The sequence below is a fragment of the Luteimonas aquatica genome (assembly GCF_022662575.1).
In the GTDB taxonomy this organism is placed as follows: domain Bacteria; phylum Pseudomonadota; class Gammaproteobacteria; order Xanthomonadales; family Xanthomonadaceae; genus Luteimonas; species Luteimonas aquatica.
The window spans coordinates 1-50,291 of sequence record NZ_JALBFU010000006.1; the positions used below are offsets into that span (position 1 = coordinate 1).

The window sequence follows — 50,291 nt, forward strand, 5'->3', positions numbered from 1 at the left end:
GCGGCGCGCGCCAGGCGGGCGATGCCGTCGGCGCCGGGCTGGACCGGGCCGGCGACGGCGCGCGCGCGGCCTCCGGCCGCTGGTGGCCCTGGCTGCTGCTCGCGGCGATCGTGATCCTCGGCTTCTTCCTGCTGCGCGGCTGCCAGTCGCGCGAGGCGGCCGCCCCGGCGGCGGGCGCGCCCACCACCGCCCCCGCCCCGGCCGAACCCGCGCCGGCGCCGGCCACGCAGTTCGATTCGCGCTTGGCACTGAGCCGGGCCGGCGGCAAGGTGACCTACGAGGGCGTGGTCGACAGCGAAGCCAGCAAGACCGCCATCGTCGACGCGCTGACCCGGGCCTTCGGCGCCGGCAACGTCTCGGGCAGCCTCCAGGTCGACGCCAACGCCCGCACGCCGGGCTGGCTGCCGGCGCTGGCCGGCTTCCTGCCGCAGTTCACCGCCGACGGCGCCACCCTCACCTTCGAGGGCAACAAGATCGACCTGAGCGGCCAGATCCCCGACGCCGACCGCAGCGGCCTGCTCGACAAGCTGAAGGCGGCCTTCGGCGGCTTCAGCTTCGGCGGACTGTTCCAGGCTGGCGAGGCGCAGGGCGTGGGCGCGGCCGTGGAACGCTCGGCCGAGGCGGCCAAGGAAGCCCTGGGCAAGCTCACCGCCGGCGGCGGCTACAGCGCCGACGACCTGGTGAAGGCGCTGAACCTGATGATCGTTCACTTCGACACAGGCAGCGCCAACATCTCCAGGGACAGCGACGAGATCCTCGCCAAGGCGGCCGAGGCGATCAAGAACGCGCCGGCCGGCACCCGGATCGAGGTCGGCGGCCATACCGACAACACCGGCAACGCCGGCGCCAACCAGACGCTGTCGCAGGCGCGCGCGGACGCGGTCAAGGCGCGCCTGGAGAAGAACGGCGTGGCCGGCGACACGCTGCGCGCGAAGGGCTACGGCCAGGACAAGCCCGTCGCCGACAACGGCAGCGAGGCCGGCCGCGCGCAGAACCGCCGCATCGAGTTCACCGTGCAGCCCTGAGCACGCCACGGGCGGATCGGGACAGGGGCGCTGCGGCGCCCCTGTTGCGTTCAGCGTCGCAGCCGGTGAGACGGCCGCGCCGCACAGTGGACGCACCCGCGCGCGGGTCCCGCCGGCAGTCCCGTACCGGCCCGCAATCTCGGAAGCGGCGTGGCGCGGTACTGGCTTTCCGGTGATTTGCCCCCAAATCGTTGCCTCGCTACGCTAATCCGTTGTTTTTCGCGCAGCCCTCGCTCCCCTCCGGCCGTTCCCGGCCGACCCCACTTCTCTAGGCCGCTCAATGGCGATGGACACCATCCGCATCCGCGGAGCCCGTACCCACAATCTGAAGAACCTCGATCTCGACCTGCCGCGCGATCAACTGATCGTGATCACCGGCCTGTCCGGCTCGGGCAAGTCCTCGCTGGCCTTCGACACCATCTACGCCGAGGGCCAGCGTCGCTACGTCGAATCGCTGTCGGCCTACGCGCGCCAGTTCCTGAGCGTGATGGAGAAGCCCGACGTCGACCACATCGAGGGCCTGTCCCCGGCGATCTCGATCGAGCAGAAGTCGACCTCGCACAATCCGCGCTCCACCGTCGGCACGATCACCGAGATCTACGACTACCTGCGCCTGCTCTACGCGCGCGTCGGCCTGCCGCGCTGTCCCGACCACGGCTATCCGCTGGAGGCGCAGACGGTCAGCCAGATGGTCGACCAGGTGCTCGGGCTGGGCGCGACCGAGGAAGGCCGGGACAAGCGCTACATGCTGCTGGCGCCGGTGATCCGCGAGCGCAAGGGCGAGCATGCCCAGGTGTTCGAACAGCTGCGCGCCCAGGGCTACGTGCGCGTGCGCGTGGACGGCCAGCTGCACGAGATCGACGCGGTGCCGCCGCTGGCGCTGCGCCAGAAGCACACCATCGAGGCGGTGATCGACCGCTTCAAGGTGCGCGAGGACATCAAGCAGCGCCTGGCCGAATCCTTCGAGACCGCGCTCAAGCTCGGCGACGGCATGGCTGCCGTGCAGTCGCTCGACGACGAGAAGGCTGAGCCGCTGCTGTTCTCCTCCAAGTACAGCTGCCCGGTCTGCGACTACTCGCTGCCGGAGCTGGAGCCGCGCCTGTTCTCCTTCAACTCGCCGGTCGGCGCCTGCCCGACCTGCGACGGCCTGGGCGTGAGCCAGTTCTTCGATCCGGCGCGCGTGGTGGTGCATCCGGAACTGTCGCTGGCCGCCGGCGCGGTACGCGGCTGGGACCGACGCAACGCCTACTATTTCCAGCTGATCCAGTCGCTGGCCAAGCACTACGGGTTCAGCGTCGACACGCCCTGGCAGGAACTGCCGGAGGACTCGCGCCAGGCGGTGCTGTTCGGCAGCGGCAAGGACGTGATCTCCTTCAGCTACCTCACCGACTCGGGCACGCGCATCCAGCGCAAGCACAAGTTCGAGGGCATCGTGCCGAACCTGGAGCGGCGCTACCGCGAGACCGAATCGAGCGCGGTGCGCGAGGAGCTGGCCAAGTACATCAGCGAACGTCCCTGCCCCGACTGCGGCGGCGCGCGCCTGAACCGCGCCGCGCGCAACGTATTCGTCGCCGAGCACCCGCTGCCCGCCATCGTGGTGATGCCGATCGACGAGGCGCTGTCCTTCTTCGGCGAACTCAAGCTGCCGGGATGGCGCGGCGAGATCGCCGCCAAGATCGTCAAGGAAATCCGCGAGCGCCTGAGCTTCCTGGTCGACGTCGGCCTGGACTACCTTACCCTGGAGCGCAAGGCCGACACCCTGTCCGGCGGCGAGGCGCAGCGCATCCGCCTGGCCTCGCAGATCGGCGCCGGCCTGGTCGGGGTGATGTACGTGCTCGACGAGCCGTCCATCGGCCTGCACCAGCGCGACAACGAGCGCCTGCTCGGCACGCTCACGCGGCTGCGCGACCTCGGCAACACCGTGATCGTGGTCGAGCACGACGAGGACGCGATCCGCCTGGCCGACCACATCGTCGACATCGGCCCCGGAGCCGGCGTGCACGGCGGCGAGATCGTCGCCCAGGGCAGCTTCGAGCAGGTGCTGAAGGCGCCGCGCTCGCTCACCGGGCAGTACCTGAGCGGCAAGCGCCGCATCGAGGTGCCGGCGCTGCGCCACAAGCCGCAGCCGAAGATGCAGCTCAAGCTGCTCGGCGCCTCGGGCAACAACCTCAAGAACGTCGACCTGACCGTTTCCGCCGGCCTGTTCACCGCGATCACCGGCGTCTCGGGCTCGGGCAAGTCGACGCTGATCAACGACACCCTGTTCGCGCTGGCCGCCAACGAGATCAACGGCGCCTCGCACAAGCCGGCGCCGTATCGCGACGTGAAGGGCCTGGACCTGTTCGACAAGGTGGTCGACATCGACCAGTCGCCGATCGGCCGCACCCCGCGCAGCAACCCGGCCACCTACACCGGGCTGTTCACGCCGCTGCGCGAGCTGTTCGCGCAGGTACCCGAGTCGCGCGCGCGCGGCTACTCGCCGGGACGCTTCAGCTTCAACGTGCGCGGCGGCCGCTGCGAGGCCTGCCAGGGCGACGGCCTGATCAAGGTGGAGATGCACTTCCTCCCCGACGTGTACGTGCCCTGCGACGTCTGCCACGGCAAGCGCTACAACCGCGAGACGCTGGAGATCCTCTACAAGGGCCACAGCATCCACGACGTGCTGGAGATGACGGTCGAGGACGCGCTGAAGCTGTTCGAGCCGGTGCCGGCGCTGGCGCGCAAGCTGGAGACGCTGATGGACGTGGGCCTGGCCTACATCAAGCTCGGCCAGCCGGCGACCACGCTCTCCGGCGGCGAGGCGCAGCGCGTGAAGCTGTCGAAGGAACTCTCGCGCCGCGACACCGGGCGCACCCTGTACATCCTCGACGAGCCCACCACCGGCCTGCACTTCCACGACATCGAGCACCTGCTCAGCGTGCTGCACAAGCTGCGCGACGACGGCAACACCATCGTGGTGATCGAGCACAACCTCGACGTGATCAAGACCGCCGACTGGGTGATCGACCTCGGCCCCGAGGGCGGCCATCGCGGCGGGCAGATCCTCGCCCAGGGCACGCCCGAGGACCTGGCGCGCGAGCCGTGCTCGTACACAGGGCAGTTCCTCGCCAGGATGCTCAACGTCGAGAGCGAGAAGAAACCGTCACGCCGAAAATCGGCGGCGTGACCGGCCCTTTCCCCGCCACCATTCCCATCACGCCATTCCTGCTTTCCAGGAATGGCGGCACACCGCCACGGACGCCATGAGCCTGGACAACCGCAAGATGCTGTTCCGCCTGCCGATCGAGCTGCGCTGGCGCGACCTCGACGCCTTCAACCACGTCAACAACTCCAATTTCATGACGTACCTGGAAGAGGCGCGGATCCGCTGGTTCGATTCGTTCTACGACACCTGGTCGGTGGACGAGACCGCGCCGTTGCTGGCCGCGGTGCAGATGAACTACCGCGTGCCGATCCCCTACCCGGCCAGCGTCGCGGTGGAACTGTATGCCGAGCGCGTGGGCAACAGCAGCCTGACCATCGGCCACGCCATCGTCAGCGAGGACGGCGCCACGGTCTACGCCGACGGCCACGTGGTGATGGTCTGGATCGACCGCCGCAGCGGACGCCCGACGCCGCTGCCCGAACCGGTGCGCAACGCCGCTACGCTCTAGGCCCGCGGCGGTTTCATATCAGCCGCGCGGTCAGAGCGCGTTGGGCTTGCGCACCTCGAACTCGCCCAACAGCGTGCCGCCGCCGGCCAGTTCGAACTGCACCACCACCTTGCTGCCGGCCTGCAGCGGCGCATGCGGCCTCATCAGCATCAGGTGCAGGCCGCCCGGCTTGAGCACCGCCGCGTCATCGGGCGCGATGCGCAGTTCGGGAACCGCGCGCATGCGGTTCACGCCGTCGACCAGGCGCGTCTCGTGCAGCTCGACGCTGCCGAAGGCGGGGCTGCTGGCGCCGGTGATGGTGACCGGCGCCTTGCAGCGGTTCTCGATGCGGCCGAAGCCGGCCATCATCGGCATGCCGGCCGGTCCCAGGCGGACCCAGCCCTCGCGCAGTTGCGGCTGGCAGTCGCGCGCAAACGCAGGGGCGAACGCGCCCGCCGACAACAGGCAGAACGCGAGTCCGGCAAGCCACGGATGGCGGAGCGTCTTCATGCGCCTATGATACCGCCATCGCTACGCAAACCGGACCCCGCATGAGCGCACCGACCGACACGTCCCTGATCCAGGCCACCGACCATGGCCCCATCCGCGAGCTGCGCCTGGCGCGCCCGCCGGTCAACGCCCTGAATCCGGCGCTGTGCGAGGCCCTCGGCGCGGCGGTGGCGCAGGCGGTGAGCGACGGCGTCGGCGGACTGGTGCTGGCCGGCGGCCCGAAAGTGTTCTCGGCCGGTCTCGACGTGCCCTATCTGCTGAGCCTGGACGATCGCGCCGCGCTCAAGGCGGCCTGGGAAAGCTTTTTCGTCGCCGCCCGCGCGCTCAGCGAATGCCCGATCCCGGTGGTTGCCGCCATCGCCGGACACGCGCCGGCCGGCGGCTGCGTGCTGGCGCTGTGCTGCGACTATCGCGTGATGGCGCACGGTCCGTTCCAGATCGGCCTGAACGAGACCCGCGTCGGGCTGGCGGCGCCGGAAGGCATCCAGCAGCTGATGCGCCGCGTGGTCGGCGCCTATCGCGCCGAGCGACTGCTGGTCGCCGGCGAGATGGTGTCCTCCGAGCGCGCGCTCGCGCTGGGCCTGGTCGACGAGCTGGCCGAGCCGGAACAGGTTCCGCCGCGCGCACGCGCCTGGCTGGAGGCGCTGCTGCAGCTGCCGCGCGCGCCGATGCTGCAGACGCGCGCCTTCGCGCGCGCGGACCTGGTGGCCGCGCTCAAACCCGAGCGCATCCACCTCGACATGTTCATCGATGCCTGGAACGATCCGGACACGCAGGCCGGACTGCGCGCTCTGGTGGCCAAGCTCGGGAAATGACCGCGCCGGAAGACGCTGCCGATCGCGCGCCGGCATCGCGATCCGATGCCGGCGCCGCGTCCGCGTTCGCTTCCGCCAACGCATTCCGCTGGCTGCTGGTCCTGCACGTTGCCCTCATCGCCGGCGCCGTCGCGGCCGGCCTCGCGCCGGGCGGTTATTCGCCGGCGCTCGCCGATGCCTATGCGCAGGAACCCATGGGATGGCTCGACGGCCTGTCGGCCTCGGCACAGTCGCCGCAGGTCGGCCTCTGGCTGACGCTTGCGCTCGTCATCGGCCTGGCAGGGCTCATGCTCGCCGGGATCGTCGGCATGTTCCTGTTCAAGCGCTGGGGACGCACGCTCTCACTGGCGATCACGCTGGCCGGCCTGGTTCTGTCCGCGTTCGCCGGTCCGTCGCTCACTTCGCCTGTCGAGGGCATGCTGTGGGAAGCCAGCACGCTGGCCTGGGGCGCGATCCTGGCGATGGCCTATTGCACGCCGCTCCAGGCGCGTTTCGCGGCGGGCGCGATGGCTTCGTCCTAGCGCGGCGGCCTATCGTTCGCCGACGGCGATCGCGCGCGCCGGATCCTCGATCCAGCCGCTCCACGATCCGGTGTACAGCTTCGCGCCCTGCAGCCCGGCGTGGGCCATCGCCAGCAGGTGATGGCAGGCGGTGACGCCGGAACCGCACATCACCGCCACCTCCCGCGGCGCGCGTCCGTCGAGCAGGCGCGCGAACTCCTCCGCCAGTTGCGACGCGGGCTTGAACGCGCCCGCCCCGCCTTCGGCAAGATTGCGCGCGTAGGGCCGGTTCACCGCGCCGGGCACGTGGCCGGCCTTGCGGTCGATCGGCTCGACCTCGCCGCGGAAACGTTCGGCGGCGCGCGCGTCGATCAGCAGGCCGCCATCGGCCAGGTGCGCCTGCACCTGATCGGCGGCGAGCAGGCGCTGCCGGTCGAAGCCGGCCGCGCCGTAGGCGCTCGGCGCCGGCGCGGGCACGTCGTGCTGCACCGGCAAGCCGAGCGCGCTCCAGCGCGCCCAGCCGCCGTCGAGCACGGCCGCGCGCGCATGGCCGAGGGCCTGCAGCAGGAACCACAGGCGCGCCGCATGCGCGCCGTCGCCGTCGTCGTAGGCCACCACCTGGTGCGCCGGCGTCACGCCCCACGCGTCCAGGCGGGCGATGAAGTCCGCTTCGTCCGGCCAGGGATGGCGGCCGGCGCCGGCGGCCGCGCGCGGCCCCGACAGGTCCCGATCCAGGTGCGCGTAGCGCGCGCCGGGAATGTGCGAGCGCCGGTACGCGGCCTCGCCCGCTTCCGGCGCGGCCAGCGAGAAGCGGGCGTCGAGGACGACGAGCCTGTCGTCGCCGAGCGCCTCGGCCAACGCCTCGGGCGATACCAGGGTGGTCCAGGAGTTCATGCGTCCGCCTGCCTGGGCGAAGCCTGCTCGAGATCGGTCTGTTCGATGTCGGCTTGTTCGAGAGCGGCCTGCTCGAAATCTGCCCGCTCCAGGCCCGCCTGCTCGAGCCGGAAGCGGAAGTTGTAGAGGATCGCCGCGGTCACGCCCCAGATGCGTTGCGTCGGCGCACTGGGCGGACGGCGGAATTCGGGGATGCGGCGGGCGCGTCCGCGATACTCCACCTCGATCAGCTCGAGGTTCTCCGGCGTCATCAGCCAGTCCAGCGGCACCTCGAACACGTCCGAGACCTCGCCCGGATCGGGCACCGCCACGAAGTCCGGATCCACGTGCGCCACCACCGGCAGCACGCGGAACCCGGTGATGGTGTCGAACAGGTCGAGATAGCCCAGCGGCCGCGCCAGCCGCGGCGCGAGCCCAACTTCCTCGTGCGCCTCGCGCAGCGCGGCGGCGACCGCGTCGGCGTCGCCCGGCTCGATGCGGCCGCCGGGAAAACTGACCTGGCCGGCATGGTGGCGCAGCGCGTCGGTGCGCCGGGTCAGCAGCACCTGCAGCACGCCCTCGCGCGGAATCAGCGCCACCAGCACGGCGGCGTCGGCGGCGTCGCGCTCGGGCAGCGCCAGGCCGTCCATCTCGTCGCGGTTCCACGCCGCGCCGACCGGCACCGCGTCCAGCGCATGCAGGGCGCGGACGATGTGCGGCCAGCCGTGGTTGCCGACGATGGCGCGCTCCGGATCGGCGGCCGCGCTCATGGCTTGCGCGGCGCGCGCTGCGGCAGGACCTCGCGCATCAGATACAGGCGCTGTTCGTCGCTCATCCGCAGCCAGCCGGCGATCTCCTCTCCGGTGCGGTAGCAGCCATGGCAGAGGCCGTCGGCATCGAGCATGCAGACGCCGATGCAGGGCGTGGGAATGGCGGGGAGGACAGCGGCCGAAGAGGACATCACGCCGCACAGCGTAGCGCACAACCGGGGCCGATCGCGATTGCGGGCGGCCGCACGCGCCCGCACCCGGGACGGATCCGCAACGGTTCCGTCCAGCCCCGCTTCAGACAGGCGCCCGCCGCCTGCATTCGAGCAGCAGCGGCGAGGCCAGATCGCAATCGGGATGCATGCGGTTGAGGCCGTGGACGGCGCCGGCCAGCCCGGTCATCAGCCCCGGGGTGAAGGCCTTGCGGGTGATGCCGCCGACGATGCCGTGCTCCTCGATGGCCGAGACGACCTGGCTGGTCGCCTCTTCGCGGTCGACGGCCGACGCGTCGGGATCGGCCGCCGCCGCGCGCACCAGCAGTTCCCACAAGGAAAAGTCGCCGTGGCACAGCGTGTGGGTGAACCCCCACTGTCCGCGCGAGGCCGTCACCGCGCGGCGCAGGTCGCGCCGATGGCGCGCATCGCCGTCGCGCGCGTACAGGTCCACCGCCGCCAGGCCGATGCCGACGCCGCCGTTGCACCAGGTGGGGAAATTCACCGTGTCCTGCATGCGGAAATCGCGCCAGTTGTGCGCCGATGCGTCGAACAGCGAATCCTGGAACGCGAACGCAGCCCCGGCGAGCGCGCTCCAGCGTTCGCGCGCCGCGTCGTCGCCGGCATCGCTGTCCGCCAGCCGTGCCAGGGCCCAGCCGATACCGTAGGCGCCGTGCGCGAAACCGCCGATCGGATCGGGCAGCTGCAGCGTCGGCCAATGCGCGCCGCGCGCGTCCACGCGCGCCACCGCCTCCAGATGCCGGCCGGCGCGCGCGGCCAGCGCCAGCCAGCGCGGATCGCCGGTGGCCTCGGCCAGGCCGAGCAAGGGCACGATCGCGCCGCAACTGCCGTCGGTGAGGTCGAAATGACGATCCTCCTCGAAGCCCGCGCGCTCGAGCGCCTGCGCGCAGGCCACGGCCTGCGCCAGCGCTTCCGGCCGCCGCAGCAGGTCGTGCAGCACCAGCCAGGCCCAGATGCGGCCGCCGTAGCCGGTGAAGCCGCCGACGGTCGGCGGCGTCTCGCCCTCGGTCGCCGACCGCAAGGCGATCAGCGCGCCTTCCAGCGCGTCGTCGATGCCCGGCACGGCGTCGGCGCGTGCATGCTCGACCTCATGGCGATAGCCGGCCAGCGCGACGGCCACGCCGCCAAGGCCGAAGTACACGTCGCCGCGCAGCGGCTGCACGTGCCAGCCCTTGCTGCCGAAGCTTTCCGGCGTGATCCAGGTCGCCGAGCCGTCGGCGCCGCGCACGGCCAGGCGCAGCAGGCGCTCGGCGGTGTCCGCCGCCAGCCGGCGCCGGCGCTCGTCGAGCCGCTGCCGGTGCGGCGCGCGCGCGAAGTGGATGCGGCTGTCGCGTTCGCTCGGCCCGTCGGCGCCATGGTTGAGCTGGGTGACGACCAGCGAACTGCGGATGGTCATCTCCTCCAGTTCCAGCCGCATCGCGCGCCAGTTGGCGAGGATGGCGGCGATGCGCCCGGCCGCCAATGGCGCGACGAACACCGGGATGTCGCCGTAGCGCAGGTCCTCGATCTCGCCGTCGATCTCCTCCTGCGGCGGCGCCACGCCCGCGGGATTGCGCGAGAGCAGCTTGCGCGCGCGCTCGATCGCCTTGTCCTCCTCGTGCAGGGAGGCCGGATGCCAGAGCATGCGGCCGATCTCGACGTAGATCTGCGTCGCGCGGCGCACCTCGCGCGCCTGGCAGCCTTCGAAGGCGGACAGCAGCGTCTCGAGTTCGCCGCTCGCGTCGAGCCGGCGCAGGCGCGCGGACGCCTCGAGGAAGGCGTCGCTGATCTCGTCCCAGTAGCGCGAGACCTCCGGTTTCGGGCTGGGATGGTTCTGCGCGATCGCCATGTCGGCCTCGACCATCGCCACGCGCGCACCCGTGGTGCCGTCGTCTGCGATCACCGGCACCTGCAGTTGCGGCTGCTCGCCCGGCAGCGCGCCGGCGGCGGACAGGTCGGCGCGGCCGAAGCCCACCGTGCGCGCGCGGAACGGCACGATGCCGGTGCGCAGCACCGAGCTTTGGATCAGGGCCTGCGCGCTGTCGTAGGCCAGGCCGTAGTTCGACGGCGCCAGCGGCGGCGCGATCGCGAACAGGCTCTCCACGTCGACCGCGACCGGCACCGGCCCGACGGCGATCAGGTTTTCCAGATGGATGTCGGTGCCGCCGAGCAGGCGCAGCACCGCCAGCCAGTGGCCAAGGCCGCGGTAGAAACCGCGCAGTTCGTCCTCGCCCTCGCAGTAGCGGTGCGCGGCGAACGCGGCCCAGCCGTAACGGCCGCGGTCGAGCACCGCGGGCACGCGGATGCGCCGGGCATCGTCGGCCGCGTGGCGGCGTTCGTCCTCGGCGAACACCCGCGCGAGAAAGGCGTCGAGCACCGCGTCGATGCGCAGCGAACGCGGCTTGTACATGACCTGCCCGACCTCGAACGTCAGCCGCGCCACGGTCTGTCCGCCCGCGTGCAGGTCGCCCTGGTCGAGGGCAATGCCGGTCAGGCGCCCGGGCGCGCGGCCGAGCAGTCCGGCCAGGTCGTCGCGATCGGCGATCAGCCGCGCGACCATCGCCTCGATCGCCGCGCGCTGCTGGTCCAGCGTGCGCCGCAGCCGCGGCAGCAGCGTCGGATAGCGTTGCTGCAGATGCTCGACGAACTCCTCGCGCATCGCCCGCTCGACGAACTGCGCGAAACGTCCCGCCTCGTCCTGCGCGTCGAGTTCGCCGGCGTGCTTGGCGCCGTGCATTTCCAGCAGCAGCACGCGGTTGAGCTTCAGCCGCGCATTGGCGTACAGCGCGCGCCCGGCGGCGAGGCGGATCAGTTCCGCCTCGCCGGCGTCGAGGCCGGCGGCGCATTGCCCCAGCCGCGCCGCGAACAGCGCGCGCGCGTCGGCGGTGAAGTGGTCGATGATCGGGCCGAAGCCCTCCTGGATGCGGCTGTCGGTCATCGCGTTCCTTGCCTGGCGTCAGGGCCGGAGACGGAGCCGGCCAATAAAAACGGCGCGCGCCCGGAAGCGGGCGCGCGCCGGCGGTGAAGTGGTCGATGATCGGGCCGCAGCCCTCCTGGTGGCGGCTGTCGGTCATCGCGTTCCTTGCCTGGCGTCAGGGCTGGAGACGGAGCCGGCCAATAAAAACGGCGCGCGCCCGGAAGCGGGCGCGCGCCGATGGTCGTGCGGCATCCTCAGATGCAGCAATAGCAGCGGCCGTTCGGGCAGGTCGATACGGACGTGGAGTGGGTCTCCGGGAACATCATGGCCTCGTCGAGGGCGCCTTCCCCCTCGATGTACAGCGGCCCGGCCGGATTCTCGAAGCCGTCGACGCTATCCGCGCCGCTGAGCCAGCCCGAGACGAGATGGTTGCTTTGCATTGCCTGGTTCCTCCCTTCAATGTCGAACGGAACCCGGGGGCGGTCGCTTCCCTGTATCGAAACCGCCGCCGCACCGGACATCGATTTCAAGCTTCGCGGCACCTCCGTTGCCAGCCGACTCGCATGGGCTGCGTCCCGGCGAAACCGCGGGTCCATCCTAAACGGCGGCGTCCGCCAGCGTCAAAGAGCCTCCGGAGCGCCGCCGGCGTGGCCTTCGCACGGCGCTTTTCGGGGACCGGAAACGACTGCGCCGGCTGTGAAGCCGGCGCAGTGGGTGTTGCATGCGGGCCTTGCGGCCGGACCGCCCTTACTTGACGCTCACCACGGTGACGTCGAAGACCACGGCCTGGTTCGGGCCGACCGGCGATTCCGGGGAATTGCCGTAGGCCTGGGTGGCAGGCAGCACCACTTCCCAGTTCGCGCCCGCGGACATCTGCGTCAGCGCCTCGCGCAGGCCGGTCAGCGGGATCTGGCTGACCTTCAGCGAGACCGGACCGCCCTTCTGGCCCTGCGGCGGATTGGCGGTATCGACGAAGGTGCGGCCGTCGGTGAGCGAGCCCTTGTACTGCAGCTGCACTTCGCTGGCCTGGGTCGCCTTCGCGCCGGAGCCTTCCTTGATCACGCGGTACTGCACGCCGCTGGGCAGCGTCTTCACGCCGGCCTTGGCCTTGTTCTGGGCCAGGAACGCGTCGCTCTTGCTCTTGTTCTCGGCCGAGGCCTTCTCGAACGCCGCCTTGGCCTTGGCCAGCTGGCGCTCCTGCATGCTCTTCACCACGGTGCGCAGCTGGTCGACGGGGACCGCCGGCTGCTTCTTGGCATAGGCATCCTGCAGCGCCTTGACGATGGTGTTGATGTCGACGGCCTCGCCGTTCTCGACCAGCTCGGCAACGTTGTTGCCCATGTCGTAGCCGATCGCATAGCTCAGCTTGCCTTTCTCGGAGGTGGTGTCCTGCGCCGAGGCAACGCCGGCCGTCAGGGTCAAGGCCGCGAGGGTGGCGGCAAGCAAACGCAACTTCATGCAGTGAATCTCCGCTTTTGGTGGAAAGTCCGCATATGCGGGCTCTTGGTCAGGGACGAACATCCTGGTTGGAAAGTCCCGCGCAAGCGTCGTGCCTTGCTGAGGGGCGAACAGTCGGGCCATCAAGCAATTGGGGCGGTCAAACCGCCCCAATCGGACGGGTTAGGATACCTGCCGCCGGGCTGAATCGCCACTGACGACCGCCCCTACGACCCATGCCGGCCCGACAAGTTCCGCAGGCAGGCACAATTCGTCCCCTGAACGCGCCCTCGCGCGCCCCGTACGCCAATGCCACAGACCGCCCCATGCCCGATTCCCCTTTGCTGATCAACGACCACGGCGCCGTGCGCGTGGTCACCGTGAACCGCCCCGACAAGCTGAATGCGTTGAACGCGGCCACCCTGGACGCCCTGCACGCCGCCTTCGACGCCGCTGCCGCGGACGAGGCCGTGCGCGCGGTGGTGCTCACCGGCGCCGGCCCCAAGGCCTTCGTGGCCGGCGCCGATATCGCCGAGATGGCCGGCCTGACGCCGGTCCAGGGCCGCGATTTCTCCCAGCGCGGCCAGCGCATGATGCGACGCGTGGAGCGCATGCCCAAGCCGGTGATCGCGATGATCAACGGCTTCGCCCTGGGCGGCGGCCTGGAACTGGCCATGTGCTGCCACCTGCGCATCGCCGCCGACAGCGCCAAGGTCGGCCAGCCGGAAATCAACCTCGGCCTGATCCCGGGCTTCGGCGGCACCCAGCGCCTGGCGCGCCTGGCCGGGCGCGCCGCCGCGCTCGAACTGTGCCTGCTCGGCGCGCCGATCGACGCCGCGCGCGCGCAGCAGCTGGGCATCGTCAACCGCGTGCTGCCGGCGGCCGAGCTCGAGGCCGAGACCATGAAGCTGGCCGCGCAACTGGCCGCGGCCGCGCCGCTAGCGCTGCGCGGGATCCTCGACTGCATCGTCCACGGCAGCGAGATCGGACTGGAGGAAGCCCTGGAGTTCGAGACCGCGCAGTTCGGCCTGATCTTCTCCACCCAGGACATGCGCGAAGGCACCGCCGCGTTCCTGGAGCGGCGCAAGCCCGCGTTCCACGGACGCTGAGGGCGCAAGGATGGCCACCTCGGTCCCGGCGGAGCACGCGCCAGGCTGCGACCCCGCGCTGCGCGCGCGGCTGGCGGCGCTGCTGGAGGCCGACGCCGTGGACGCCGCCCTCGATGCCGGGCTGATGCGGCATGTTCCCTGCCCCGCCTGCGAGGCGGCCGACGTGCGCGCCGCGCAGGAGTCGGCGCGGATCGTCGAGGAATGCCGGCGCCTGTCCGGCGCCTGGGCGGCGCGCGAGCGCCATCGCGCCCGCGAGGCGCGCCTGCGGCGGCGCGAGGCCGAACGCGCCGCGAAACTCGCGCCGGCGATCGACGCGCAGGCGCGCAGCTCCTCGCTGCCCTCGGCCGCCGCGGCCGCACTGGCGCGCGCCAAGGCCAAGGCCGCGGGCAGGCCATGAGCGCGCCCGCGCCGAAACGCCGCGGCAGGACGCTGACGCCGGCCGAAGTGCGCGAGCTGTTCGCGCGCCTGGCCGAGCTCAATCCCGAGCCGACCACCGAACTGGTCTATTCCACGCCCTACGAGCTGCTGGTGGCGGTGATCCTGTCCGCGCAGGCCACCGACGTCGGCGTGAACAAGGCCACGCGCCGGCTGTTCCCGGTGGCGAACACGCCGGCGGCCATGCTCGAACTGGGCGAGGACGGCCTGAAGCGCTACATCGCCACCATCGGCCTCTACAACGCCAAGGCCGCCAACGTGATCGCGATGTCGAGGCAGCTGCTCGAGCTGCACGGCGGGCAGGTGCCGCGCACGCGCGAGGCGCTCGAGGCGCTGCCCGGCGTCGGGCGCAAGACCGCCAACGTGGTGCTCAACACCGCGTTCGGCGAGCCGACCATCGCCGTGGACACCCACATCTTCCGCGTCTCCAACCGCACCGGACTGGCGCCGGGCAAGGACGTGCGCGCGGTCGAGGAGAAACTGCTGAAGGTGGTGCCGGCCGAATACCGGCAGGACGCCCACCACTGGCTGATCCTGCACGGCCGCTACGTCTGCAAGGCCCGCAAGCCCGACTGCCCCCGCTGCATCCTGCGCGACCTGTGCCGCTACCCCGACAAGACCCCGGGCGCGGCCCCGCCGGCTCAATAAGGCCGCGCCCTGCGCCCTATCGAGAAGTCCGGCCAGGGATGGCCGGGTCCTCGCGGAAGGACCCGCAAATGTCACACCCCGGTCATCGAACCGACAAAACGCCCGGCAAGACTGGCGCCGCCCTCCGGCTGTCCCGCGCCGGCCTGTCACAGCAACGAAATATTCACGCCCTACGCTGCGCGGCGTCTCTCCACGCCCCAGGGCCATTGTCATGAAACTCTCACGCTCCACCCTCGCGGTTGCCTTGCTTGCCGCCGTCGCCGCGCCGGCCGCCCACGCCGAGATCGTCATCGACCAGATCGGCGGTTCAGAAGTCAGTTTCGAAGGCCTGGTCCAGGCCGACGCGAACTGGTTCAGCAACGACGTCCTCGACCTCAACAAGGGCAGCGTCGACGGCACCGGCGGCAACGGCAAGAACAGCGAATTCGAACTCCGCCGCGCCGAGCTCGTCCTCAAGGGCAAGGGCCCCTACAACTTCGACTGGGTGGTGGGCTACGACGCCAAGGCCGACAAGTGGCTGGACGTCAACGTCAAGTACAAGATCGGCGGCGACGGCAACAACTTCTTCCAGGTGGGCCAGTTCAAGCAGCCCAACAGCCTGGAAGAGCTGTCCAGCACCAAGAACAACGACTTCATCGCCAAGGCCAACGCCACCAACACCTACGCGGTCGCGCGCCGCCTCGGCGCCGCCTACGGCTACAGCCAGGACAACTGGGGCATCACCGCCAGCGCCTTCGGCCGCGAGCTGACCCGCAACCTCGCCCACGGCAGCGGCTACGGCCTGCGCGGCACGTTCGCGCCGATCAACGAAAGCGGCAACATCCTGCACTTCGGCCTGGCCTACGTGAACTACGACACCGACGCCGACACCTTCCGCGTGCGCTCGCGCCCGAATGCCGACCTGGCCACCGAGCGCCTGGTCGATACCGGCAACTTCACCGACACCGACCGCGTCGCCACCACCAGCGTCGAGGGCATGTGGGTGCACGGCCCGTTCAAGCTGCAGGGCGAGTACTACAACAGCGACATCAAGCGCTACGACCACGACAACTACACCAGCACCGGCGGCTATCTGCAGGGCCTGTGGAACATCACCGGCGAGACCTGGGGCTACAAGGGCGGCGTGCCCACCACCCCGCTGCCGGACGAGCCGTCCAGCGGCATGTGGCAGGTCGGACTGCGCTACGACACCATGGACCTGAACGACGGCGACGTCAAAGGCGGCAAGATGAACACCTGGACCGCCGGCGTGAACTGGTACTGGCGCTCCAACTTCAAGTTCATGCTGAACTACGTCAAGGTCAACAGCGAGCGCAAGGACGTCAGCGACGATCCGGGCATCACCGAGGCGCGCCTGCAGTTCTTCTGGTAACCATCCGGAGAGCGCAAAAAGAAAAGGGCACGGCCATGGCCGTGCCCTTTTTTCGTTCGCGCGGCGCGACTACTTCGCGGCGGCCTGGTCGATGAGCTTGTTCAAGGTCGCGTCGTTGCCGTAGCGCTCCTTCAGCTCCTGCACGCTCACCCCCTCGCCAAGCTCCTGCTTGGCCGCTTTCACGAAGGCCTCGTCGGCGGTCTTGGTATCGCCGCTCTTGCCATGCGCGTCGGCGACGCCCTTGGCGGCGGCATTGGTGTCGTAGGCCGAGGACAACGGCGCGCTCTGCGTGGCTTCGCCGCCGATCGGGTTGGTCGCGCTCGCCGGCTTGCCGGCGGCATCGACGATCTTGTCGATGGTGGCGTCGTCCAGCTTCACGTTCTCGTCGGCCTTCAGCCGCGCCTTGATCGCGTCCGCGCTGGAGCCGTTGGCCAGCTCGGCGCGAACGGACTTCTCCAGATCGGTCTTGGCGCCGGCGACGGCGTTCTCCTTCGCGGTGACCTGACTGTCGGTGCCGGCGCTCCTGGACTGCGCCTCCGACACCTGGCGGGCGGCCTGCCCCGTGGACAGCACCTGGTCGACCATCTTGTTCAGATCGGCATCATTGCCATAGCGCGCCTTGATCTCGTCGGGACTGGTGCCCTGCGCCAGCTCCTTGGTGATCGCGGCCTTGAACTCGTCCTGCGCCTTGGTCAGCCGTTCCTGCTTGCCGGTGCTCTGGCTGTCGGTGCTGACGTGCATGTCCCGCGCCTGGTCATAGGACTTCGCGGCGGTATTGGCGGCGGAAGCAGGCGTCAGCGGCGCGCCTTCGCGCGAACCGCCCAGGGGATTGGAAGCGCTCGCCGGCTTGGAAGCCGCGTCCACGATGCGGTCGATGTCGGCATCGCTGACATTGGGCAGGTTTTGTTCCTTCAGGCGCTCCTTGATCGCTTTCGGATCGCCGCCAGCGGCGATCTCCTTGCGAACGGCGGCGTCCAGGTCGGCTTCGGCCTCCGCCGTGGCGGCCTCCTTGCCGGTGACCTGGGAGTCGGTGCTGGCCGATTGCGACTTGGTGTCGCTCAGATCGCGGGCGGCGGCGTCGGTGCGCTCGGGCGAGCCTTCCGCGCCGCGCACGAACACCACTTCCCCCGGGTAGATCAGGTCCGGGTTGCGCTCGGCGTACTGCGGGTTGTCCTTGTAGAAGGCTTCCATGTTCGGCGGATTGCCGTAGCCGTTCTGGGAGGCGATCTGGGTCAGGTTGTCGCCGTGCTTGACGGTGTACGGCGTGGTGCCGTCGGGGGCCTTGACCTCGCCCGACTTCACTTCGTCTTGAGTGACCAGGGCCGAATCGCGGAACTTCGGGCCCGTGTAGGAGATTTCGCCGTTTGCCATGGGGGAAGCCTGAGGGAATGGATGCCGCGACACGCTAACCCCCATCCCCTTCGCATCACAGCTGGGGACGACCCTAGGCCGAGGCGAACCGGGTCACACAATCCGCCGGCGACGCGCCTGCAGCCAAGCGACCGGCGCTGCCATCAAGCTGTCACAAAATCGTTATGGAATGTGCACAGCCGGGCGACGCCCGCTTTTTTAACAGCACATTCCCTCGGGGGACTCTCCATGTTCAGCAAGCTCAACGTCCGTCTCGCCACGCTCGCGCTGGCGGCGGCCTTCACCGCGAATGCCTCCGCCGCCGACGTGACCGGCGCGGGCGCGTCGTTCATCTATCCGGTCATGAGCAAGTGGTCGTCCGACTACGCCAAGGCCACCGGCAAGCAGGTCAACTACCAGTCGATCGGCTCCGGCGGCGGCATCGCGCAGATCAAGGCCGGCACCGTCGACTTCGGCTCCTCCGACGCCCCGCTGAAGCCGGAAGATCTCGCCAAGTCCGGCCTGGCGCAGTTCCCCTCGGTGATCGGCGGCGTGGTGCCGGTGCTCAACGTGGCCGGCGTGGAGTCGGGCGCGATGAAGCTCGACGGCGAGACCCTGGCCGACATCTTCCTGGGCAAGATCACCAAGTGGAACGATCCGGCCATCGTCGCCCTCAACGGCGGCGTGAAGCTGCCCGACGCCAAGATCACCGTCGTGCACCGCTCCGACGGTTCGGGCACCAGCTTCAACTTCACCAACTACCTCTCCAAGGTCAGCGCGGACTGGAAGGCCAAGGTCGGCGAAGGCACCTCGGTGAAGTGGCCGATCGGCATCGGCGGCAAGGGCAACGAGGGCGTGGCCGCCTACGTGAAGCAGATCAAGGGCGGCATCGGCTACGTCGAGTTCTCCTACGCGCTGCAGAACAAGCTGACCTTCACCCGCATGAAGAACGCGGCCGGCAACTTCGTGCAGCCGCGCGACGACACCTTCCAGGCCGCCGCCTCGGGCGCCGACTGGGCCAACGCCAAGGACTTCTACTTGGTGATGACCAACGCCGCCGGCGAGAACTCCTGGCCGATCACCGCGACCAACTTCATCCTGATGTACAAGCAGCCGAAGAACGCCCAGAGCGCCAAGAGCGCCAAGGAGTTCTTCAAGTGGGTGTACGCCAGCGGCGACGCCCAGGCCAAGGCCCTCGACTACGTGCCGCTGCCCGACAGCCTGGTGCAGCAGATCGACGCCTACTGGTCGCAGAACATGGCTTATTGATTCTCTCTCCCACTGGGTCCTCTCCTGACCTGCGGGCCTTCGGGCCCGCTTTTTTTTGCCCGGGCGCCGGCGCTCAGCCGCGCTGCTGGGCCGCCAGGCGCAGGCCCAGCGCGACGAACACCGTGCCGGTCAGGCGATGCCGCCACCGGCCGCCGCCGCGCAGGCGCCGGCCGAAACGGCCGACCAGGAAGCTCAGCGCCACGTCGTTGGCGAAGCCGACCAGCGCCAGCAGCGCGCCCAGCACCAGGAACTGCAGCCAGACCATGCCGCGCTCGGGATGCACGAACTGCGGCAGGAACGCCACGAAGAACAGCGCGACCTTGGGATTGAGCAGGCCGGTCATCACCGAGCGCATCCACAGCCCGCGCATCGGCGCCGGCGCCGCGCCCGCCGCGTCCTGCGCGACGGAGCCGCCGCGCCAGGCCTTGATCCCCAGCCAGATCAGGTAGGCGGCGCCGCAGTACTTGATCGTCTCGAAGGCCAGCGCCGAGGCGGCCAGCAGCGCCGACAGGCCCAGCCCGGCCGCCAGGGCATGCAGCAAGGTGGCCGTCTCCAGCCCGAGGCCGGCCCGGACCCCGCGGCGCATGCCGCCCGCGGCCGCGTTCACCGCGATCCAGGCGGTCCCGGGGCCTGGCATCAGCACCAGCGCGACCGCCGAGACGAGGTAGGCCAGCACGGTCTGCGGTTCGAACAAGAGCATGGCGATCTCCGGCGCCGCCGGTCCTGGCGGGGTTCCAGGCAGTGTGCCGCGTTCTCGTCCCGGCGGCTGCGCCGCGTTGCGGCCGATCTGGCGCCGCGCACGAGCGCTCCGGGTGTCTGCCGTCTCGTTCGTCATTTGTCTGTAACAAAAACATCATTTCATAGCGACATCCGCCGGCCGCGCGCCGGTTTCTCCTTGGAGCCGCCATGAATCTCGCCCCGGTCCGCCTGACCGCCCTGACCCTGTCCACCCTGCTCTTCGTCGCGGCCTGCGCGCCGTCCGGCGATCAGGCCCCGGCCGCCAACGGCGGCACGCCCGCCGCGGACGCCGCGCAGGCCGGCGACAAGGTCGCCGCCGAAATCACCGGCGCCGGCGCGACGTTCATCTACCCGCTGATCTCCAAGTGGTCGGCCGACTACCACAAGACCACCAGCAACAAGGTCAATTACCAGTCGATCGGCTCCGGCGGCGGCATCGCGCAAATCAAGGCCGGCACCGTCGACTTCGGCTCCAGCGACAAGCCGCTGCCCAGCGAGGAGCTGGCAGCCGCGGGCCTGGGCCAGTTCCCCTCCGCCATCGGCGGCGTGGTGCCGGTGGTGAACCTGGAAGGCATCGAGGCCGGCAAGCTGCGCCTGACCGGCGCGCTGCTCGCCGACATCTTCCTGGGCAAGATCGCCACCTGGAACGACAAGGCCATCGCCGCGGCCAATCCGGGCGTGGCCCTGCCGGCGACCAAGATCAACATCGTCCACCGCTCCGACGGCTCGGGCACCAGCTTCAACTTCACCAACTACCTGTCCAAGGTCAGCCCGGACTGGAAGACCAAGGTCGGCGAAGGCACCTCGGTGCAGTGGCCGGGCGGCGTGGGCGGCAAGGGCAACGAGGGCGTGGCCTCCTACGTGCAGCAGATCAAGGGCTCGGTCGGCTACGTCGAGCTGGCCTACGCGCTGCAGAACAAGATGACCTTCGTGGCGCTGCAGAACGCGGCCGGCAACTTCGTGCAGCCGAGCGCGGCCTCCTTCTCCGCCGCCGCGGCCTCGGCCGACTGGAAGAACGCCAAGGACTTCAACCTGGTGATCACCAACGCCGCCGGCGCCGAGGCTTGGCCGATCACCGCCACCAACTTCATCCTGATGCACAAGCAGCCGAAGGATCCGGCGCGCTCGAAGCAGGCGCTGGCCTTCTTCAAGTGGGCCTACGAGCAGGGCCAGGAGCAGGCCAGGTCGCTCGACTACGTGCCGCTGCCGCCGGAGCTGGTGCAGCAGGTCGAAGCGTACTGGGCGTCGGAGATCAAGTGACGATCCGCCGCGCCCGCCAAGCGGGCGCGCGGATCGTCATCCCTGCGCAAGCAGGGATCCAGCGACTTTGTTTCAAGCGACGAAAGACATTGGATTCCCGCTTGCGCAGGAACGACGAGCAGAGCTCATGAACGCCACCAGCCTACCCGCATCGGTCGCGCCCACCGGGCGCGACATCCGCGACGCGCGCAACGACCGGTTCTTCCGCTACGCGCTCACCGCGGCCGTGGTCTTCGTCCTGGTGGCGCTGGCCAGCGCCGCGCTGTCGATGCTGTGGGGCGGCCGCGAGGTACTCGCGCACGAGGGACTGCGCTTCTTCTACTCCTCCGAGTGGAACCCGGTGGAGAACAAGTACGGGGCGCTGGCGCCGATCTACGGCACCATCGTCACCGCGATCATCGCCATGCTGATCGGCGTGCCGATCAGCTTCGGCATCGCCCTGTTCCTCACCGAAGTGGCGCCGCGCTGGCTGCGCGGGCCGGTCGGCACCGCGATCGAGCTGCTCGCCGGCATCCCCTCGATCATCTACGGCATGTGGGGCCTGTTCGTGCTGGTGCCGGTGATGACCGAGTACGTCACGCCCTGGCTCAACGACAACCTCGGCACGCTGCCTTTGGTCGGCCGGCTGTTCCAGGGCCCGCCGCTGGGCATCGGCATCCTCACCGCCGGCTTCGTGCTGGCGATCATGGTGATCCCCTTCATCAGCTCGGTGATGCGCGAGGTGTTCCTCACCGTGCCGACGCGGCTGAAGGAATCGGCCTACGCGCTGGGCTCCACGCGCTGGGAAGTGAGCTGGGACATCGTCCTGCCCTACACCCGCTCGGCGGTGATCGGCGGCATCTTCCTGGGCCTGGGCCGCGCGCTCGGCGAGACCATGGCGGTGGCCTTCGTGGTCGGCAACTCGGTGTCGCTGTCGGCCTCGCTGCTCGAGCCGGGCACGACCATCGCCGCGCTGATCGCCAACGACTTCGGCGAGGCTACCCAGACCTACCGCTCGGCCCTGCTGCTGCTCGGCTTCGTGCTGTTCATCGTCACCTTCGTGGTGCTGGCCATCGCCCGCTTCATGCTCCTGCAGCTCGCGCGCAAGGAGGGCAACTGATCATGGATACCGCAGCGCAACGCTACGCCGACAGGCTCTACGGCCGCCGCAAGCTGCTCAACGGCGTCGCCCTGGCGATGTCCTGCGTGGCGGCGGCATTCGGCCTGCTGTTCCTGGCCTGGATCCTCTGGACCCTGGTCTCGCGCGGCATCCAGGGCATCAACTGGTCGCTGTTCACGCAGATCACGCCGCCGCCGATGGAGGAAGGCGGCCTGATGAACGCCTTCAAGGGCTCGCTGCTGATGTGCGCGATGGGCGTGCTGATCGGCACGCCGCTGGGCATCGCCGCCGGCACCTGGCTGGCCGAGTACGGCAACGCCCGCAAGCTCGGCACCGTGGTGCGCTTCGTCAACGACATCCTGCTCTCGGCGCCGTCGATCGTGCTCGGCCTGTTCGTCTACACCCTGGTGGTGATGCAGCTGGCCGGCGGCGACTTCTCGGCGCTGGCCGGCGCGATCGCCCTGGCCTTCATCGTGCTGCCGGTGGTGGTGCGCACCACCGACGAGATGCTGCGCCTGGTGCCGGCGCAGATGCGCGAGGCCGCGCTTTCGCTGGGCGTGCCGCAGTGGAAGGTGATCGTCCAGGTGCTGTACCGCAGCGCCTCGGCCGGCATCGTCACCGGCATCCTGCTGGCGCTGGCGCGCATCAGCGGCGAGACCGCGCCGCTGCTGTTCACCGCGTTCGGCAACCTGTACGACAGCAACAACATCCTCAAGCCGATGGCCAGCGTGCCGGTGGTGATGTACCAGTTCGCCGGCAGCCCCTACGACAACTGGCGCACCCTGGCCTGGGCCGGCGCGCTGGTGCTCACCCTGTTCGTCCTGGTGGTCAGCCTTGGGGCGCGCACCCTGCTGCTGCGCAAGCGCATCTCGCATGACTGACCTCCAGGCGCATCCGCACAAGCCCGCTCGCCCTCCTGCGGGCCTGCCGGCATTCGCTGCAGCCACCGATTCTTCGCCTCCAATCGTCCGGAATCCCTCCATGAACGACGCCCACCACATCGAAGACACCGCGCCGCGCAGGATCGCGACGCAATCGCGTGCGACCGAGCCGGTGGCGGCGCCGGTGAAGCTCGCCGCGCGCGGTCTGGACTTCTACTACGACAAGTTCCACGCTCTGAAGTCGATCAACCTGGAGATCCCGGAAAAGCGCGTCACCGCGCTGATCGGCCCCTCCGGCTGCGGCAAGTCGACGCTGCTGCGCATCTTCAACCGCATCTACGCGCTGTATCCGAAGCTGGCCGCGACCGGCGAGGTGCTGCTGGACGGCGAGAACATCCTTTCGCCGAAGTACCCGATGAACCGGCTGCGCAGCAAGGTCGGCATGGTGTTCCAGAAGCCGGTGCCGTTTCCGATGACGATCTACGAGAACATCGCCTACGCCATCCGCCATCACGAGAAGCTGTCGAAGTCCGAGATGAACGACCGCGTCGAGCACGCGCTGCGCCAGGGCGCGCTGTGGGACGAGGTCAAGGACAAGCTCTCGCAGAGCGCGCTCGGCCTCTCCGGCGGCCAGCAGCAGCGCCTGTGCATCGCCCGCGCGGTGGCGCTGAAGCCGAGCGTGCTGCTGCTCGACGAGCCGACCTCGGCGCTGGACCCGATCTCCACCAGCCGCATCGAGCAGCTGGTCGAGGAGCTGAAGGTGGACTACACCATCGCCATCGTCACCCACAACATGCAGCAGGCCGCGCGCGTGTCCGACTTCACCGCCTTCATGTACCTGGGCGACCTGATCGAGCACGGCGCCACCGAGACGATCTTCTCCAACCCGACCAAGCAGCAGACCGAAGACTACATCACCGGACGGTTTGGGTGAGGGACCGCGCTTGGCCGATGCCCTATCGGCATCGGCCGCGGTCCCGAACGCCCGGCCAGGGAAGGCCGGGCCGGACGCCCCGAAGCCAGTGACGTTTCGCCATGGAAGGCGGCAGCGGTCCTCACGAAGCAGGCTCAGAATCGCACCACGCGCCATAGCCCCGCCCAGCGCCCACGCAACGACTCCGAGAACCCACATGAACACCCAACCCCACGATCACATCGTCAAGAGCTACGACGAGGAGCGCCGCCGCATCCAGAGCGACGTGCTGCGCATGGGCGAGATGGCCACCGCGCAGCTGGAAGCGGCGCTCGACGTGGTCGAGCGGCGCGACGACCGCGCGGCCGAGCGCATCATCGGCAACGACGAGGAAATCGACACCCTGGAGCGCACCATCAGCCACGACGCCATGACCCTGGCGCTGCGCGGCCCGCTGGCGCGCGACCTGCGCGAGATCCTCGCCACCCTGCGCATCGTCTCGGACATCGAGCGCATCGGCGACTACGCCGCCAACGTCGCCAAGCGCTCGATCGCGCTCAACCTGGCGCCGCCGCTGCCGCATACGCGCGGGCTGCATGCGCTCGGTTCGCTGGCCGCGCAGCAGGTGCGCGACGTGCTGACGGCCTACCGCGAGGGCGATGCCGATGCGGCGCTGAAGGTGCGCACCACCGACGCCCAGCTCGACGCCCAGTACACCGGCCTGTTCCGCGAACTGCTCACCTACATGATGGAGGACGCGCGCGCCATCACCCCGTGCACGCACCTGCTGTTCATGGCCAAGAACATCGAGCGCATCGGCGACCACGCTACCAATATCGCCGAGAACATCTGGTTCCAGGTCCACGGCGAGGAGCCGCTTCCGCCGCGCGAGAAGCGCGACGAGACCAACACCGCCGCCTGAGGTTCCGTCGGCGCTCCCCGCGCCGGCGCCATGCTGCACCGCAACCTGGGCGCGCCGGCGGCGCCCGGGGGCTAAACCCGGGCTGAATCCTTTCCGGCCCCGACCCCGGCCCGGCGCACCGATCGGCGCCCGGCCGGTCTCCTGTAGGGCGTGTGCGGATGATCGCCATCCGCTACCGTGACCGACAGGACCATGACCGAAACCGCCGACGCCCCCGGGGACGCCTTCCGCGCGCAACTGCAATCCGCGCGCGCGGGCGACCGCGCCGCATTGGAGCGGGTGCTCGCGCGCTCGCGCCAGGACCTGCGCCGCTACGCCGAGTACCACTGCGAGATCAACGACGTCGAGGACGCCGTGCAGGAAAGCCTGCTGCTGATCTCGCGCAAGCTCGGCGGCCTGCGCGCCCTCGAGGCCTATGCCTCCTGGCTGTTCCGCATCGTCAAGCGCGAGTGCAACCGGCTCAAGCGCGCGCGCCGGCACCTGGTGCTGCTGCCCTCGCTCGAGGAGATCGACGGCCCGCACTACCCCGCCCCGAGCGGCCTGATCCGGGACGTGGCGGCGGCGCTGTCCGCCCTGCCCGCCCACTACCGCGACATCATCCTGCTGCGCGACCTGGAAGGCCTGACCGTGGCCGAGATCGCCGCGCAACTTGACCTGCATCCCGAAGCCGCCAAGGCCCGCTTGCATCGCGCACGCAGCCTGGCGCGACAATACCTGTCCCCCGCACTCGACGTTTCCGAAGTCTTAACCATGGCTGGTTAACACTCACCACCCCTTGCGGGCCCCGCCCGTAACCATCAGGAGAGAGCCAAGATGTCCAACACCAAGAAGCCCGTCGCCCTCGCCATCGGCGCCACCCTCGCCGGCGGCCTGATGCTGTCCGGCTCCGCCTTCGCCTCCACCCAGCTCGCGCAGGGCTATCTGCTCGGCGCGCAGGAAGCCGCCGCCGCCGACAAGGCGAAGGAAGCCTCCTGCGGCGCGGACAAGGCGAAGGAAGGCAGCTGCGGCGGCGACAAGAAGGCCGAGGGCAAGTGCGGCGAAGGCAAGTGCGGCATCGCGAAGATGGACGCCGACAAGGACGGCAAGGTCTCGCGCGCCGAGTTCGACGCCGCGCATCCCGGCAAGGAGTCGAAGTTCGACGGCATCGACACCAACAAGGACGGCTTCATCGACGAAGCCGAAGGCAAGGCCCACCAGGAGGGCAAGTGCGGCGAAGGCAAGTGCGGCGCCGACAAGAAGGCCGCTGCCAAGGGCGCCGAAGGCAAGTGCGGCGAGGGCAAGTGCGGCGGCTCGGCCTGAGCCAGCGCGTCGACCGCAACCCGCGCGCTCCGGCGCGCGGGTTTTGCTTGGAAACGGCACCGTGGCACTGACCGAAACCAGCGTCGGCCTGGGACTGCGGCGCTCGCTGCTCGAGGCCCTGCTCACCGCCGCGCCCGGCACGTTCGATTTCCTGGAAGCCGCGCCGGAGAACTGGATCGGCGTCGGCGGCGCCCTGGGCGAGCGCTTCGCCGAACTGGTCGCGCGCCATCCGCTGGTCTGCCACGGGCTGTCGCTCTCCGTCGGCGGCCCGGCGCCGCTGGACGAGACCTTCCTGCGCAAGGTGCGGCGTTTCCTGGACACCCATGCGGCCGCGATCTACAGCGAGCACCTGAGCGCCTGCGGCGACAGCCACGGCCAGCTCTACGACCTGCTGCCGCTGCCCTTCACCGAGGAGGCGGTGGCGCACGTGGCCGCGCGCATCCGCCGCACCCAGGACATCCTCGGCCAGCGTATCGCGGTCGAGAACATCTCCTACTACGCCGCGTTGCCTGTAGCAGACACGCAGCGGGCGATGCCGGAGATCGAGTTCGTCAACGCGGTGCTGGCCGAAGCCGACTGCCAGCTGCTGCTGGACGTCAACAACATCGTCGTCAACGCCACCAACCACCGCTACGACGCCCACGAATTCCTGCGCGCGCTGCCGGGCGAGCGCGTCGCCTATATCCACGTCGCCGGGCATTACGACGAGGCGGAGGACCTGAAGGTCGACACGCACGGCGCCGGGGTCAGCGACCCGGTGTGGGCGCTGCTCGCCGAGGCCTACCGCGTGCACGGGCGCAAGCCGACGCTGCTCGAGCGCGATTTCAATTTCCCGCCCTTCGCCGAGCTGGTCGACGAGCTGGACACCGTGCGCCGCCACCTGGCGCAGGCGCCGGCCGCCGCGCCGCCGCGCGCCCTGTCCGCGCGCACGGCATGAACGTCCTGCCGCAGCAGCAGGACGCGCTGGCGGCCTACATCCGCGATCCCGACCGCGTACCGCCGCCGCCCGGCATCGAGCCGCGCAGGCTGAAGATCTATCGCGAGCTGTTCTTCAACAACATCGCCGGCCTGCTCGCCGGCAACTTTCCGGTGCTGCGGCGCATCTACGGCGAGACCGGATGGACGGGGCTGGTGCGCGCGTTCTACCGCGACCACGGCTGCCGCACGCCGCTGTTCCCCGAGCTGCCGCGGGAATTCCTGCGCTATCTGGAAGCGCGCGAGGCCGGCACCGCGCCGGCGGACCCGGAACGCGCCGATCCGCCCTGGCTGCGCGAGCTGGCCCATTACGAATGGGTGGAACTGGCGCTGCAGATCAGCGAGGCCGCCGCCGACATCGCGCACGAGGCCGGGGGCGATCTGCTGGCCGGGCAGCCGGTGCTGTCGCCGCTGGCCTGGCCGCTCGCCTATGCCTGGCCGGTGAACCGGATCGGTCCCGACCATTTGCCGGACGCGCCGCCGGCGCAGCCCACGCTGCTCTTGCTGCGCCGCGAGCGCGACGGCAAGGTCAGCTTCCACGCCCTGAGCCCGCTGACCTATCGCCTGCTGCAGCGGCTGGACCTGGAGCCGACGTTGTCCGGCCGCGAGCAGCTGCGCGCGCTCGCCGCGGAGGCCGGCGCGCAGGACATCGAGGCGTTCGAACGCGAGGGCGCGGCGATGCTGGCGCGGCTGCGGGAAGAAGGCACGGTGCTGGGCACCCGGGTCCATGCCCCGGGCGAATCCGAATAGGCGCCGCCATCCCCGCGAACATCCCTGCGATGGCAGGCCAGCGCCTTGGGCCATCGCATTCGCGCCGCTGGATTCCCGCTTTCGCGGGAATGACGGGCAAAACAGGCTTGTCCCGGCCTTCGCGAACGCCGCACATGGCCGCCCCCGCCGATGCGAGGCGAAGCTTTGGTAGGCTTGCCGCATGACGCAAGCCGACCCGAGTGCCGCCCCCGCCGCCTTCCGCAAGATGTCCGAACGCTTCCGCGGCTTCCTCCCGGTGGTCGTGGACGTGGAGACCGGCGGGTTCGACTGGAACCGGCATGCCTTGCTCGAAATCGCCGTCCTGCCGATCGACCTCGACGAGCACGGCCGCTTGATCCCCGGCGAAGGCGCCAGCGCCCACGTCGTGCCGGCGCCGGGCACCCTGATCGACCCGAAGTCGCTGGAAGTCACCGGCATCGTCATCGACCATCCGTTCCGCTTCGCCAAGCCCGAGCGCGAGGCGCTCGACCACGTCTTCGCCGCGGTGCGCACGGCGGTGCGCAAGCACGACTGCCAACGCGCGATCCTGGTCGGCCACAACGCCCACTTCGACCTCAATTTCCTCAATGCGGCGGTCGCGCGCAGCGGCCACAAGCGCAACCCGTTCCATCCCTTCAGCGTCTTCGACACCGTCACCCTGGCCGGCGTCGCCTACGGCCAGACCGTGCTCGCCCGCGCGGTGCAGGCCGCCGGCATGGAATGGAGCAGCGAGGACGCGCACTCGGCCGTCTACGACACCGAGCGCACCGCGCAGCTGTTCTGCACCATCGCCAACCAATGGGCGGATCGCGCCTAGCCGACGCCGCATCGGCATTGGCCCCGAACGCCTGACGATCGCGTCACGGGCATCCGGTTACGGATGCCCCGCATGCCCTTGCGCCGACTGCCCGCAGGCCTCGCCCTCGATCTGCAGCGTCGCGTGCTCGATGCCGAAGCGCGTCTCCAGCATCCGCGCGAGCGCGACCCGCACCGCGTCCGGCGACGCCCCGTCCTCGACGACCGCGTGCGCGCTGAGCACCGGCTCCCGCGAGCCCAATGCCCAGGCGTGCAGGTCGTGGACCGAGGCCACCCCGGGCTGCGCCAGCAGCGCCGCGCGGATCTCGTCGAGCGACAGTCCCTCCGGCACGCCCTGCATCAGCACGTTGCCCGCCTGCCGCAGCAGGACCCAGGTACGCGGCAGCACCCACAGGCCGATCAGCACGGCGATGATGGGATCGATCGGCGTCCAGCCGGTGAGCATGATCACCACCGCGCCCACGATCACGCCGACCGAGCCGAGCATGTCGGCCCAGACCTCGAGATAGGCGCCCTTGACGTTGAGGCTCTCGCCGCTGCCGGCGCGCAGCAGGCGCATCGAGATCAGGTTGACCACCAGCCCCAGCACCGCGATCACCAGCATGCCGGTGGAGGCGACTTCCGGCGGCTGCCGGAAACGCCCGATCGCCTCCCAGAGAATGTAGATCGCCACGACGAACAGCAGGCCGCCGTTGACCATGGCGCCGAGCGCTTCCATGCGCGCATAGCCGTAGCTGCGCCTGGCGTCGGGCGGCCTGCGGCTGAGCCGCACCGAGAACAGCGAGATGGCCAGGGCGATCACGTCGGTGCCCATGTGCGCCGCGTCGGACAGCAGCGCCAGGCTGTTGGTGAGCAGGCCGCCCACCACCTCGGCGACCAGGAAGGTCGCGGTCAGGCCGAAGGCCCACCACAGGGGTTTTTCGTGGCGGATCTCGCCGCCGCCGTGATCGTGTCCCGCGCCCATGTCAGTTCTCCGGTGCTTGCCGCGCTTCGCCGGCGATCTCGATGGCCTGGGCGACATCGCTGACGTAGATCCAGCCGGCGTTGCGGCCGCCGGTGCGCGCGTTGGCGCGCACCGTCGAGATCGCCCGCTCCACCTGCGCATCCTCGCAGAACAGCTCGATCTGCACCTCGTTGAGGATGCGCTCGCCCAGGTCGACAGAATAGTCCAGCTCGCGTTCGGTCAGGCCCTGCAGGACGCCCTTGACGTCGAACAGGCTCAGCCGCCGGAAGCCGGCTTCCTCCAAGGCGTGCACCAGGTCGCCGACGCGGCGCCGGTGCACGAAGGCCTTGATCTGCTTCATGTCCGCTCCTCCTCCTGCTTTCGTTCTCCGCGCCCGCTTTCACCGCGTTGCTCGAGCCATTCGTACAGCACCGGCAGCAGCACCAGCGTCAGCAGCGTCGAGCTGATCAGGCCCCCGACCACCACGGTCGCCAGCGGGCGCTGGGTCTCGGCGCCGACCCCGCTGGAGAGCAGCATCGGCACCAGGCCGAGGATCGCCACGCTGGCGGTCATCAGCACCGGCCGCAGGCGCAGCGCCGTGCCCTGGCGCACCGCCTCGCGCGGCGACAGGCCCTTGCCGCGCAGCTCGTTGAGGAAGCTCACCAGCACGATGCCGTTGAGCATCGCCACGCCGAACACGGCAATGAACCCGATCGCCGAAGGCACCGACAGGTACTGGCCGGTCGCGAACAGCGCCACCAGCCCGCCGATGGTGGCGAACGGCACGTTGGCCAGGATCAGCGCGGCGTAGCGCACCGAGTTGAAGGCCGTGTACAGCAGCACGAAGATGAAGAAGATCGTCACCGGCACGATCACCGCCAGTTTCGACAGCGCCCGCTGCTGGTTCTCGAACGCCCCGCCCCACTCGATCCAGTAGCCCGGCGGCAGCTTCACCTGCTGCGCGATCGCCGCATCGGCCTCCTTGACGAAGCCGTCGATGTCGCGGCCGCGCACGTCCATCTGGATCACCGCGTAGCGCTGCAGCTGCTCGCGGCGCACGAACGAGTAGCCTTCCGCGACCTCGATCTGCGCCACCTCGGACAAGGGCACCACCGCGCCGGCGGCGGTGCGCAGCGGGATGCGCCGCAACGCCTCGACCGAGCCGCGCGTGCCCTCGTCCAGGCGCACGGCGATGTCGAAGCGGCGCACGCCGTCCAGCAGCACGCTCACCGGCTCGCCGCCCAGGCCGTTGCGGACGATGGTCAGCACGTCCTCGGCGTTCATGCCGTGCCGGGCCAACTCCTGGCGATCGACCTTGATGCGGATCTGCGGCTTGCCGACGTTGGCCTCCAGCGACAGGTCGGCCACGCCAGGCACCTTGCCGAGCACGCCCTTGATCCGTCCGCTGAGCTTGTCGAGCTGGCCGAGGTCGGTGCCGTACAGCTTCAGCGCCAGCGTGGCGCGCACGCCGGAGATCAGCTCCTCCACGCGCATCTGGATCGGCTGGGTGTAGCCGGGCACCACGTTGGGCACCTCCTTCTCCAGCGTCTCCTGCATCGCCTCCTCCAGCTGCTTGATGCTGCGGCCGGTGGTCCACTCCTTCTCGGGCTTGAGCGCGGTGTAGATCTCCATGTAGTTGACGTCGGCGGTCTCGCCCTTCTCGGCGCGTCCGATCATCGCCACCGTGGTGTCGACCTCGGGAAAGCGCTTGAACGCCTTGGCGATCAGGTTGCTGGTGCGGATCGACTCGTCCAGCGACGTCGACGGGATGCCGGTGACGCGCCACATGATCGAGCCTTCCTGCAGCTGCGGCATGAACTCCTTGCCCAGGAACGGGAACAGCGCCAGGCTCGCCAGCAGCGCGCCCAGGGCGATGCCGATCACCGCCTTCTTGCGGGCCAGCGCCCATTCCAGCAGCGGACGGTAGCGGCGCTTGAGCCAGGCCACCAGCCAGGTGTCCTTCTCCTCCTTGGGCTTGAGGATCATCGAGGCCAGCACCGGGATCAGGGTCAGGCTGAGCACCAGCGAACCCGCCATGGCGAAGGCGATGTTGAAGGCCATCGGCTTGAACATCTTGCCTTCCAGGCCCTCCAGCGAGAACAGCGGCAGGAACACCACGATGATGATCAGGATGGCGAAGGCGATCGGGTTGGCCACCTCCTGCGCGGCGGCCAGCACCGCCGAGACACGGTTGACCTGCTCGCCGTGGGCGCGCCGCTCGGCCATGATGCGGAAGGCGTTCTCCACCATCACCACCGCGCCGTCGACCATCATGCCGATGCCGATGGCCAGGCCGGCCAGCGACATCAGGTTGGCCGACAGGCCGAACTGGCCCATGCCGATGAAGGCGATCAGCATCGCCAGCGGCAGGGTCACGATCACCACCAGCGCCGAGCGCAGCTCGCCCAGGAACAGGAACAGGACCACCGCCACCAGCAGCGAGCCTTCGATCAGCGCCCGCGTCGCGGTGCCGACCGCCTTGTTCACCAGGTCGGTGCGCTCGTAGATCGGCTTGAGCACGATGCCTTCCGGCAAGGCCGCGCGCACCACGTCGAGCTTGTCCTTGACCGCGGCGACCACGTTGCGGGCGTTCTCGCCGATGCGCGAGAGCGCCATGCCCAGCACCACTTCTTCGCCGTCGCGGGTCACCGCGCCGAAGCGCGGCGCCGGCGCCTCCACCACCTCGGCCACGTCGCGCAGGTAGATCGGCGCGCCGTCCACCGCCTTGAGCACATCGCTCCTGTTCAGCGCTATTGCGCCAATGTCCTCGGTGGACTTGAGCAGGCCCAGGCCACGCACCAGGAACTGTTCGCGGCCCACGTCCATGACGTTGCCGCCGACCTGGCCGTTGTTGGCCGGCAGGGCATCGATCACGTCCTTGAAGCCGAGGCCGCGCGCATACAAGCGCTGCGGGTCGATGCGCACCTGGTACTGGCGCTCGCCGCCGCCCCAGGAGCTGACGTCGTCCACGCCGGGCGCGGTGCGCAGGATCAGCCGCACCGTCCATTCCTGCCAGGTGCGCAGGTCCATGTCGCTGACCTGCTGCCTGCTGGTGCCCGGCGCGCGCTCGATCGTGTACCAGTACACCTGGCCGAGGCCCGAGGTGTTCGGGCCCATCGACGGCTTGCCGTAGCCTTCCGGCAGGCGGTCGCCGATCTCCTGCAGGCGCTCGTTGACCAATTGGCGCGCGAAGAAGATGTCGGTGTCGTCGCTGAAGTACACCGAGACGTAGGACAGGCCGAACAGGCTGACCGAGCGGATCTCCTGCACCTTCGGCAGCCCGGCCAGCGCCGATTCCACCGGCGTGGTGAGCAGTTCCTCGACGTCCTCGGCGGCCAGCCCGGGCGATTCGGTATAGACGTTGACCTGCACGGGGGTGACGTCGGGAAACGCATCGATGGGAACGCTGCGCACCGCGCCGATGCCGAGGAAGGCGACCACGGCGAACACGATCAGCACCAGGAAGCGGTAGCGCAGCGAGAGTTCGACGAGACGGTTCAGCATGGCTCGCCTCCGCGGTCCTTGTTGCTGCCGCCGGGCGCTCGCGCGCGGCGGCCATCGCGGGGATCAGTGCCCATGGCCTTCTCCCAGCTGCGACTTCAGCATGCTCGCCTTGACGGCGAAGGCGCCCGCCACCACCACGCGATCGCCGGGCTCGAGGCCCTCCTCGATCGCGGTGACGTCGCCGATCACCGCGCCGGTGCGCACCGGCACCGCCTCCAGCGCGCCGGCCTTGTCCTGGCGGAAGACCACCGTGTCGCCCTGCATCTGCACCAGGGCCGTGGTCGGCACGCTCAGCCGCCGCGCGGCATCGCCGGCGTCGAGATAGACGTCGACGAAATCGCCGCCGTGCAGGCGGTCGTTGCGGTTCGGCACCTCGATGCGCACGACCGCGTTGCGGGTGCTCTCCGAGGTGCGGTGCGAGGTGCGCAGCACCTTGCCCTGCAGGCGTTCGCCGCCGGCGACCACGGTCGCCTCCGAGCCCGGCGCCAGGTCCGGCACCTTGCCGGGCGGCAGGCGCGCATCGACCCAGACCGTGCTTTCGTCGACCAGGCGATAGAGCGCGCGCCCGGGCTCGATGCGCTCGCCGACCACGAAATCGTCCTCGGTGATGCGGCCCGCGTGCGGCGCGTTGAGCACGAACTGGCCGCTGACGCTGCCGCTCGAGGTGCCGGGCAGGCCGTAGGCCTGCGCCTTGGCGCGGGCGCGGTCCACCGCGATCCGGGCCTCGCCGATGCGCCGCCCCGACACCGCCTCGGTGCCCAGCGAGGACACGCGGCGCCACTCCTGCTCGGCGATGCGCAGCTCGGCCTGCGCGTCGGACACCTCGACGCTGGCCAGGGTCACCAGCGGCGCGCCGTTGCGCACCTCGTCGCCCAGCTTCGCGTGGCGCCGCACCACCAGCGCCGCCACGCGCGGGGTGATCAGCGTGGTGCCGTAGGCGTTGTCGAGCACCTCGCCCGGCGCGCGCAGCTGTCCACCCAGCGCGCCGGGCGCCAGCGCCTCGATGCGGATGCCCGCGGCGCGCATCGCCGCCGCGTCGATCTTGACCGCGCCGGCCGCCTCCTGCGCGTCCTCGTGGCTGCCCTCGTCCTCCTCGTGCCCGGCCTCGTCGCCCGCGCTTCCCGGCTGGGCTTCGCCCTTCGCGGCGGCGGCGTCGGGTTTGGCGCCCTCGCCGGCCGCCGGCGCCTGCGGCGCCTGCTTCGAGCAGGCCGCCAGCACCAGCAGCAGCGACGAGAGCGCCAAGGGGATCAGGCGCGCGCGCGGCGACGGCGCGGCCCCGGATTTCGTCTTCGTGGTGTCGTCCAGCATGATGGCGATGTTCCTCATGGCGTCGCCTCCAGCCCGGCCCAGCGCTCGATGCGGCCGACGGCGGCGAGATAATCGGTATAGGTCTGCCACAGGCGCGCCTCGAGCTCGGCGCCGGCCAGGGCCGTATCCAGCGACTGCTTGAGCTGGAGCAGGTAGTCGGAAGTGGAGATCTCGCCCTCGCGCCAGGTGCGCTCGAGCAGGTCGGCGCGGCGCTCGACGTCGGTGGCGCGGCTGCCGCGCCACTGCTTCCACGCCGACAGCGCGGAGGCGTAGCTGTCGGTCGCGCGCCGACGCTCGGCGCCGAGCTCGAGGGCGACGCGCCGGCGTTCGGCATTCGCCGCATCGGCATCGGCGTTCGCCGCGACCACTTCCGCGCGGTAGGAATTGCGCACGAACAGCGGGATGCTCAGCGACACGCCGAACACGTTGTCGCTGGCGCCGCCCATGCGGATGCGGCCGGCGTTGAAGCCCACCGTCGGATCGGGAACGCGGTTGCGCCTGGCCACCGCGATCTCGCGCTCGGCCACGCGCGCGGCCGCGTCCGCCACCTGCCATTCCGGCAATCCCTCGACCGCCTCATCCGCCGCAACGGGCGGCGGCAGGCTGTCGCTGGGCAGCGCCTGCGCCTGCAGCGCCTGCGCATCCCCGCCCAGCGCGGCGAAGCCGGCTTCGGCCTGCGCGCGTTCGGCCACCAGCGTGGCCTGCTGCGCCTGCGCCTCGTCGTGCGCCAGTTGCGCCAGATCGCGCTCGGCGCCGGAGATGTCGCCGGCGGCGAACTGCCGGCCGGCGATCTCGGCGAAGCGGCGGGTCAGCGACAGGCGGCGCTCGCCGACCGCCACGCGCCGCTGCGCACTCTGCAGCGCCGACCAGTCGGCGAACCAGCGTCTGGCGAAATCGCGGCGCAGCAGCTTCGCCGTCGCCGCGCTCTGGTCCACGCGCGCCTCGGCGGCGTCGCGGCGCACGCGGCGCTTGCCGCTCAGGTCGAGGGTGAGCGAGGCGCCGGCGGTCGTGGTGACGTCCGTGCCCTCGTCGTCGCGATTGAAGCTGAGCTCGGGGTTGTACAACGGCTGCGCCGCGGCGTCGCGGCGGGCCTGGGTCGCGGCCAGCTGCGCCTGCGCGGCCTGCTGGCCGGGGTAGCGCAGCCAGGCATCGCGCACCGCCTCGCGAACCGCGTCGGGCGCGCGCGCCTGGGCGATGGCGTCGGAAGGAGAAACAGGAGGATCGGCCGCCCGCGCCGGCATGGCCAGCATGCACGCGACGGCGATCGACGCGGCCGCGGCCGCGAATCGCACGAACATGGAAAATCCCTCGATGTGGTGGCAGGAGTGGGCGCCGGCCGCTGGACGGCCGGTCGTGCGCTCAGGCCACGATCGGGGGACGGAAGGGAGAGGAGACGCGTGCCTGCAATGGCAGCTGCGGTTCGGCCTGCGGGCGATCGCCGGCCAGGGGGAAGGCGGTGGCGGCCGCGCCCGAGGGCAGCGACGACACCGGCATCTGGCCGCAGCAGTGCGCGAATTCCAGCAGCTGGTGCAGGCCGGAGGGATCGTCCGCGCCGCCGGCGTCCGGCGCCTGCGCGTTCTTGTCTTGCGCGCCCTCGTCCTGCGCGTTCTCGTCCTGCGCGCCCTCGTCCTGCACGGCATGCAGGCCCGCGGGATCGTGGGCGAACTCGTGCAGTTCGCCCACCGCCGCCAGCAGCGGCTGCAGCGCCAGGCCCAGCGACAGCAATGCCATCAGGCACAGCCGCAGCAGGGACTTGGTTCGGCGATGGCGCGCGCGGCGGGACATGGTGCCGCAAGCCTAGCGGGGCGCGCGGCAGTTACACAATTGCATTCGCCCGCCCCGCACAGGCGAGGAGCTTGCGTTCAGCCGGCCGAGGCCAGCTTCAGGCCGACGATGCCCGCCACGATCAGCGCCAGGCTCGCCAGCCTGCCCGCGTTCGCCGGCTCGCCGAGCAGCACGATGCCGAGGATCGCGGTGCCCACCGCGCCCACGCCCACCCAGATCGCGTAGGCGGTGCCGACCGGCAGCGACTTCATCGCCACGCCCAGCAGGCCGAGGCTGATGACCATCGCCGCCACGGTGCCGATGCTGGGCCACAGGCGGGTGAAGCCTTCGGTGTATTTCAGTCCGATCGCCCAGCCGATCTCGAACAGGCCGGCGAGCACGAGGATGATCCAGGGCATGAGGTCTCTCCCAGGCAGGTGGGGCCGTCCCCGGATGCGATGGAGAGGCGGGGTCGTCCCCGCTTCCTGTGTGTGGCGGCCATCTTCTCACGGCGCACGGGCGCGAGTTTGACCGCCGTGTAACCCGCGCGGTTACGGCACCGGCGTCTTCGGCGCGCCGGCGCCCTTCACGGTACGGACCAGGCCGTAAATGCTGATCACCAGCCAGACCGTCATCAGCAGGAACACGGCGATGTTGAACTTGCCGTACAGCGAGGCCAGCACGCCCGCCGCGCCGAACAGGTTCAGCACCTGGTACAGCAGGCCGTTGCCGTGCAGGCGGCCGGCCTGCAGCAGGTAATAGGCGAACAGCACCATCAGCGTGCCGACGATGCCGACCCAGTCGTACCACTGCATGTTCATGACGTCGTTCTCCGGGAGTTGCGCTTGTCGATCAGGATGCAGCGAAGGCGTTGCCGATCAGGCTCGCCGGCCGGATCAGGGCTGGCGCTGGCGCACCGCCTCGAACAGGGTGACGCCGGCCGCGACCGAGACGTTGAGGCTTTCCACCGCCGCCGCCGTCGCCAGGCCCGGCATCGGGATGGTGACCAGCTGGTCGCAGTGCTCGCGGGTGAGGCGGCGCAGGCCGTCGGCCTCGCTGCCCAGCACGAAGGCGACGTTGCCGCGCAGGTCGAGCGCGTACAGCGACGCCGTCGCCTCGCCGGCCAGGCCGTAGATCCACACGCCCTGCTTCTGCAGGTCGCGCAGCGTGCGCGAAAGATTGGTGACGCGCACCACCGGGATGCTGTCGGCCGCGCCCGCCGAGGTCTTGCGCACGGTCGCGTTCACCTGCACCGCCTTGTCCTTGGGAATCACCACCGCGGTGACGCCGGCCGCCGCCGCGCTGCGCAGGCAGGCGCCGAGGTTGTGCGGATCCTGCACGCCGTCGAGCACCAGCAGCAATGCCCTGCCCCCGGCCGCCTCGACCAGGGCGGCCAGCTCGTGCTCGTCCCAGGTCCTGGCCGCGGCATAGCGCGCCGCCGCGCCCTGGTGGCGCAGGCCGCCGGCGACGCCGTCCAGCGCCTGCTGCGCGACGCGGCGCACGTCGATGCCCATGCGGCGCGCGGCGCCCTCGATCTCGGCGATGCGCGGGTTCTTGGCGCCGGCCTCCAGCAGCACCTCGCGCACGTGCTCGGCGTCGTGCTCGATGGCGGCGCCGACGGCGTTGATGCCAACGACCCATTGGTTGTCTTTGCTCATGTGTGCTCGTTGCCCCGCGCCTTTCCCCGCGAGCCGGAGGCCCGGCTCAGTACTTCTGCTTGACCCGCTTCGCCGGCTGCCCGCGCGTCGGCGGCGGCTTGGCGCCGCGCTCCTCCACCAGGCGGAAATCGATCTTGCGCTCCTCCAGGCTGGCCTTGAGCACCACCACCCGCACGCGGTCGCCGAGGCGGAAGGCGCGCCCGGTGCGCTCGCCCGACAGCGTCTTGCGCACCGGATCGAAATGGTAATAGTCGTTCGGCAGCTGGGTGACGTGGACCAGGCCGTTGACCTTGGAACCGTCCAGCTCGACGAACAGGCCGAAGCTGGTCACGCCGCTGATCACGCCGTCGAACTCGCCGCCCACGTGCTTTTCCATCCAGGCGGCGCGGTAGCGCTCGTCGACCTCGCGCTCGGCCTCGTCGGCGCGACGCTCGCGCTCGGAGCACTGCAGGGCCAGCGCCGCCATCTCGCGCGGCGAATACTGGAAGGCACCGGCCTTCTTGCCGGACAGCGCGTGCTTGATCGCGCGGTGCACCAGCAGGTCGGGATAGCGCCGGATCGGCGAGGTGAAATGCGCGTAGGCAGCCAGCGCCAGGCCGAAGTGGCCGACGTTGTCGGGGGCGTAGACCGCCATGCTCTGGCTGCGCAGCAGCACCGACTCGATCAGGGCGGCGTCCGGGCGCTCGCGCACCTTCTTCAGCAGCTGGGTGAAGTCGCGCGGCTGCAGCTTGGCCCAGGGCGGCATGCGCAGGCCGAACTCCTTGAGGAACTCCAGCAGGTCGGCGTACTTGGACTCCGGCGGCTTGTCGTGGATGCGGTACGGCGCCGGCACGCCCTTGGCCAGCAGGAACTTCGCCGCCTCGACGTTGGCGGCGATCATGCATTCCTCGATCAGCTTGTGCGCGTCGTTGCGCACCAGCATGCCGGCCTGCGCCACCTCGCCCTTGTTGTCGAGCACGAAGCGCGTCTCGGAGGTCTCGAACTCGATCGCGCCGCGCCTGGCGCGGGCCTTGGCCAGCACCTGGTAGAGCTGGTGCAGGCGCTGCACGTCGGGCAGCAGCGCGCCGACCTGCGCCTGCGCTTCGGCGTCGTCCTCGCCCACCGCCTTCCAGACCTGGGTATAGGTCAGGCGGGCGTGCGAGTTCATCACCGCCTCGTAGAACTTCGAGCGGGTGACCTCGCCCTCGCGGTCGATCTGCATGTCGCAGACGAAGCACAGGCGGTCGACCTTGGGATTGAGCGAGCAGATGCCGTTGGACAGCGTCTCGGGCAGCATCGGCACCACGAAGCCCGGGAAGTACACCGAGGTGGCGCGCTTTTGCGCCTCCTCGTCGAGCGGCGTGCCCGGGCGCACGTAGTGCGAGACGTCGGCGATCGCCACCACCAGGCGGAAGCCGTTGCGGTTGCTCTCGCAGTACACCGCGTCGTCGAAATCCTTGGCGTCCTCGCCGTCGATGGTCACCAGCGGCGTCGCGCGCAGGTCGACCCGCGCCGCGGCGGTGGCGGCGTCGACCGTCAGCGGCACCGCGGTGGCCTCCTCGAGCACGGGCTGCGGGAATTCGTGCGGCAGCTCGTGGCCGTGGATCGCCGCCTCCACCACCAGCGACGGGGTGAGCTTGTCGCCCAGCACCGCCAGCACGCGGCCGATCGGCGGGCGCTGCGCGGTCGGCGGCTGCACGATCTCGCAGACCACCAGCTGGCCGGCGCGCGCGCCCTCGCGGGCGTCGGCCGGGATCTGCACGTTGCGCTGGATGCGCCGGTCGTCGGGGACGACGTAGCTGACCCCGGAATCGAGCTCGAAGCGCCCGATCAGCCGGCTCAGCCGCCGCTCCAGCACCTCCACGATCGCGCCTTCGCGGCGCCCGCGGTGGTCCACGCCGGTGACGCTGGCCAGCACGCGGTCGCCGTGCATGACCTTGCGCATCTCGTAGGGCGGCAGGAACAGGTCGTCGCCGGTGCCCGTGTCCGGGCGCAGGAAGCCGAAGCCCTCGGGGTTGGCGATCACCGTGCCCGGGATCAGGTCCATCTGCCGCGCCGGCACGTAGCCGCCGCGCCGGTTCTGCAGCAGCTGGCCGTCGCGCAGCATCGCCGCCAGGCGCTTGCCCAGGGCCTCGAAGCGGTCCGGCTCGGTCAGCTGCAGCCGCTCGGCCAGGGCCTGGGTGGTCTGCGGCCCGTCGGCCTCGGCCAGCAGCTGCAGGATGGCCTCGCGGCTGGCGATCGGGCGCTCGTAGCGCTCGGCCTCGCGCGCGGCATGGGGATCGTTCAGGCCTGCGGCCTTGCCGGGGCGATGCTTGGCCGGCGCGGCCGCCGGTTGCGCTCCCTGACGACGTCCGCCGCCGCCGGGCGCGGCGCCCTTGCCGGCGCGTTTGGGCGCCTTGCCGCCGGGCTCGGACGCCAGGGATTCGGGCATCCAGCCGGGCAGCTTGCGGGCCTTGCCCGCCGTCTTCGCCCCGCCGCGTTTCGGGGCCGACGCGGCCTTGCCGCCGGCGGATTTGCCGCGGCCGCCGCCGCGCTTGCTGGGTGTTTTTGCCATTGCCGCGAATGTTACACGCCCCGGCGTCCCGGCCCCGTCATCGGCGGCGACGCATTGACAAGCGCCCTTCTCGCCCCCAACATACGCGGCTCACCTGCCCAGGTGGCGGAATTGGTAGACGCACTAGTTTCAGGTACTAGCGGGTAACACCGTGGAGGTTCGAGTCCTCTCCTGGGCACCATGGATCGACCGAAGAAACCCCGCCGCCAGCGGGGTTTTTTGTTGCCTGCGCCCGGGGCTTCGCGCCCCCTTGCGCATCGCCGGGGCGGGCAATCCGCTCCGGCACTACGCGACCCATCTCAGGGCCAGCGTCGCCAGCGCCAAGGTCGCCAGCTGCAGGGCCCAGGCCGCGCGGCGCCCGCGCAGAAAAAGTTTTCCGGTGGCGAATGCCGCCAATGCCACGGGAAGCACGCACAGGCCCGCAAGGGCCGACGCCAGGCCGGAATGGGAATCGACGGTGACCGGGACGAAGAGCCAGGCGATCAGGTATAGCGCCCAGGCGCCAGCGCCGGCCGAAACGAGGAAATTGGCATTTGCGAGAAACCTCCTCGACCGCGCATCCATGCGTTGCCGCTCCTCGGACGCGGCCTCGGTCACTTCCCCTCGGGCGGGTTCTTGCAATAGCGGTCGAAGGCCTCGGGCGTCCGCTCGAAGCCCTTGGCCTCGGCCAGTTCCCAGGCGCGCTCGCATCGGTTGGTCGCCGCGCACCAGGTGTAGCCGGCCGAAGGCTTGCAGCCGTGCGCGTCCTGGTCCGAGCCGGGCATCGGCGGGGACGCCGGCGTGTCGGCGACGGGCGCCGCAGGCGGCGCGTCGGTGGCGCAGGCGCTCAGGCCCGCGATCAGCAAAACGGCCATCGCAGCATGCAGTCGCATCGGGATCCTCCTTGTCGTCACGTGGCGCCGGCCAGTCGCGCTCGCCGGCGTGCCTGCGGCCACTCTAGCCGCCGCGCCGGCGCCCTGACAAACCCATCCCAAGCAGGCGTCGTGCGCGCGCGACGGCCTCGCCTATCGGCTTGCGCACCCGGCGCCCTCAACGGCGCGGTCCAGGCGCGGTCCGTGCGCCGTCCGCACGGCGCACGGCCCGCTGCTCACGCGGCGCACTTGACGAACTTGCCCGCCGCGTCGCGGCAGCGCTTGGACTTGGCCTGCGCCTGCGGACAGGCCTGGAACTTGCCATGGGCATCGCGGCAGGCCGCGTGCCTGGCGGCCGGCGCCTTCGCCTGAGCGGCGGCGGTGCGCGGCGTCGCGGCGTGCGCGGGAGAGAACCCGCCGCCGGCCAGGCCGATGGCGACGGCGGCGGCGAAGGGAAGCAGCAAACGGGACATGCGGGATCTCCGGTGATGTGCGGGATTGCGCGGCCCACGCTATCGGCGCCGTCCGTACGGAGCGCTTTCCGCAGCATGAAAAAACGTTAATGCGTCCCCGGGCGGGCGGGTAAACTGTGCGCTGGTCCACGCAACGACTTTCCCGACTCCGCCAATGGCCGAATCCCCCGTCCGCCCCGTCTTCCACGGCTTCGAACAGATCCCGCTGCGCGAATACGCCGAGCGCGCCTACCTCGACTATTCCATGTACGTGGTGCTGGACCGCGCCCTGCCCTTCCTCGGCGACGGGCTCAAGCCGGTGCAGCGGCGCATCGTCTATTCGATGAGCGAGCTGGGGCTGAACGCCGCTTCCAAACCGAAGAAGTCGGCGCGCACCGTGGGCGACGTGATCGGCAAGTACCACCCGCACGGCGACTCGGCCTGCTACGAGGCGCTGGTGCTGATGGCGCAGCCGTTCTCCTACCGCTATCCGCTGATCGAGGGCCAGGGCAACTTCGGCTCGCCGGACGATCCGAAGTCGTTCGCGGCGATGCGCTACACCGAGTCCAAGCTCACCCCCATCGCCGAGGTGCTGCTGGGCGAGCTCGGCCAGGGCACGGTGGACTGGACGCCGAACTTCGACGGCACCCTGGAAGAGCCGACCTGGCTGCCGGCGCGCCTGCCGCACCTGCTGCTCAACGGCACCACCGGCATCGCGGTGGGCATGGCCACCGACGTGCCGCCGCACAACCTCAACGAGGTGGTCAGCGCCTGCGTGCGCCTGCTCGACGACCCCGACGCCAGCGTGCGCGACCTGTGCGAGCACGTGCGCGGCCCCGACTATCCGACCACCGCCGAGATCATCACGCCGGTCGCCGACCTGCTGGCGATCTACGAGACCGGCGTCGGCGGCCTGCGCGCGCGCGCCACCTACGTCAAGGAAGGCCAGAACATCGTCGTGACCGCGCTGCCCTACCAGGTCTCGCCGTCGAAGGTGATCGAGCAGATCGCCGCGCAGATGCGCGCCAAGAAGCTGCCCTGGCTGGAGGACCTGCGCGACGAGTCCGACCACGCCAACCCGGTGCGCGTGGTGCTGGCCCCGCGCAGCAACCGCGTCGACGTCGAGCAGCTGATGGGGCATCTGTTCGCCACCACCGACCTGGAGCGCACCTATCGCGTCAACCTCAACGTGATCGGCCTGGACGGCCGGCCGCAGGTCAAGAACCTCAAGATGCTGCTGTCGGAATGGCTGACCTTCCGCGCCGACACGGTCACCAGGCGCCTCACCCACCGGCTGGAGAAGGTCGAGCGGCGCCTCCACCTGCTGGAAGGCCTGCTGGTGGCCTTCCTCAACCTGGACGAGGTGATCCGCATCATCCGCAGCGAGGACGAGCCCAAGCAGGCGCTGATCGCGCGCTTCCGGCTCAGCGAGGAGCAGGCCGACTACATCCTCGACACCAAGCTGAAGCAGCTGGCGCGGCTGGAGGAGATGAAGATCCGCGGCGAGCAGGACGAGCTGGACAGCGAGCGCGATCGCCTGATCTCGATCCTGGGCAGCAAGGCCAAGCTGAAGAAGCTGATCAAGGAGGAACTGCTCGCCGACGCCAAGAAGTTCGGCGACGCCCGCCGTTCGCCGCTGGTGGCGCGCGAGGCGGCGCAGGCGCTGAACGAGACCGAGCTGGTCGCCAGCGAACCGATGACCATCGTGCTCAGCGAGAAGGGCTGGGTGCGCGCGGCCAAGGGCCACGACATCGACGCGGCCACGCTTTCCTACCGCGAGGGCGATTCGCTGCTGGCGGCGGTGAAGGGGCGCAGCACGCAGCAGGTGGTCTTCCTCGACTCGACCGGCCGCAGCTATTCCACGCTGGCGCACAGCCTGCCCTCCGCGCGCGGCAACGGCGAGCCGCTCACCGGGCGCTTCTCGCCGGCGGCGGGCGCCTCGTTCCAGGCGCTGGCCAGCGGCGAGAACGACACGCGCTTCGTGCTCGCCTCCTCGCACGGCTACGGGTTCGTCACCCGCTTCGAGAACCTGGTCGGGCGGCAGAAGGCCGGCAAGGCGATGCTGTCGCTGACCCCGGGCTCGGCCGTGGTGGCGCCGGTGGCGGTGAGCGACGCAGCCAAGGATCGCCTGGTCGCCGTCACCAGCGCCGGCCACCTGCTCGCCTTCCCGGTTGCCGAGCTGCCGGAACTCGACAAGGGCAAGGGCAACAAGCTGATCGAAATCCCCAAGGCCAAGCGCGGCACCGAGCGCGTGGTGGCGGTGGCGGTGGTGTCGCCGGGCGGCACGCTGCTGGTGAAGTCCGGCAGCCGCACCATGTCGCTCTCGTTCAAGGACCTCGACGAGTACGTCGGCGCGCGCGCCTCGCGCGGCGGGCTGCTGCCGCGCGGCTGGCAGAAGGTCGACGCGCTGGCGGTGGAGTGATGGAAGCGGAGTTCTGGCAGCGGCGCTGGCACGACAACCAGATCGGATTCCACCAGGCGCGCGTGTCGCCGCTGCTGGAACGGCACTGGGACGCGCTGTCGCCGCCCGCCGGCGGACGGGTGTTCGTGCCGCTGTGCGGCAAGAGCCTGGACATGGCCTGGCTGGCCGCGCGCGGCCACCGCATCCTCGGCGTGGAACTGTCCGAGCTGGCGGTACGGCAGTTCTTCGACGAGCAGGGCCTCGCGCCGGACGTTCGCGACTCCCGCTATGGCACGCACTACAGCGCCGGGCCCTATGAGCTGATCTGCGGCGATGCCTTCGCGCTCGACGCGCAGGCCCTGGCCGATTGCGGCGCCGTGCACGATCGCGCCGCGCTGATCGCGCTGCCGGCCGAGCTGCGCCGCCGCTATCTCGCCACCGCCTACGCCGCGCTGCCGCCGGGCTGCCGCGGCCTGCTGATCACGCTGGAGTATCCGCAGGCGGAGATGGACGGCCCGCCGTTCTCGGTCGGCGAGGCCGAGGTGCGGACGCTGTTCGCGGGCTGGTCGGCGACCCTGGCCGAACGCCGCGACATCCTGGCGCAGGAGCCGCGCTTCGCCGCCGACGGGGTGAGCGCGCTGCACACGGCGGCCTACTTCCTGCAAAACGGCTAGCGCGCAAGAACCTCCAGCCGCCGCCTGCTGCGGGCGCTGCCGGCCGGGGCCTTGTACCAGCGGGTAATCCGCCCTCCCCCGTGCACGCGAAGGCGGGAGACGACAGGCGTGACGCGCCGCGGCTTCGGGCCGACCGCGATTGCAATTTTCCCGATCGCGCCCTCTACAATCGCGGCAACGGACCAAGGGGAGCGGGAATGGCAAGGTGGCTGAAACGCGGCGCTGCCGTGCTGGCACTGCTGTTGCTGGCGGCAATGGCAACCGCCTGGTGGCTGCTGCGCGGCAGCCTGCCGACGCTGGATGGCGAACTCGCGCTTGCCGGCCTGAGCGCGCCGGTCTCGGTGCAGCGCGACGCCCTGGGCGTGGTCACGGTCGAGGCCGCCAACCCCATCGACGCCGCCCGCGCGCTCGGCTACGTGCATGCGCAGGAACGCTTCTTCGAGATGGACCTGCTGCGCCGCTCGGCGGCCGGCGAACTTTCCGAACTGGTGGGCGAGCGCGCGCTCGAGCTCGACAAGCGGCGCCGCCAGCATCGCCTGCGCGCGCGCATCGACGCACACCTGGACGCCTTCGCCGGCGACAAGCTCGGGCAGCTGCAGGCCTACAGCGACGGCGTCAACGCCGGCCTGCAGGCCTTGCGCGTGCGGCCCTGGCCCTACCTGCTGCTGCGGCAGTCGCCGCGGCCATGGACGCCGGCCGACTCGGCGCTGACCGGCTATGCGATGTATTTCGACCTGCAGGACTCCCGCGACGAACGCGAATACGCGCTGTGGCAGATCCGCCAGCACGTGCCGCCGGCGCTCTATGCGTTGCTCTCACTCGACGGCACGCCCTGGGACGCGCCGCTGTTCGGCGCCACGCGCCCGGACGCGGTGCTGCCCGATGCGCAGACGCTCGACCTGCGCAAACTGCCGATGCCGGCACAGCCGCGCCCGTTCGCCAGCCAGGAAGAGCCCGCCTCGGGCAGCAACAATTTCGCGGTGGCCGGCGCGGCCACCGCGGACGGCCGCGCCATCGTCGCCGACGACATGCACCTGGGCCTGCGCGCGCCGAACATCTGGTTCCGCGCGCGGCTGCGCTACGCCGATCCGCGCGCGCCCGGGGGCCGCGTCGACGTGCAGGGCTTCAGCCTGCCCGGCCTGCCGGCGATCGTGGTCGGCAGCAACGGGCACATCGCCTGGGGCTTCACCAACAGCTATGCCGACACCACCGACTGGCGCCTGGCGAAGCCGTGCGCGGCGGGGGCCCGGATGCCCGGCTGCGACGCGGTGACCACATACCGGGAGATCGTCAAGGTCGCCGGACAGGCGCCGGTGACGCTGGAGGTGAAGGAAACCGGCTGGGGGCCGATCCTGCACGAGCGGCCGGACGGCGGCGCGCTGGCGTTGCGCTGGACCGCGCACATGCCCGGCGCGCTCAATTTCGGCGTCGCCGATTTCGCGGTGGCGAAGGACCTCGACAACGCGCTGGAGATCGCCGCGCACACGGCGATCCCGACGCAGAACCTGCTGGTGGCCGACGCGAGCGGCCGCATCGCCTGGCGCCTGCTCGGCCCCTTGCCGCAGCGCTCGCCCGGATGCTCGTCGCAGCACTTGGTCGAAGCGGCCCCGCCGCCCGCCGCGACGGCGGCCGCGGTCCCCGCCGCCGACGCGCCGCCGGCGCCGGCATGCGCGCCCTGGCCCATCGCCACTGCCGACAACCCGCACCTGATCGATCCGGCCAACGCGCGGCTGTGGACCGCGAACGCGCGCACGCTCGACGGCGAGGCCCTGCTGCGCGTGGGCGACGGCGGCTACGACCTGGGCGCGCGCGCGCAGCAGATCCGCGACGGCCTGCTGGCCAGGCCCAAGCTCGGCGAACGCGATCTGCTCGCGATCCAGCTCGACGACCGCGCCGTGTTCCTGGAGCGCTGGTGGCGGCGGCTGCGCGAGGATGCCGAGCGCGTGCGCACGCCCGCGCTGCAGGCACTGGCCGAGGCGGCCGGGACCTGGGACGGCCACGCCTCGGCCGAATCGGTGAGCTATCGCATCGTGCGCAGCTGGCGCCTGGCGGTGGTCGCGCGCATCGCCGACGGCCTGACCGCGCCGGCGCAGGCGGCGCTGGGCGACGACTTCGTGATGCCCAAGCGCGCGCAGCTGGAAGGCGTGGTCTGGCCGCTGGTCACGCAGCGGCCGCCGCACCTGCTGCCGCGCCGCTATGCCTGCGCGTCCCTGGCGATGCCCCGCGCATCCGCCTGCGAGGACGCCAAGGGGTGGGACGCGTTGCTGGAGGACGCGGCGGCGGAAGTGCGCGACGGCCTGTCCGCGCAGGGCGCGCTCGCCGGACGCAACTGGGGCGAGGCCAACACCGCCAGGATCTGCCATCCCCTCGCCGGCGCGATCCCGCTGCTGGGCAGGCGCCTGCTGTGCATGCCCGCCGATCCGCTGCGCGGCGACCACAACATGCCGCGCGTGGTGCTGCCCGACTTCGGCGCCTCCGAGCGCATGGTGGTCTCGCCCGGCCACGAGGACGAAGGCATCATCCACATGCCCGGCGGCCAGAGCGGCAATCCGCTGTCGCCGTTCTGGGGCGCCGGGCACGAGGACTGGGTGGAGGGACGGCCGACGCCGTTCCTGCCCGGCGCGCCGGCGCATGCGCTGCGCATGACGCCGGCGCCGCCTGCGCGCTAGCGCGCCGGGCAGGAGCGGCGTTCGGCCTCGCGAGCGATTCCCCGTCAGCCGGCCGGCGGCCGGGCGGTGTTGAACGCCCGTTGCGCCGCGAACGCGCGCCGGTACGCGGGACGCGCCTCGCCGCGCGCCACGTAGGCGGCCAGGCGCGGGAACTCCTGCAGAATTCCCGACGGCCGCAGCCTGAGCAGCACCGACACCATCACCAGGTCGCCCGCGCTGAAGGCGCCATCCAGCCACTGCGCGTCTCCCAGGCGCGCGGCGAGCTGCCCCAGCCGATGGCGGATGCGCTCGGCGATCAGCGGCAGGCGCTCCTGGCTCCAGGGCTTGTCGCCTTCCGCGAACTTGGCGGTGATCAGCTCCAGGATCGGCGGCTCCACCGTGTTCAACGCCGCGAACATCCACATGATCGCGCGCGCCCGGGCATCGGCCTCGTCCGGCAGCAGGCCGGCATGGCGCGAGGCGATATGGAAGATGATCGCGCCCGACTCGAACAGCACGAGATCGCCCTCCTCGTAAGTGGGAATCTGGCCGAAGGGATGCAGGGCCAGGTGCGCGGGTTCCTTCATCGCGGAGAACGAAACGGGACGGACCTCGTAGGCCTGGCCCGCTTCCTCGAGCGCCCAGCGCACGCGCGTGTCGCGCGCCAGTCCCATGCCGCCGTCGGGCGAGCGTTCAAAGGCGGTGATGGTGGGCGTCATCGAAGTGTCTCCTGGAGTTTGTGGCCGGGCGGCGTCCCCATCGGAAGCCGCGATGCCGGCGCCTGGTTCCGACGCGGGCGCTGTTCCGCCCTGTCTGCAACCACGACGAACGACCCGCCGTCGAATCGACATCCCCTGCCCGAACGCCGGCCGCGCCGCGCGTCCAGGCAAAAAAAGAGGCGGGCCATGGCCCGCCTCTGCTTCGATCGCAACCGCGCCGTCCGCGCGTCAGAGCGAATGCGGCGCGTGCGTCCGCGGCGGCTCGTTCTGCTGCGGCGCCTGCGTTTGCGTCTGCTCCTGGCGCGCCTGCTCCTGCTGCTGGGTGCGCTGGGTGTCCAGCTGCCCGGCCACTTCGGCCATCGGCGGCGATTGCGCCGGGTTGAGCTCGACGCGGTAGCCCGGCGTGGTGCCGCCGACCCAGACGCTGCCGTTGCTGTAGCTGACGTGGCTGGGGTCGACCTTGGACGGCTCGGTCATGCCGTCCTGCTTGGCCAGGTACATGGCGTGGGCGACGGCGTTGTCGGGCACCGAGGACGGCAGCTTGTCGCGCAGCATCTGGTAGTAGTTGTGGTCCGGATGCCCCTGGCTGCGCGGGTCCTGGGCGTCCTGCGCCTGCGCGCCCGGGGCGTCGGGCTGCAGCCGCGGCTTGCTGGTGTCGGTGAAGCCCGGCGGCAGCGTGCCGCTGATGCCGAGCGCCTTCATGTCGACGCGGATCTCCGGCGCGGTCGCCGCCGGATTCTTGGCCAGCGCCGCCGCCTGCGCCTTGGCCTCCTCGTCCTGGACCATGCCGACCGCGCGGCTGATCTCGCCGGTCGGGTAGCCGTTGGCGTCGTAGAACAGCTTGCCGACGGCCTCGACGTTCTCCTTCTTGGCCGGGTCGATCTTCAGGTCGCTGCCGATGGTCAGCCCGGGCTTGGCCGTGTAGGTCGCCGGCTTCTTGCTCAGGTCGGCGTCGATGTACATCTGCATGTCGGTCGGCGAGGCGTCGTACAGATCCTTCAGCGTGGCCTTGGGATTCTGCCGCTTCACGCTCTCGGCCAGCGTGTTGAAGCCGGCGATCTCGGCCGTGGTCTCCAGCTCGCGGGACTTCTTGTCGTAGTCCTTCAGCACCGAGGTGTAGTCGTGCGGCGAGGGACCGTTGGCGATGGCCGCCGCATCCTTGCGCAGCTTCGCGTCCTGGTCGAGGATGTCCTGGCGGTTGACGCCGTGCTGCAGCTCGTGGCCCAGCGTGAAGCGCAGGGTGTTGGCCGACTGCACGTTCTTGTCGGCGTTCTTGAGCTGGTCGACGGAGACCGCCAGGGTCTTCGCCTCGGCGTCGTAGGTGCCGACGGCGCCCGGGTAGCTCAGGTTTTCGAATTTTTCGAGATTGCCCTTCTTGATCGATTCCAGGATGTCGGCTTTCAGCTCCGGCGTCTTGTCGATCAGGCCCCTGAGGTTCTGCCCCGGATGCACCGTCTTGGTGTCGTGGGCGGCCTCGAAGTCCTTGAGCATGTCATCGAGTTTCTTCTCTTCCGGCGTAGGCATGTCCTTATGCTCCCTGGTCAGGCGTAGGCGTTGATGATCAGCATGGAAACGCAGGTCTGCGCGTCGTCCGGCGCGCGCTTGCCGCGCACGTAGACCGTCACGCCGACGTCGTCGCGGGTGAACTCCCAGTAGTCCTGCGTGTTCATGCGGTTGCGCAGCCGCGTGGCCGAGAAGCCGGCCTCGGTCAGCGTGCGGTTGTACTCGTCGAAGCTGACGCACACCGGGGTCATGTCGGCGTTGGCGTTGCTCTGGTCGTTGAACTGGAACAGCAGGCGGTTGGGCTTCTGCCCGGGATCGCCCGACATGGTGCGCAGGCCGTAGTACCAGTCGCCGGCCAGCTTGCCGCTGACGCCGTAGTCGTTGGGATCGTCCGGATTGACCTCCACGCGCATCCCGGTCTGCTTCTCGATGTTGGCCGGCGTGAGGTCGCCGATGCCGTGGATGCTCTGGATCAGCGCGAGCACGCGCTTGCCGATGTCCTGCGCGCCGAGCGCGGCAGCGGGTTCGGCGGTCGAGGCGGTTGTCGTCATGACGGTGTTTTCCTTGGCCGTGGATGGTGTTTCGTGTGTGAGGACGCAGGCGGATGCGGCGAGCATGCACAGCAAGGCCGGCAAGCCCACCCTCGTGGCGGCGGCGACTGGCAAGGCATCCTCCATTGATGCGCCGGGGGCTTGGCCGGTCAATCTACCCTCCGCGCCGCGGCGAGACAACACGACGGCCGCGCACGGCCGGTCTTCATTCCCGGAAACGGGACGCGCGGCATCCGGCCGCGGGGGGGGGGGGGGGGG

At 70.4% G+C, this 50,291-nt stretch carries 45 protein-coding genes, 1 tRNA gene and 2 pseudogenes; 24 read left to right on the forward strand and 24 right to left on the reverse strand.

The genetic code is table 11. The features are described 5' to 3' along the window. From MD221_RS12470 to MD221_RS12480, 3 genes and pseudogenes are all read left to right on the forward strand, one after another. On the forward strand, positions 1 to 1,025 hold a 1,025-nt coding region (locus MD221_RS12470), incomplete at its 5' end, for an OmpA family protein (protein ID WP_242112119.1). Between the two features lie 280 nt (positions 1,026 to 1,305). Then, a pseudogene (gene uvrA, locus MD221_RS12475) lies at positions 1,306 to 4,143 on the forward strand (excinuclease ABC subunit UvrA); the annotation flags it as partial. Positions 4,144 to 4,267: 124 nt separating this feature from the next. Continuing rightward, positions 4,268 to 4,678 (forward strand): acyl-CoA thioesterase, encoded by a 411-nt coding sequence (locus MD221_RS12480; protein WP_242112121.1) that lies wholly within the window; start codon positions 4,268 to 4,270, stop codon positions 4,676 to 4,678. 30 nt (positions 4,679 to 4,708) lie between these two features. Here the strand turns inward: MD221_RS12480 and MD221_RS12485 are convergent, their stop codons facing one another. Continuing rightward, positions 4,709 to 5,167: a copper chaperone PCu(A)C gene (locus MD221_RS12485; protein WP_242112122.1), complete on the reverse strand. Its 459-nt coding sequence runs from the start codon at positions 5,165 to 5,167 to the stop codon at positions 4,709 to 4,711. A 41-nt stretch (positions 5,168 to 5,208) separates the two neighbouring features. Here MD221_RS12485 and MD221_RS12490 point away from each other — a divergent pair, with 41 nt between their 5' ends. Next, on the forward strand, positions 5,209 to 5,982 hold the full coding sequence (locus tag MD221_RS12490; protein WP_242112123.1) for an enoyl-CoA hydratase/isomerase family protein: 774 nt from the start codon (positions 5,209 to 5,211) through the stop codon (positions 5,980 to 5,982). Then, a complete protein-coding gene (locus MD221_RS12495; RefSeq protein WP_242112124.1) occupies positions 5,979 to 6,503 on the forward strand; it encodes a hypothetical protein in 525 nt (174 codons plus the stop codon). Before MD221_RS12490 ends, MD221_RS12495 begins: the two co-directional genes overlap by 4 nt. 9 nt (positions 6,504 to 6,512) lie before the next feature. On the opposite strand, the gene MD221_RS12500 is transcribed toward MD221_RS12495, so the two are convergent. The 5 genes and pseudogenes from MD221_RS12500 to MD221_RS12520 form a co-directional block, all read right to left on the reverse strand. Further along, the gene (locus MD221_RS12500) at positions 6,513 to 7,376 is read right to left on the reverse strand and encodes a sulfurtransferase (protein WP_242112125.1); all 864 of its coding nucleotides are present in this window, start codon (positions 7,374 to 7,376) and stop codon (positions 6,513 to 6,515) included. A gap of 92 nt (positions 7,377 to 7,468) precedes the next feature. Next, positions 7,469 to 8,316 (reverse strand): annotated as a pseudogene (locus MD221_RS12505) (NUDIX hydrolase); the annotation flags it as partial. 103 nt (positions 8,317 to 8,419) lie between these two features. Further along, the gene (locus tag MD221_RS12510) at positions 8,420 to 11,272 is read right to left on the reverse strand and encodes a type 2 lanthipeptide synthetase LanM family protein (protein ID WP_242112126.1); all 2,853 of its coding nucleotides are present in this window, start codon (positions 11,270 to 11,272) and stop codon (positions 8,420 to 8,422) included. A 233-nt stretch (positions 11,273 to 11,505) separates the two neighbouring features. After that, positions 11,506 to 11,691, reverse strand: a complete 186-nt coding sequence (locus tag MD221_RS12515) for a DUF6229 family protein (protein WP_242112127.1) — start codon at positions 11,689 to 11,691, stop codon at positions 11,506 to 11,508. A 307-nt stretch (positions 11,692 to 11,998) separates the two neighbouring features. Next, positions 11,999 to 12,709: an FKBP-type peptidyl-prolyl cis-trans isomerase N-terminal domain-containing protein gene (locus tag MD221_RS12520; RefSeq protein WP_242112128.1), complete on the reverse strand. Its 711-nt coding sequence runs from the start codon at positions 12,707 to 12,709 to the stop codon at positions 11,999 to 12,001. A gap of 305 nt (positions 12,710 to 13,014) precedes the next feature. Between MD221_RS12520 and MD221_RS12525 the strand changes: the two genes are divergently transcribed. From MD221_RS12525 to MD221_RS12540, 4 genes are all read left to right on the forward strand, one after another. Then, positions 13,015 to 13,797: an enoyl-CoA hydratase-related protein gene (locus MD221_RS12525; RefSeq protein ID WP_242112129.1), complete on the forward strand. Its 783-nt coding sequence runs from the start codon at positions 13,015 to 13,017 to the stop codon at positions 13,795 to 13,797. A 10-nt stretch (positions 13,798 to 13,807) separates the two neighbouring features. Continuing rightward, positions 13,808 to 14,194, forward strand: a complete 387-nt coding sequence (locus MD221_RS12530) for a hypothetical protein (RefSeq protein ID WP_242112130.1) — start codon at positions 13,808 to 13,810, stop codon at positions 14,192 to 14,194. Next, entirely contained in the window at positions 14,191 to 14,880 is a 690-nt protein-coding gene (gene nth / locus MD221_RS12535; protein ID WP_242112131.1) for an endonuclease III, read from the forward strand. The genes MD221_RS12530 and nth overlap by 4 nt, the downstream gene beginning before the upstream one ends. A 211-nt stretch (positions 14,881 to 15,091) precedes the next feature. After that, positions 15,092 to 16,252, forward strand: a complete 1,161-nt coding sequence (locus tag MD221_RS12540; RefSeq protein ID WP_242112132.1) for an OprO/OprP family phosphate-selective porin — start codon at positions 15,092 to 15,094, stop codon at positions 16,250 to 16,252. Between the two features lie 69 nt (positions 16,253 to 16,321). Here the strand turns inward: MD221_RS12540 and MD221_RS12545 are convergent, their stop codons facing one another. After that, positions 16,322 to 17,623, reverse strand: coding sequence for a LysM peptidoglycan-binding domain-containing protein (locus MD221_RS12545; protein ID WP_242112133.1), 1,302 nt, complete (start codon positions 17,621 to 17,623; stop codon positions 16,322 to 16,324). A gap of 228 nt (positions 17,624 to 17,851) precedes the next feature. Here MD221_RS12545 and pstS (MD221_RS12550) point away from each other — a divergent pair, with 228 nt between their 5' ends. Then, positions 17,852 to 18,871 carry a phosphate ABC transporter substrate-binding protein PstS gene (gene pstS, locus MD221_RS12550; RefSeq protein WP_242112134.1) on the forward strand — a complete coding sequence of 340 codons (1,020 nt, stop codon included), beginning with the start codon at positions 17,852 to 17,854 and terminating at the stop codon, positions 18,869 to 18,871. 73 nt (positions 18,872 to 18,944) lie between these two features. On the opposite strand, the gene MD221_RS12555 is transcribed toward pstS (MD221_RS12550), so the two are convergent. Continuing rightward, a complete protein-coding gene (locus tag MD221_RS12555; protein ID WP_242112135.1) occupies positions 18,945 to 19,571 on the reverse strand; it encodes a LysE family translocator in 627 nt (208 codons plus the stop codon). A gap of 206 nt (positions 19,572 to 19,777) precedes the next feature. Between MD221_RS12555 and pstS (MD221_RS12560) the strand changes: the two genes are divergently transcribed. The 10 genes from pstS (MD221_RS12560) to rnt all read left to right on the forward strand — a co-directional run bounded on the left by pstS (MD221_RS12560) (position 19,778) and on the right by rnt (position 28,525). Next, positions 19,778 to 20,869, forward strand: a complete 1,092-nt coding sequence (gene pstS, locus MD221_RS12560) for a phosphate ABC transporter substrate-binding protein PstS (RefSeq protein WP_242112136.1) — start codon at positions 19,778 to 19,780, stop codon at positions 20,867 to 20,869. 127 nt (positions 20,870 to 20,996) lie between these two features. After that, entirely contained in the window at positions 20,997 to 21,968 is a 972-nt protein-coding gene (pstC, locus tag MD221_RS12565; protein ID WP_242112138.1) for a phosphate ABC transporter permease subunit PstC, read from the forward strand. Positions 21,969 to 21,970: 2 nt separating this feature from the next. Next, a complete protein-coding gene (pstA, locus tag MD221_RS12570; RefSeq protein WP_242112139.1) occupies positions 21,971 to 22,849 on the forward strand; it encodes a phosphate ABC transporter permease PstA in 879 nt (292 codons plus the stop codon). A gap of 100 nt (positions 22,850 to 22,949) precedes the next feature. Beyond that, complete coding sequence (pstB, locus tag MD221_RS12575; protein ID WP_242112140.1) at positions 22,950 to 23,783, forward strand: phosphate ABC transporter ATP-binding protein PstB; 834 nt, start codon at positions 22,950 to 22,952, stop codon at positions 23,781 to 23,783. A gap of 196 nt (positions 23,784 to 23,979) precedes the next feature. Further along, complete coding sequence (gene phoU / locus MD221_RS12580) at positions 23,980 to 24,684, forward strand: phosphate signaling complex protein PhoU (protein ID WP_242112141.1); 705 nt, start codon at positions 23,980 to 23,982, stop codon at positions 24,682 to 24,684. Positions 24,685 to 24,876: 192 nt separating this feature from the next. Beyond that, complete coding sequence (locus MD221_RS12585; protein WP_242112142.1) at positions 24,877 to 25,446, forward strand: RNA polymerase sigma factor; 570 nt, start codon at positions 24,877 to 24,879, stop codon at positions 25,444 to 25,446. Between the two features lie 51 nt (positions 25,447 to 25,497). Next, the gene (locus MD221_RS12590) at positions 25,498 to 25,983 is read left to right on the forward strand and encodes an HvfA family oxazolone/thioamide-modified RiPP metallophore (protein ID WP_242112143.1); all 486 of its coding nucleotides are present in this window, start codon (positions 25,498 to 25,500) and stop codon (positions 25,981 to 25,983) included. A gap of 61 nt (positions 25,984 to 26,044) precedes the next feature. Then, the gene (locus MD221_RS12595; protein WP_242112144.1) at positions 26,045 to 26,920 is read left to right on the forward strand and encodes an HvfB family MNIO-type RiPP peptide maturase; all 876 of its coding nucleotides are present in this window, start codon (positions 26,045 to 26,047) and stop codon (positions 26,918 to 26,920) included. Then, entirely contained in the window at positions 26,917 to 27,708 is a 792-nt protein-coding gene (locus MD221_RS12600) for an HvfC family RiPP maturation protein (protein WP_242112145.1), read from the forward strand. Before MD221_RS12595 ends, MD221_RS12600 begins: the two co-directional genes overlap by 4 nt. Before the next feature lie 181 nt (positions 27,709 to 27,889). After that, positions 27,890 to 28,525: a ribonuclease T gene (rnt, locus tag MD221_RS12605; protein ID WP_242112146.1), complete on the forward strand. Its 636-nt coding sequence runs from the start codon at positions 27,890 to 27,892 to the stop codon at positions 28,523 to 28,525. Between the two features lie 57 nt (positions 28,526 to 28,582). Here rnt and MD221_RS12610 read toward each other — a convergent pair whose 3' ends face one another. The 10 genes from MD221_RS12610 to rnr all read right to left on the reverse strand — a co-directional run bounded on the left by MD221_RS12610 (position 28,583) and on the right by rnr (position 40,234). Beyond that, positions 28,583 to 29,488, reverse strand: a complete 906-nt coding sequence (locus MD221_RS12610) for a cation diffusion facilitator family transporter (RefSeq protein ID WP_242112148.1) — start codon at positions 29,486 to 29,488, stop codon at positions 28,583 to 28,585. Between the two features lies 1 nt (position 29,489). Beyond that, positions 29,490 to 29,828 (reverse strand): P-II family nitrogen regulator, encoded by a 339-nt coding sequence (locus MD221_RS12615; RefSeq protein WP_242112149.1) that lies wholly within the window; start codon positions 29,826 to 29,828, stop codon positions 29,490 to 29,492. After that, entirely contained in the window at positions 29,825 to 32,971 is a 3,147-nt protein-coding gene (locus MD221_RS12620) for an efflux RND transporter permease subunit (RefSeq protein ID WP_242112151.1), read from the reverse strand. Before MD221_RS12620 ends, MD221_RS12615 begins: the two co-directional genes overlap by 4 nt. 63 nt (positions 32,972 to 33,034) lie before the next feature. Then, entirely contained in the window at positions 33,035 to 34,297 is a 1,263-nt protein-coding gene (locus MD221_RS12625; RefSeq protein ID WP_242112152.1) for an efflux RND transporter periplasmic adaptor subunit, read from the reverse strand. Beyond that, a complete protein-coding gene (locus MD221_RS12630) occupies positions 34,294 to 35,577 on the reverse strand; it encodes a TolC family protein (RefSeq protein ID WP_242112153.1) in 1,284 nt (427 codons plus the stop codon). Before MD221_RS12630 ends, MD221_RS12625 begins: the two co-directional genes overlap by 4 nt. Positions 35,578 to 35,638: 61 nt before the next feature. After that, a complete protein-coding gene (locus MD221_RS12635; protein WP_242112154.1) occupies positions 35,639 to 36,064 on the reverse strand; it encodes a hypothetical protein in 426 nt (141 codons plus the stop codon). Between the two features lie 77 nt (positions 36,065 to 36,141). After that, the gene (gene sugE / locus MD221_RS12640) at positions 36,142 to 36,462 is read right to left on the reverse strand and encodes a quaternary ammonium compound efflux SMR transporter SugE (RefSeq protein WP_242112156.1); all 321 of its coding nucleotides are present in this window, start codon (positions 36,460 to 36,462) and stop codon (positions 36,142 to 36,144) included. A 132-nt stretch (positions 36,463 to 36,594) separates the two neighbouring features. Next, positions 36,595 to 36,864 carry a CBU_0592 family membrane protein gene (locus MD221_RS12645; RefSeq protein WP_242112157.1) on the reverse strand — a complete coding sequence of 90 codons (270 nt, stop codon included), beginning with the start codon at positions 36,862 to 36,864 and terminating at the stop codon, positions 36,595 to 36,597. Between the two features lie 75 nt (positions 36,865 to 36,939). Beyond that, positions 36,940 to 37,701 (reverse strand): 23S rRNA (guanosine(2251)-2'-O)-methyltransferase RlmB, encoded by a 762-nt coding sequence (rlmB, locus tag MD221_RS12650; protein WP_242112158.1) that lies wholly within the window; start codon positions 37,699 to 37,701, stop codon positions 36,940 to 36,942. A gap of 46 nt (positions 37,702 to 37,747) precedes the next feature. Continuing rightward, a complete protein-coding gene (gene rnr / locus MD221_RS12655; RefSeq protein WP_425602273.1) occupies positions 37,748 to 40,234 on the reverse strand; it encodes a ribonuclease R in 2,487 nt (828 codons plus the stop codon). Between the two features lie 96 nt (positions 40,235 to 40,330). Here rnr and MD221_RS12660 point away from each other — a divergent pair. Beyond that, positions 40,331 to 40,415, forward strand: a tRNA-Leu gene (locus tag MD221_RS12660). A gap of 104 nt (positions 40,416 to 40,519) precedes the next feature. On the opposite strand, the gene MD221_RS12665 is transcribed toward MD221_RS12660, so the two are convergent. From MD221_RS12665 to MD221_RS12675, 3 genes are all read right to left on the reverse strand, one after another. Beyond that, on the reverse strand, positions 40,520 to 40,831 hold the full coding sequence (locus MD221_RS12665; RefSeq protein WP_242112159.1) for a hypothetical protein: 312 nt from the start codon (positions 40,829 to 40,831) through the stop codon (positions 40,520 to 40,522). Continuing rightward, positions 40,828 to 41,106, reverse strand: a complete 279-nt coding sequence (locus MD221_RS12670) for a peptidase (protein WP_242112160.1) — start codon at positions 41,104 to 41,106, stop codon at positions 40,828 to 40,830. The genes MD221_RS12665 and MD221_RS12670 overlap by 4 nt, the downstream gene beginning before the upstream one ends. 215 nt (positions 41,107 to 41,321) lie before the next feature. Beyond that, positions 41,322 to 41,558 carry a hypothetical protein gene (locus MD221_RS12675; RefSeq protein WP_242112161.1) on the reverse strand — a complete coding sequence of 79 codons (237 nt, stop codon included), beginning with the start codon at positions 41,556 to 41,558 and terminating at the stop codon, positions 41,322 to 41,324. A 154-nt stretch (positions 41,559 to 41,712) separates the two neighbouring features. Between MD221_RS12675 and parC the strand changes: the two genes are divergently transcribed. The 3 genes from parC (at position 41,713) to MD221_RS12690 (ending at position 47,281) form a co-directional block, all read left to right on the forward strand. Further along, positions 41,713 to 43,959 (forward strand): DNA topoisomerase IV subunit A, encoded by a 2,247-nt coding sequence (gene parC / locus MD221_RS12680; protein WP_242112162.1) that lies wholly within the window; start codon positions 41,713 to 41,715, stop codon positions 43,957 to 43,959. Beyond that, a complete protein-coding gene (locus MD221_RS12685; RefSeq protein ID WP_242112163.1) occupies positions 43,959 to 44,612 on the forward strand; it encodes a thiopurine S-methyltransferase in 654 nt (217 codons plus the stop codon). The genes parC and MD221_RS12685 overlap by 1 nt, the downstream gene beginning before the upstream one ends. Before the next feature lie 197 nt (positions 44,613 to 44,809). Next, entirely contained in the window at positions 44,810 to 47,281 is a 2,472-nt protein-coding gene (locus tag MD221_RS12690) for a penicillin acylase family protein (RefSeq protein ID WP_242112164.1), read from the forward strand. A gap of 44 nt (positions 47,282 to 47,325) precedes the next feature. Here the strand turns inward: MD221_RS12690 and MD221_RS12695 are convergent, their stop codons facing one another. From MD221_RS12695 to MD221_RS12705, 3 genes are all read right to left on the reverse strand, one after another. Further along, complete coding sequence (locus tag MD221_RS12695; RefSeq protein WP_242112165.1) at positions 47,326 to 47,979, reverse strand: glutathione S-transferase family protein; 654 nt, start codon at positions 47,977 to 47,979, stop codon at positions 47,326 to 47,328. Between the two features lie 228 nt (positions 47,980 to 48,207). Continuing rightward, positions 48,208 to 49,503, reverse strand: coding sequence for a hypothetical protein (locus tag MD221_RS12700; RefSeq protein WP_242112166.1), 1,296 nt, complete (start codon positions 49,501 to 49,503; stop codon positions 48,208 to 48,210). Between the two features lie 17 nt (positions 49,504 to 49,520). Beyond that, the gene (locus MD221_RS12705) at positions 49,521 to 50,033 is read right to left on the reverse strand and encodes a hypothetical protein (RefSeq protein ID WP_242112168.1); all 513 of its coding nucleotides are present in this window, start codon (positions 50,031 to 50,033) and stop codon (positions 49,521 to 49,523) included. Positions 50,034 to 50,291: the final 258 nt, after the last annotated feature.

Coding starts and splice junctions, on each gene's coding strand:
- MD221_RS12590 (WP_242112143.1), top strand. CDS start 25,498: ATGTCCAACACCAAGAAGCCCGTCGCCCTCGCCATCGGCGCCACCCTC.
- MD221_RS12685 (WP_242112163.1), top strand. CDS start 43,959: ATGGAAGCGGAGTTCTGGCAGCGGCGCTGGCACGACAACCAGATCGGA.
- MD221_RS12585 (WP_242112142.1), top strand. CDS start 24,877: ATGACCGAAACCGCCGACGCCCCCGGGGACGCCTTCCGCGCGCAACTG.
- pstS (WP_242112136.1), top strand. CDS start 19,778: ATGAATCTCGCCCCGGTCCGCCTGACCGCCCTGACCCTGTCCACCCTG.
- MD221_RS12610 (WP_242112148.1), bottom strand. CDS start 29,488: ATGGGCGCGGGACACGATCACGGCGGCGGCGAGATCCGCCACGAAAAA.
- MD221_RS12540 (WP_242112132.1), top strand. CDS start 15,092: ATGAAACTCTCACGCTCCACCCTCGCGGTTGCCTTGCTTGCCGCCGTC.
- phoU (WP_242112141.1), top strand. CDS start 23,980: ATGAACACCCAACCCCACGATCACATCGTCAAGAGCTACGACGAGGAG.
- pstB (WP_242112140.1), top strand. CDS start 22,950: ATGAACGACGCCCACCACATCGAAGACACCGCGCCGCGCAGGATCGCG.
- MD221_RS12490 (WP_242112123.1), top strand. CDS start 5,209: ATGAGCGCACCGACCGACACGTCCCTGATCCAGGCCACCGACCATGGC.
- nth (WP_242112131.1), top strand. CDS start 14,191: ATGAGCGCGCCCGCGCCGAAACGCCGCGGCAGGACGCTGACGCCGGCC.
- MD221_RS12700 (WP_242112166.1), bottom strand. CDS start 49,503: ATGCCTACGCCGGAAGAGAAGAAACTCGATGACATGCTCAAGGACTTC.
- MD221_RS12530 (WP_242112130.1), top strand. CDS start 13,808: ATGGCCACCTCGGTCCCGGCGGAGCACGCGCCAGGCTGCGACCCCGCG.
- MD221_RS12645 (WP_242112157.1), bottom strand. CDS start 36,864: ATGAACATGCAGTGGTACGACTGGGTCGGCATCGTCGGCACGCTGATG.
- MD221_RS12705 (WP_242112168.1), bottom strand. CDS start 50,033: ATGACGACAACCGCCTCGACCGCCGAACCCGCTGCCGCGCTCGGCGCG.
- rnr (WP_425602273.1), bottom strand. CDS start 40,234: ATGGCAAAAACACCCAGCAAGCGCGGCGGCGGCCGCGGCAAATCCGCC.
- MD221_RS12495 (WP_242112124.1), top strand. CDS start 5,979: ATGACCGCGCCGGAAGACGCTGCCGATCGCGCGCCGGCATCGCGATCC.
- MD221_RS12600 (WP_242112145.1), top strand. CDS start 26,917: ATGAACGTCCTGCCGCAGCAGCAGGACGCGCTGGCGGCCTACATCCGC.
- pstC (WP_242112138.1), top strand. CDS start 20,997: ATGAACGCCACCAGCCTACCCGCATCGGTCGCGCCCACCGGGCGCGAC.
- MD221_RS12630 (WP_242112153.1), bottom strand. CDS start 35,577: ATGTTCGTGCGATTCGCGGCCGCGGCCGCGTCGATCGCCGTCGCGTGC.
- MD221_RS12625 (WP_242112152.1), bottom strand. CDS start 34,297: ATGAGGAACATCGCCATCATGCTGGACGACACCACGAAGACGAAATCC.
- MD221_RS12635 (WP_242112154.1), bottom strand. CDS start 36,064: ATGTCCCGCCGCGCGCGCCATCGCCGAACCAAGTCCCTGCTGCGGCTG.
- MD221_RS12515 (WP_242112127.1), bottom strand. CDS start 11,691: ATGCAAAGCAACCATCTCGTCTCGGGCTGGCTCAGCGGCGCGGATAGC.
- MD221_RS12615 (WP_242112149.1), bottom strand. CDS start 29,828: ATGAAGCAGATCAAGGCCTTCGTGCACCGGCGCCGCGTCGGCGACCTG.
- parC (WP_242112162.1), top strand. CDS start 41,713: ATGGCCGAATCCCCCGTCCGCCCCGTCTTCCACGGCTTCGAACAGATC.
- MD221_RS12670 (WP_242112160.1), bottom strand. CDS start 41,106: ATGCGACTGCATGCTGCGATGGCCGTTTTGCTGATCGCGGGCCTGAGC.
- MD221_RS12480 (WP_242112121.1), top strand. CDS start 4,268: ATGAGCCTGGACAACCGCAAGATGCTGTTCCGCCTGCCGATCGAGCTG.
- sugE (WP_242112156.1), bottom strand. CDS start 36,462: ATGCCCTGGATCATCCTCGTGCTCGCCGGCCTGTTCGAGATCGGCTGG.
- MD221_RS12675 (WP_242112161.1), bottom strand. CDS start 41,558: ATGTCCCGTTTGCTGCTTCCCTTCGCCGCCGCCGTCGCCATCGGCCTG.
- MD221_RS12500 (WP_242112125.1), bottom strand. CDS start 7,376: ATGAACTCCTGGACCACCCTGGTATCGCCCGAGGCGTTGGCCGAGGCG.
- rnt (WP_242112146.1), top strand. CDS start 27,890: ATGACGCAAGCCGACCCGAGTGCCGCCCCCGCCGCCTTCCGCAAGATG.
- MD221_RS12510 (WP_242112126.1), bottom strand. CDS start 11,272: ATGACCGACAGCCGCATCCAGGAGGGCTTCGGCCCGATCATCGACCAC.
- MD221_RS12690 (WP_242112164.1), top strand. CDS start 44,810: ATGGCAAGGTGGCTGAAACGCGGCGCTGCCGTGCTGGCACTGCTGTTG.
- MD221_RS12620 (WP_242112151.1), bottom strand. CDS start 32,971: ATGCTGAACCGTCTCGTCGAACTCTCGCTGCGCTACCGCTTCCTGGTG.
- MD221_RS12525 (WP_242112129.1), top strand. CDS start 13,015: ATGCCCGATTCCCCTTTGCTGATCAACGACCACGGCGCCGTGCGCGTG.
- MD221_RS12520 (WP_242112128.1), bottom strand. CDS start 12,709: ATGAAGTTGCGTTTGCTTGCCGCCACCCTCGCGGCCTTGACCCTGACG.
- MD221_RS12695 (WP_242112165.1), bottom strand. CDS start 47,979: ATGACGCCCACCATCACCGCCTTTGAACGCTCGCCCGACGGCGGCATG.
- pstA (WP_242112139.1), top strand. CDS start 21,971: ATGGATACCGCAGCGCAACGCTACGCCGACAGGCTCTACGGCCGCCGC.
- MD221_RS12485 (WP_242112122.1), bottom strand. CDS start 5,167: ATGAAGACGCTCCGCCATCCGTGGCTTGCCGGACTCGCGTTCTGCCTG.
- MD221_RS12545 (WP_242112133.1), bottom strand. CDS start 17,623: ATGGCAAACGGCGAAATCTCCTACACGGGCCCGAAGTTCCGCGATTCG.
- pstS (WP_242112134.1), top strand. CDS start 17,852: ATGTTCAGCAAGCTCAACGTCCGTCTCGCCACGCTCGCGCTGGCGGCG.
- rlmB (WP_242112158.1), bottom strand. CDS start 37,701: ATGAGCAAAGACAACCAATGGGTCGTTGGCATCAACGCCGTCGGCGCC.
- MD221_RS12555 (WP_242112135.1), bottom strand. CDS start 19,571: ATGCTCTTGTTCGAACCGCAGACCGTGCTGGCCTACCTCGTCTCGGCG.